The following is a 57,671-nucleotide window of genomic DNA, read 5'->3' on the forward strand; positions in this document are numbered from 1 at the left end:
GCTTTTATTATATCAGTCCAATATGTCTTACCTGAAGTATGCTTTACGGTCACTTTAAAGTATCCTGTAGAATCATAGTTGATAGACAGCTCATGTAACTGCAAGCGTCCATTCAGTAAAGCCTGAGTGCCCCCTGAGCTATCCTGTTTCTTCACATAGATTGTACTTAAGACAGCTTTAAATTCATAAGGTATCCCTAAGACTATGTTCTTGTTACTGTAGTTCCCTGAGACACTAAAGGTTCCATCAGAAGCTATGTCAGCAGCTTCAATAGTCAATAGCTGTCCATCAGGTGCTATAAAGTCTACAGTTTTAATATCACTTAAATCTGTGGTGTTATATATGGTCTTTAAGTTGAACGAAGTCCTCTCATAGACTGAATCATAGACACCAGCAGCAGTTATAATCTTTCGGTCAATATAAGCTCTATAAGGTTCCTCAGTGTAATCTTTGGTCTTATAGGTGAACTTAGATTTCTCTAAAGTGAGCATAGAGCCACGCTTAATTAACAAGTAGAGCGTAGAGTCTATAAAGAAGCTACCATATATATGACCTTCAAAATCCCATTTACTCCAAGCTGCCTGAACTCTATTGTCATCAACAAACAAGTATTTATAGATGTATATAGAATCTAGGTCTCCTGTTGTCAGGAAGAACAATATGTTTTCATCAGTTGCCACAATGGTCTGATAGACACCATTAGGAATATAAGAAGGAATATGCGAAGTTATGTCCTGAGCGTTCCTTATGTTGTTTACACTCTCAACGTTGAAGTATTCCTTTATTGTCGTATATTCAGCTCTTTCTGTAGCAAAATACATATTCTTTCCTGCAACTACAGGCTTACAATCAGGTGAACTTCTGAACTCTGTAGTTTCCACTAAGGCGCAATTCTTAGGACTCAAGACTGTATCTACACTCAACAAGAACTGAGCATCATTAGAAAAGAGGTACAAGTCCTCATTGAAGTCTACTGCATACTTAAGAATATTAATCTTAGAAGTTGTTGCAGGAATGTCAATACAATCTGTGTCTAATATGTCATTAGCTGTTGTCATCCACATATTAAAATATTCTGCGGATTCAGACATAATAACATTTTCACCTGATAAGACACCTAAGCGGTTCCTGAAGAAGAATATGTCATTCAATGTAGCATCTATAAAAGAAGGATTAGGATTGCTGTCATCATCACCAACCTTGCGTTCCGTCCAGTTACACCTTTGGAACTTAAATGAACCATCAGTCTGTCTAATGAGAGCATGGGGCATGGTACTAGCATCTATGTTAGTTAAGATATTAGGGCAGCAACATTCTTCCCAAACCTTGTCAGTGCCATTATATTTGACATAATAACTACCTGAATCATCACTGCCATTAGGGTCTCCCTTTACTTTCACAACGTAATCTGAAGGTGCAGTTGAAGGTAATAAAGAAAACCTCTGGACTGTTGTGGTTATGGCAATCATAGCATTATTATTGAAGCCATCCTGCGTAGAGATATTTCCACCACTAAAGTTACCTCTGATACGTAGCCAAGCATCTCCCTCATCTACCGTATAACCACTACTCCTACAACCATTAGCTAATTGTGACCTAATATATGCGGTATCAATTTTTTGTGTGTCTGTAGCATTGCTACCATCAGGTGAAGTATAAGTAGATATTTGCTTTCCATCAACATAAATGATGTATGTTCTGCCATACTGTCCTTGCTTTACGTGAATTAAAGCACCCTGAGAAGTAAAGTAGTCAGGTGAAGTTGTTCCTGTCATCCGAACAGTTTTAGTACGGTTGACAATAAATGTATAGTCAGCTACCGTCAGGACTCTTAAGTCCTCTCTAGGCACCGTTGTTTTCAAATAGTCAGCATCTTCAGCTATCGTTACGGTCTTAGAGTTACCTGCAATATCTACTATTTTGATAGAGTTATCATAGAACATCATGATGTATCTTTCGTTAGCATCACGATTCACAAAGTGTACTAAAGGTTCTGAAGTATCACTAAGAGAAATATCAGCTAAAGACTTTACGTGTAGTGTTGGTGGTCTTTTCTGTAAGCCACCTGCTTCAGTCGAGAAGCCATTTATTTGGTCATCCAATTGCTCAGGAAGTCTCAATATAGGTGGCTGCTGACTTATACCCGCAACAAGGTTTTTAATTGTCTGAGAATATTGTGTCATGTTCTCTCCAATGTGCCAGAGACACCAGCTAGGTTAAGCATATTATAACTTCCCATATTCAAGTCATAATCTGTCAAGCCTTGTGCTGCTTCCTGTAATTCATACATTAAGTCCTGAGAAACGTCTGTGTCACCTAAGTATCTAGCTTGAAATTCTACGGCAACTTTAGCTGTCACATAGTCTCTAAAGGCTTGCGGTAAGTCCTCAAAGTCTACAGCTATAATAGCTTTCAACTCTATTGCTTTAGCAAACAAGAAGGTACTATCAGTCATGTTGTATAAATAATCCCCACGTTTGACATAGGTATTACTATCGGTTGACTTATATTTAATTATTGAGTTGTTCCAAAGAATCTTTTTAGTTAAAGCATCAGGTGTCATTGTGTACTCAGAATAAGTGTTAAAATCCCAACCTTGCATCTGAACCTGTCTGCTTACTCTGTCTAGCAATCTAAGGATATTGTCTACATCAACATCATCATTTTCATCTAAGGTGTCAATAGGTGCGCTACCTATAGAGCTTAAGACAATATTAACTGCATCAATCTTAGACATTACTGTAAGCATAGCATCACTCCTTAAAAGTAAAATAAAAAGGGAACACCGAAGTATTCCCTTAAGTTACTTAGAATCTATTAAGCAGATGCGTTAGCTACAATACCCAAGAAAGAACATTCAGGACGAAGTCCACCAACACCTACAGCCATTTTAGCTATAATCTGGTCAGCCTGATATTCAATTCTGCGACCGCTTTCCATGCTTAAGTTCTGCAAGCGAAGCACACCTGCGCTGGTTTTATGACAAATAATAATTGGACTCTTACTTGCATAAGCAGCAGGGAAGATGTGACCGCTGCCCTGAATGACATTAGTATTGTCATCTCCACCTTTGGTAAGATGCGGGCACTCAATGATGTCAAAGCCAGCCAAGCGGATAACGTCACCTTCCAAGAGGTTGCCAGAAGCACCATAGTCATGATTAAGGAACTCTAAGGCACTTGCGAGAGCTGCATGATACTCAGGTGTTACATAAGCATAACGGTCTGTAGAAGGAACATAGTTCTTACTCATAGCAGCTTTAGCCTGAAGAAGTATCTGATAGATAGCTAAACCAGTCTGCTTGTTGATACCACCAGTTATGCCTGTGTCAAGAGTCTGAGTGATAACTCCACCCTTACCAAGACCAGCAACGTTTTCACTGGTGTTCAAAGCTTCTTTAGCAATTTCAGCTAACACAGAAGCATCATGGGAAATAGCGAGGGCATTACCCAATTCAGAAGCATACGGAGAACGGAAGTCATAATGAGCAATAAACTCATCTAAGTCAAAGATGAGAGTGTCAGCGGTCAAAAGACCATCAATGACAATAGTACGTTCACCATTCTGGATGGTTTCCCTGATGTCATCAAGGTTCTTACCAGCTTTCAAATAGTGAGCGTTAGTGCGACCAAAAGCAGGGAACTGAGCCGATTTACCAGCAGTTATGGAACGTTCCATGATTCGACCTGTGGTTACAGAAGTGCGCTGAAAGGCAGCCAGAGTTTCCCCCGAGAACACCATGAGTGCAAGGGCAAGTTTGTCAGCGTCAGTTGTGGCAACACCATTGATTGCCATAGGATTTGCGATTGTTACATTAGCCATATTTTTATATAATCTCCTCTTGTGGTTTTACCACATAAAAAAATAGACACAGGTCTTTGACAAGTGTCTTTCATTAATAAATTTAATTTTGTCTTTTGAATCTTATTTCCTGAAGAAAGCAGCGTTCTTAACTTTAGCAATAACATCCCTAGTGTACTTAGGGTCTGTCTGGTATCTAGGGTCTGACATAGCTTTAACCATGTCTTGTGTATTTGCAAAGCCTGTTACAACGTTACCTGCATTAGCACCAGCCATAATCGTAGGATTAGCTGTGCCATATTTAGCTGTCATCTGAGCTTTAATGCCATTGATAGCTAATTGAATCTGCCCTAAGTTACCTGTGTTTAACGTAGCATTGAAGCTTTCACGTATTGCCACAGGCTGACTTTCCATGAACTTAACGAGCTGTCCATATCCTTCAGAGCCACCTGCAAAGCCTTGTACCTGACCTACAAATTTGTCTACTGTAGCTTGCATACCGTTGATGTAAGCATCTACTACAGACTTAGGATAACCAGCTTTATCTAAGGCATCCAAAGAAGCCTGAGACAATTCACCGTCATTGTCAAACTCTTTAGCCAAAGCATCAAAGTCAACACCTTTAGTTTGCAGTTCGGTCTTTAAGTCACCTTCAGTTTTAATCTGAGTGTCTATATTTGTCTGAACTGCTTCAGGTGTATCCTGCTGCGGTTGAACGTCTGTATTAGGTTCTGTAGCTGGTGCCGTTGGGTCTGTAACATCATCCATAGTCACAGGATTCTGGTTTACCTGTATGGTGCTGCCAGTGTTCTTAACGGTCACATTAGGTTGAACCTGTGGTTCCTGCTGTGATTCTGTATTTACTGTTGCATCTGTTGCTTGTACATTATTATCTTGTACATCTGCCAATTAATATCAATCTCCTTTATTTCCAGATAATTATGTGTATTATTTCTATTGCTGTTTCATAGCTGCACCTGCTATCTGTGGTACAGTGCTTTGAGCTAACTGATTTTCCTGAGCCTGTTGCTGTTCCTGAGCAACTTCTTCATCAGTCTTTATGACACTTGAAGCATCTATTCCAATAGCTGTAGCAAGCTGTGTCATAATCTCACCTTGCTTAAGTCTCTGTTGGAACGCTTCAGGCAACACCTGAGCATACTTCAAGAATGAATCTAATTTAGTTAAGTCATGACCTCTGCCAAGAGCTTCTATGCCTGTGGTTATCTGAGGGTCTACACCTTTAGAACCTTGTGGCAGCTCAGGGATAGCACCAAGTCTTTCCATCTGCACCATGAAGCGTTTGACTAAAGGTAACTGAAGTTCCTGAGACAATATAGAATATATACCGCCTATAGTATCTTCTAGCTCATTAGCTACATACCTGATTTCTTCTGCTGTCACACGTTCAGCATCCCGCTGTACCGCTGAGTTCAGAAGGAACGCATAAGACAATCTGCTTTCTATATCCTGCTTCATAGCATTAGCTACCTGCATATCCTGTGTCTTATTGATTTGCAATGCTTGTACATCATCAATCTTACCTTTAATGAAGTCACCTGAGTTAGCTTTAGACAGCTCTGAGACCCTTGTAGTGCTGTTAGGATTGACGAGGTATATGATGTTACCTGCCACAGCAGCAAGTTGTACAAGAGACTTAGAGAGTCCTTCAAGTGCCTTAAGGTCTCCTATATATTCGTCTACAAAGCTTCTGCCATAAGCTTCTCCATCCATCTTTCGGAGTCTTATAGGTATCCAAGGAGATTTGTCTTTAGGATAACTCTGGTTACTTCCAGCAATCATAGTGCCCTCTATTTCCTGATAAGACACATAATTGTCACCTTGCAAAATAACATGACTATAAATTTCATATATCTTGTCAGGGTCAATGTCCTGATTGTCTCCTAGGCAGCTTTGAGCTTGCTCAGGCAAAGCACCATATGCTATTTTTTCTTTAGTTACAATCTCCAAAATATTACCAACACCGTCACGCTGTACAACATAAGAGTTCAAACGATACATCCTCATGCCACCCTCAGCAGGTGGTAGGAACAATAGAGCATTACCAGCTACAATCAATTGCAGGATAGCTTCATTAGCTGTAGTCCTTATTTGGTGTGTCTCCATATAGGATGTTATGGTCTGCTCAATTTTTACTAAAGCAGCATCCCATTCTACTTTTGTCTTAGAGTCCTCTCCTATAGCGTTCACTATATCGGAACCTAAAGACAACCTGAAGAATGGTTCATTAGGTGGAAATAAAGCCAGCAAGAGCTTAGAGGACAAATTGTTAATACCTCTGGCACCCATAGACTGAAAAGGTGTCTCATAGTTTGTTGAGCTGTTATCTGTGTCTTTAGGAAATAACATAGGTATAGTATACTTAGCGCACTTCTCAGCTCTATCTGTGTAAGGTTTACGCTCAGTTTCTAGTTTGTTGTAGCGTTCCCTAGCGTTAGCTGAAAGTGTTGTGGTAGCTTTATTTTGTGTCATATATTCAGTCCTGTAGAATTACTTCCAGTTGCACTTGTGTCACTGGTACTAACCATAAGAGACTTCTTCCCACGCTTTCTTTTAGCTAATTCTGAAGCTGTGGTTTCTGCATTGTCTGCTGAACCACTATTCTCAGCAGCAGGTGCAGGAGTAGCACCAGAGGAAGAATTAATTACATTTGTTCCACTATCAGAGCTTCTACCACTAAAGACACTACCTACAACTTCAGCTACACTCTTTACTGCATTTTTAACGAATCCCATTTAATCACTGTCCTTTCATTACGTTTTCCGTAGGCACCAATAGAGAATTAACACCTCGAACTTTTTTCTTGCCATTATCACCCATTACAGGTGCTTCAGGGTCATTAGAGGACGTTGAAGCAACTAAGTCCTGTGCTGTTATTCCACTAGCTGTAGAAACAGTTTGAACATCAGGTGAGAATAAAGATTTAATTGTCTTAGTTATAAATCCCATTTAGTCTTTATCATCCTCTCTTGAAAGAGCATCAAGTGTATTGATGACCTCATAGACTCCCTTCATATACCCTACAGCTTCATCAGTGGTCTTGAAATCTTTCAGACCACCTATTAAATTTGTGGTACTGTAACTTTGTTTCAGCCAAGACACAACTTGTTTAGGTACAAAAGGTGTTTCATCCATTCTTTAAACCTCCTACAATTTTTATATAAGAAGGGCATGTTAATTCAAATCCCCCTTTCTTATAGGCATTAGATACTATTGCAGGTTTATCCATAAAGAAGTTACCTGCAACAATAAACTTGCAATTGAATATCCTAGCTAAGTTATCTAGCTCTCTTATGGCTATCCTGCTGAACCCTTTGAACTCAGGGTCAATACAGAACACGAATTGTTCAGACAATAAAAGTTCTGAAGTCCACCAAGTATAGCCAACATCAAAAGCTAATAAGCCTATAATCTTAGAGCCATCCCACCAGACTCTTAGCTGACCTTCTTTGTCTATTTGTCTTAATGATTTCTTAAATTTCTTTAAGTCCGTTAAGAAAAGTAAAGGAGAGCCAATTCTAGCTCTCTCCTCTACCGCACGTTCCACTATATAGTCAAGCTCTGAGTCTGTTAAAGGTCTTGTAAGAATCTTTATTTTGCTGGTGTCCATAGTTTCGGAACACCTTCTTTAAAGTTATAGTCGGAAGCTCTGAGTATTCTGGCAACCCTAGCTTGCACGATAGCATCATCTTCAGTAAGACCCTGCTTCTCATAAGCCTTTACAACCGTCTCCCAAGTAGGAGAAGCATCCAAGAGCCTTGTGGCATTTACCTTGCCAACTTTAGGACACCCTGAGTAACCATCAGTTGTATCACCAATCAATGTCTGGTAGAGGTGCCAGTAATCAGCATCCGCTTCAGTTGTTTCAGACAATTCTTCTCTTATGAAGTCATAGAACGTAGCAGGTAGACACTTCATATCCTTGTCACCTGAGAGAATCAATACGTTACCTTTGTTAGCTTTAAGTGTCGATAAGATACCTATACAGTCATCAGCTTCTAAAGTTGGTTTCAGATAGGTCTTATAGTTCTCCATTACCCACTCAACAATCTTGTAGTAACATACAGGCTTTCTTTTTCCTGCTCTGTTAGCTTTATATGTCGGCAATATTTTCTTCCTGAAGTTAGCTTTAGGGTCTGAGAAACAAAAGATTGTCTCAAAGTCACCATCATACTTCATAGCTCTTAAAGCTCTCTCTAAAGCACTATCCAAAGAATTTATGAAGTGTTCTTTGGCATCCGCAGGGTCACTAAAGAGCGAACATATGTTACCCCAGTCAACCTCTTGCTCTACAGCGGAACACGCTCTAAAGACAAACATATCTGCATCAATCAATATCTTTAACATATCAAGACACCAGCCAATCTCTAAGTCGGTCATGTATCTTATACACTACTGGTTCAGCTTTTTCTAAAACACTAGTCAAGACATATTCTATATACAGAAAGCCTTTAGCAAACCATATGAATAAATAGAATGGCAGCCATATCAAATTAACTAAAAAGAATTTAATGTAATATTTCAATAGTCTGGTTCTCCTTTGTCATATCGTATTCCCTTAAATCTAGGTTCTCTGAGCTTTCCTTTAGCGGATTCTCCCATAGCATCTACCTGAACAATCTTGCCTACTATGAGGTTAGGATTGTGATACCAAGCGTCACGCTGTGCATCCGTCATGCCTGACACATGGATTTCTTCATCTTTATAGCGGCACACTAAGCCACCTAAAGTGTTCTCATATTTCCCGTTGCCCTTAAAGGTATCTACACATAATAGGTCTACTGAAAGACCTTTCTTAATTTTGATGATAGAAGCATTACGCTTGCCAGCCTGATAAGGTTGAAACTCAGCAGCATGAAGGACAGCACCTTCACCACCACGTTTCCAAATAGACTCAGCAAAAGACATAACTTCATCTAAATTTCTGACATTATAATGAATAACTTCATACAAGAAAGGTTCTATCATGCTCAAAGATATGTCTGAGTTCACTAAAAAAGTTGGTAAGGTTATATCTGCTACCTCTTTTTCATCCCCATCATTTATGAGAGTGTGCATCAAAGCAACAAGTTCAGGATGTTGTTTCTTTGTATCTCTACAGGCACCAGAGATAACGTTCTGTGTCTCGTTGAAAATATAGGCTTCAAATATCATGAACTTTTCTCTGCCAACACGTAGGAAGTCATCAAGCTCAGGCTTTAAATGTTCCATAGACAAAAATTCTTCGCCTGTCCTAGAGCAAACATGTATCACCCCATTAACCCTTATGGCACAACAAAAGACACCATCAAACTTCTCTGAGACCCACATAGGGAACTTAAGTTTGCTGGTGTCTATCTGTTCGATAGGCTTTAGTTTTTGAAAGAGGTGCTTCTTGTCACGCTTTAAGTGGGCACAAAGGTCAAATGGTTTTGGCATAAGCGAATACCTTCTTCCACTTTTCAACCATTTCATCTTTGTGAGCTTCAGCAGCTCCCATTGTCATAAAGTTATTCTTCATAGCAACACGAATCTCAGAACTACCACAGTTTTCATAAAGGTAAGAATGAGAGATATAACCATCACAATCTATATTGAAATACTTCACTTTATCATATTCAGGATTTATAACTGCACCTGCACCTTTTTCTTCCTGCTCTATAAGCCTTTCAAGAGCCAGCTTCAGACCTATAGCAACGTCAAAGGTATCTTCAGGATTACATTTGGCTACACCTTTATGCTTACCTCGCATAGCTATAACTACTTTTCTGTCTTTCGTAATAATTTTTATTTTTTCATTTGGCATTACTGTTACCATTTTATTTGTCTCCTCTTTTATCTCTAATATAAAGTCCACAACGGCAAGCCTTAAGTTCCCTCATGTATCTACAAGGACACACTGTGTCAGCGTTATGTTGCGCCAGACAAGGGCAGTAAGGTTCACCTAATTTGGATTCATTCTTCCCTAGCTTCGTCAAAACATTAGCAACTTGAATAGCTTTAGGATTGACGAGCATCCCATATTTCTTAGCGTTAGCTTCAGGTGTATAAGCTGAATCAGACATGGAAGTTGCACCCCCATTCAGAACAATGGTCACAAGACATAAAGTTTCTGTTAAATATCTCAGGTGCTTCAGCAGCTAAAATAGTTTTAATTCCAGCAGCTATGTCTTGATGTTCCTGTTGTGCCCTATGACATAAGCGTTTCGGAAGATATTCAAACCAAGCTCTGAAGTTACCTGTGACAACAAGTTTATACTTAGCAGCTTTAGGCAGCATATAGGCAGCTTCTTCAAATGACATACCACCTGATGCCAGAAGTTTAGAATAATTGTGCATTTGTTCATTCAGAGATACGTTCAAAGCATTGTTGTTTGTGTGATAGAAAGAAGTCAATTCACTTCCCCTGCTGCTCTGTACAGTGAAGGATAGATGTCTGTGCCTAGTTATCTGAAGCAGCACCGAGATACTACAATCTAACTCAAACGTAGCTGAACAGTGCTCTAAGACACTTAAGTGACCTGCTTCTATGATGTGTTCTATAACACCAGCGGGGCAGTTCTTCTGATAACATTGTCCTGCTGCTGTTTGCAAGATTTCCATATAGTTAGGAGTGATAGACAAAAGTTTTATCATTTCTTCATACCTGCCTTTACTGGATTCTTGTATTCCTTGCTCTTTATGTCTCTCAAATTTATTGTCTTACCGCAGGAACAAGTTATGCTTATAATGCACTTTGAGTAAGACTGAAGTAATGACTTTCCACATTTAGGACATTTCAATCTTTCGTTAATCATAATAAATACATCCCTTCAATTTAGTGGCATTAGTGGCAATCTGCCCAATTCTTTCCTATCTTTCCTTCTGTATCGAGCTGTATACGGAAACTAAAAAAGGCTTCTGCATCACGCATAGCCTTTTGTGCTTCTTCTATAACAATGTCAGCAATCTCTTTAGTCCTACAGGCAAGCTGGATTTCATCATGAACCCAAGCCATGTAAGCAAAGCTGCCATCCCAGCCATGCTTCAAGCCACGTTCAAGCAACCTTCTCTCAGTCTCTACAATCCACTTTTTGCAAATTAAGGCACCTGCGGATTGCAGCAGCAAATTTAGTGCTGAGTGAGGACTCCTAACGTGCAGCAAGCGTCCGTCAAGACCTTTAAGGTAATGACGTTTCCACTTGACAACTCTGCCTTTGTCTGAGACAACTAAAGCATCCTGAACGGCATCCCTAAGACACTTAATAGCAGGTGTAGCTTTAAGGAACTTTCTCTTGATAGCCTTGCCATCTTTAGCGGTTCCTTTAATTATCTTGCCAATCTTAGCATCACCAGCACCATACAGGAAGGCATAGATGAATGTCTTAGCTTGATTTCTCTCAGGCAAGCCAGCAGCTTCCTGATTCATGGTGTGTATGTCACCAGTAAGGATTGTATGAGCATACTTACCGTTGTCATAAGGTGCCATAAAGTGCGCTAAACATCTGAGTTCCAGACCACAGGCATCAATTCCAGCCTGATACCAGTTACCAGAATTAAATAAGGTTCTACACTCTTTGCCATATGGAGAGCCTATATGTGGCACCTGAGCCACGTTAGGTGAGCTATGTGTAGCTCTGCCAGACACAGCACCATTTGGTACAACCCTACCATGAATACAGCCTGTGTCTACGTTATAGGCATCTATCCAAGCATGAGAGCCATCCGCTAGTTGCCCTAAGCGTTTCTTAAGCATTAAGGATTCTTGAATGAGACCTGCGATATGCTTCAGTTCTTCAGGGCAAGCTTCATCATTGACAATAAAGTTAAGAGTTTCATCATCCATCTTAAGGCGGTAATTCTCTATTTTAGGATTATCGTCCATATCTGGTATGTCATATAAATCAATATTGTCAGGATTGTAATTATACATTTTACGAAAGACATATTCTATCTGAAGTCTAGAGTTTGGATTAAAGGATTTATAGCGTTGAATAGCCACACCTTTTTTATAACCGAGCCTTTTATTGTCTCTCTTAGGCACGAATATTTTGTCTGGTATCTCTGGTATCTTATTTACAAGTTCTGCTTCCAGAATGGCTTGTTGTGAGCGTAGAGTAGCTTCTAGTTTCAAAGCACCTTCTATGTCAAACTTAAAGCCATTTCGTTCCTGCTTAGACATCAGCCAAGCAACCTCATGCTCTAGCCGTATAGCTTTAGCGGAATAATGGGATGACATTAGCTTTTCAAAGAGTGCTTTAGTCACCCATACATCCTGCTCATTGTAATCTAGCATTTCAGGAGTATAGATTGCCCAAGCATCCTCTTGTTCACCATAGGTTCCCTTAAGGATATCTAAACGATACCCCCAAGCCATGAGCTTATGAGACTTATAAAACTTCTTAGGAAGCTGACCTGACCGCATATAGCCTAGGTCAATTACATCAATGTTTGAATAAATAAGACGAGCCATGACTAAAGTATCAACTACCTGCGAATGTTGCTTATAGCCAACATGAAAGTTAGCATAGAGCTTCTCCAAAGCAGGAATATCATAGTTTATAATGTTGTGACCACATATGGAGTCTCCCTCATCTATAGCCTTTTGTAGTCTCCTGACTCCTTCTTCTACCTGTGTTGGGTCATAACGAGACATTTTATTTGTTGAAGTGTCATAAATGCACATACAATGCAGCTTTGACACAGTGTCTAGCAATCCATCTGTTTCAATATCAAACAATAACATAATTGTTCTTCCTTTCGTGTTTTTATTTTGTAACGTACATTACAATTATTGATAAAATCTTTTCTGTTGTTCCTTTTGTCTGGCATCACTGAAGTTTGAGATACGCTTCAGGTATCCTATGATACGAGTTCCGTAATCTAAGTTGGTACTAGTGCACTTAGGGCAAGCCTTAAGCGTCCGAGGGTCAATATTTCCACAATCGTTACATATCGTGCATTTAGTATTAGTAGTCCAATAGTTGACTCCTGCAACCATACAGAGGTCAAACAAGTACATAGCATTATCATAAGACAATAGCTGTTGAAGGTTTAAATGCAGTGCACTTCCACCATCTAAATACTGAATTATTTCTTTGCCATGTAATTGTATTTTGTCTAATATGGTAGATTCTGTATCTTCAACTAGATAGAAATAACTGTTATAGCAATCACGATTAACTTCATAACCTGATTCTTTATCCCATTTAGCATTTTTGACACCTAAATTTTCAGCAGGTACTAGCTCAGTGTTGAAGCGTATGCCTTTTATTTTGAGCGTCAGCTTATTGCAATTGCTTATACTAGATAAGACACGCTGAATGTATCCTTTGTAATACTTATTATTTCCAACTACATACCCTCTATACTCAGCACTTTCAGCCAGACCATTAAGACCAATTGTTAAAAATTGTTTGTCTATGTCCATGAATCCAGCGGAGTAAGCAGGTAATAAGCCAGCAGCTATATATTCCTTATAGACCTCTTTGTAAGCTATAAGATACTTTTGGATGTCTGCAACCACTTCTTCTAACTGCCATGCTTTATACTTATGAGCAAACCTATTCATGTTCAAAGTGATAACCTGAGCTGAACCTGTGACAACACCGCCAGCACCTAAAGTGTAACTAAAAGTGTTGTCAGCTAACTCATTCCTCAAACGGCAGCAGGATGCAAGACTATCAACGGCATCAGACATATAAATAAAGAAGCTGTTGCCTTTAGACATTTCAGCAGCTAAGAACTTCTGAAATATTGTATCTACTGCTGCATTGTCTTTAGTCAAGAGTGAAGCTGTAACTACAGGAAAAGTAAGCAATTCCTTAGTGCGTTCTTCTCTGAACCATATTAGAAAGTATTCCTGTAGTTTACGTGTACTATCCATATCAGGCTGTGTGCCATCAGGATAGTAGAACTCCCCAAACATTTCCTGCATATAAGGCTTATCAAAAATAGAGATATTCCAGAATACGCTCTGGTCTCCTCTGGCACTTGCAGGTTGATTTAAGGCATACACAACACCCTGAAGTTCCTGAGTTATCTCTTTTTTATTTGTCTTTAAATAATCTTTGCCATACTGCTGTCTTGCAAAGTAGTCAAAGATATGCAAGAACTCAACTGTTGCTACAGCACCAGCAAAGTTAGAAGCTACCTGATACACAAGATTCACAAAGCCACCACAAAATGACTGAAGGTTCTTAGGTGCCCCTGAGACACCACCCATACACTTTGTGCCTTCCAAAAGGAAAGGATAAAGCGTGATACTGGCACAATAAGGTTTCAAGCTGGTTTCATCATGAATATAAATTAGATGACTTTCAACATCAGCTATAAACTGGTCTGCTGTGTCTTTGTCATATAATTCAGTTATCTTATTGTAAACTTTAAGTCTGTTTATCTGTATTGTGTCAGCCTTATATAATTCAGCTTCTAGCGTAGCTATGGTCTTATGAGTGACATTAGCGTTGCTGTCCACTTCTGAGCCTGAAGCTGCATTACTGGCTTTCATGTAATGTTCTATGAAGTCTAGCTTTTGCTGCTTCTGGCTATCTTTAAGTTTATACATAGATTACCTTCATCCCACTATCCGCCAATCCTCAGCAAGCATATCTGTTTGTGAAGCCAACCATCCTATAATGATGGAACCATCTGCTGCCTTCATATCAATATGTGATTGTATATTAACTGTAGCATCACATTCTAAGAGTGCATGTTCACCAAATAATTTTTTTGCTGTTTCTTGCTTTAAATTAATTACAGGTATAATACTTCCTGTAGTCAGATATATAAACATCCCTTTGCCATTCCAGCCTTTACGGCTAACTTTTTTGCCCAATTTCAAAGCTTCAATAGCAAGACCAAAATTCATACCATCTATAGGACGATAGGCTTTCTCAAAGACAGCTTTAGGAGACCAAGAGATATATCCGTCCTCATACTGTAATCTGTAGCCATCTTTTCCAGCAGTTCTACCTGTTATATCACAGCCACGTTCAGCCTTAATAATTTTAGTTCCAATATAAATCATTACACTAACTCCTTTTGAGGAAGAAAAGCATCCGTCATATCAATTAATTCTTGTATTCTATCAACATAAACACCATGTATAAAGGTATACTTTATGTCTACCTTATAGAACCTTTGGTTAGTTGTTGGTGACTGAAGTCCACCTAAAGCTGCCTTATAGCTACCTGTTTTTAGCCATGTCAATGGTAATTTCTGAGCTAACCATCTATGAAAGGATTCATCATCTGTGCCAGTGTAAAGACATACAGGTGCTATGCCGCTCATGACAATGATAAGTTCTTCTAATTCCTCATCACTTAAGCCGTTGGTAGTTCCACCCATCAAGACAATAGCATTAGCACCTTTGTCCACCTGAGCTTCAGCATATTGCATCATCTGATACAATGACATCTTTTCATTTACTTTGCATCTTAAATGCTCACTGTGGCAACCTTTGCAATTCCTGACACATTCTCCTATTTCAAAATAGACAGCAACCTTATTAGGTACTTCAGTTAATGTGATACCTTTAGATACCACAGGAATTAAAATTGACATCCTGCTTCTTCTCCTTTATTTTCTTTTATTTCCAGAGGGTCAACGTCCTCTAGGATATTTTTACTTTTGTTAAAACGTACATAACCTGCAATTCCTGTATTGCCTGTAAAGCGGTTCTTCAAGACCCTAAGTTTCAAAGTGTTCTTAAGGCTTTCATCATCTGCCTGTTGGTTTCGCTCTAGTGCTAAGACAATATCAGGAAGCTGTTTTAGGGAACCTGAGCCACGCAGGTCATCTAGTGAGATAATCCCACCTTGCTCAAAAGGTGTAGCTTTCATATCACTTTTACGTAAGTGAGAGACAACTACTATTCCTGCCCCTGTTTCCTCTATGAGTGCTCTGAGGTTAGTCATCAGGCGGTCTATACATTTCCTTTCGTCACCTGAAGATTCGTCTAAGCCAGATACAGCTATCGAAACATGGTCAAATATCGCGTAGTCGCATCCTTCACCTGTAATCAGATACCTTATTTTGTCTAGGAGATTGCCACCTTCTATGCTTCCAAAGTGGTCATATAGGACAAAATTACCATCCCCAAACACCTTGTCATACATAGTTTCTAATAACTTTTTGTCTAAAGTATTCCACAGCAAGTGAAGTGGCAACTGACAATGTATAGACAATATGTCTTTTAAGGTTTTCTTAGGATTTTCTTCTAGCATCACTAAGCCAACTTTAAGACCATCTTTCATCTTTAGCTTGTAGGCTATCTCCCTTGCCATAGTTGACTTGCCGATACCTGAGCCAGCAGTAAGCAGCACCATTTCACCTTTTCGGATACCCATAGTCATCTTGTTTAGCTCAGGAGACCAAGGATACTCAAAGGTTTCTTGTGTTTCCTCTGAGGAAAACAAAACGTCCTTCAGGTCTTTAGCATTTACTAGACCGTCAGGACGATATTCTTTAGCGTTCCATATTGCATTGATGATAGCATCCGCTTTGCCAGCTATAAGGCACTCATTAGGGTCTTTAAGCGGTAATTGAGCTATCTTAAGTTTATGAGGTGGTAATAAGCCTACAACGCTCTGTACGGCTTTCTGTCCAACCTCGTCCATATCAAACATGACTATGACTTCCTCGAAGCCTTTAAGCCAGTCAATGTTTGCCTTGAAGGTGTCTAAAGCACTCTTACAGCCGAACGGCAAGGACACTACAGGATACTTATTGCCCTGAACCTGTGACACCGTAAGACAATCAATTTCACCTTCAGTGATAACTAACTTCTTGCCCCCCTGAAACAACTGCTGCCCCCAAAAGACATGAGCCTTATGACCTCTTACTATAAAGTTTTTGTCTTTATCTCTGCTCTTTTGGAATACAACTTCTGCATCTGCGACATAGTTAGCTATCTGTATTGAGTTTCCCCATTCATCCTTCGTGACAAAATAGCCATACTTCTTGCAAGTAGAAGCCTTTAAGCCACGTTTACGAATATCTTTTATTAACATATCTTGTACAGGAATGATAGACAATTTCTTCTTTGTAGTAACTGTCACTGACTCACTCCCTTCTAGTTTCGTCCACTTCTCACAGACAAAACAGAATTTATGGTCTGTGTATAAAGTAGCACCATCCGAACTCCCACAAAACTCACATGGTACATGAGCTTGCACTATTTCAGATTCTCCCAATATTCTCACCCTTTGTGAGTAAAGGTAAGCCTAGTGTGTGCTGTAGTTCGCTTAAAGCGTTCTTCTGAAGGTCATTAAGGTCTTTACTAAGACACAAGACATAGCAGGTATACTGCCAGTCAATTAATGAAGTGTCAGCATATTGCTTCAGCGGTATTCCTTCTTCTACTCGTCCATCTGGATGAATGATAAAGTGAAACCCTAAGCAAAACCAGCCTTTCCACATCAGCTTTTTTTCTATTTCTTCTTTTGACATATCCTTGCTATTAGTGAATACTAAGCGGATAATGTTCATTTCTTCTTTTCGTTCTAAAAACTTAATCATAATACTTTGTCAGCCTTTCGATTTAAGACCAACGATTGACTTTTTGGATTCTTTGAACCATTCAGCAGGTATCAATTTAGCTGCATATTTGTAGCCATTTTTAATACACCAGTCAGCATATGTTGTCTTTGAACCCTTGTATAGCTTGCTATTAGGATCCGTAAAGACAAAGCGTATATCTAGGTTCGGATACGTTTCTTTGATTATCAAGTGCTTTTTGCGGTCAGCTATCTCAAATAATCCTTTTGTTTCAACGATTATACCGTTAGACAATATAAAGTCTGGTGTGTACTTATGTTCGCTGGCAGGAATTATATAGGTCAGATAAGATTGCTCATACACCTCTTTATTTTCATAATTTTTAATTTGTGCTGCAACCTTATCTTCTAAACCTGACCTGTGCCCATGACTAGGCTTGTAGTGATACTTTCCACCATGTAAGAGACTTATTAAAAGTCACCTTCAGACTCTTGTGGTGAAAAAGGTATTTCGTCATCTGTATCCACTGTGTTCGCTTCATTTTCCTGACTATAGCCATCTTCTTTGTCGAAACCTAAGCCAGCAGCAGAGTTGCTACCATATTCCACCATGTCTAATATTTGTATGCCTAAGAGACGCAAAGAGACCCCATAGTTCTTGTCATTCATATAGAACGGAGACAATTCAAAAGCAACAATAGCTTTAGAGCCATTTCCTACACCTGTTATGGTCTTAGAAATTTCTTTTGTAGCTGCATCGAAGATAGGAACGGACTTTTCTAATTCTGTACCATCCTTGCATTTGATGATGTGTGTCATTTTGAATTTGAAGTATTCTTCTTCTTTGTACTCTTTCAAACCATTTGAATAATCATATTTGAATTTCTTAGCTGGACATTCATCCGATTCTTTGAATTTATTCCATTCCTCGTCAATCTGGTCTAATAATTTCTTTTTGTCTTTTTCGGAGAGCTTCAGCATGACCGAAAATTTGTTTGTTGAGACCCCTTTAAATTCCTCTGGTTTCAATAAGTGAGCAAATAAGACCTCACCAATACCTGTTTTACCTTTAAATAATTTTCTTTTTGCCATATGTTTATCACTTGTCCTCTACAAATTTAATTTTTGTCTGTTTACTAATCATTTTATTTTGACCTCATCTAGCGCAATACCATCAGGAGTAAGACAACAATATCCACTTTTATTGAAGTGACAACGGTTACAAGACTTCTTTGCTTTGCACCAATCCTGAATTTCTTTAGCAATAAATACAACTTCCTTAAATTTCTTTGATTTCATGTTATTAAACCTCTCTTGTCCTTTTAATTTTGTAACGTACATTACAATTTTATTTTGTAGGGTCTATAGTTTCGCCTTTACTAGCTATCTCCAACCATTCGGCATACCTATGAATCTTTGCAGCTTCCTGCTGCCCTGCATCCTTTTTACCGAACCGACACGAATATTTGATTATGTTACCTAACAGGAACCCAATAAATGCTTCATGTGACAATTGAGCTTGCATGAGTTCTATAGGCTGGACTGAGCCACCATAATGTTTGTCAAAGTGCTTAGAAGCATCCACAGCATCATTATGTGTATGAGTAGATAATTTAGCTTCAAGTCCTCTTTTTTCATCACTGGTGTGAACATGGACATAACTAGATTCATCCTCATTCATGCACTTATGAAAATCCCAATCAGGCTGCATCATTTATTGTCACCTGTGGAACCGAAGCCACCTTCAGACCTTTCAGTTTCACTTAATTCTGTAACTTCTTCAAAAGACACATCAACATTCTTCTCTATCAAGCATTGAGCAAGCCTTGTGCCCTCTGCTATGTAGACTCGTTCTCGACTTAAGTTATCTATAAGCAACTTAAGTTCCCCACGATAATCAGCATCAATAATGCCAACTTGATTAGATAAGCGTAATTTAGTCTTTAAAGCTATACCAGACCGCATGAATACTTTCATGTGATAGCCTTCAGGTATCTCAAAAGCTAATCCTGTGGAGAGCATGGTGCTTTTGTCATCTGCATTAATGCAGCGTACATAAAGACCTTCTGTTGTAACTAAGTCAAAGCAAGCGGCATCTTTGGTCTGCCTTTTAGGAATCATAGCGTTTTCTGTCAGCTTTTTGACTTTGACTATTAGACCTTTTGGAGTGTTTGAGCCTAACTTTGGTTCTTCTGGTGCTGCTGCTTTTGGCTTTCTTGTTGTTGTCATCGAATCATCCTTTTCTATGTTTGAATTTTGAAAATGAGTGTTTCTCTCTGTATTGTGTGCCACCTAAATAAAGCCAGTAACAGCAAGGCTTTAAGACACATAAAAATTTAAGGTTTTAAAAGACAAATAAAGAGTTTACTACTATAGCTATTTACTTTAGTAAACCTTTAGTAATACTAAAGATATAAATAATAAATAGTTATAATAGTGAAACTAAAAGAGGAACCCTTAGCTATCTTAAAGATAACTAAAAGTTCCTTTATGTTTCTCTCTCTGTATTGTGTTCCACCTAAAAGTTAAACTTTGTGTTCCACTTAGGCAAAACAAAAATCACTATTGGCTATGTTGTCAATATTTAAGTTTCCAAACTTAGGCAGCTCAGGGATTTCAGCATCATCAGCTATAAGATACTTAACGTCATTCAAAAAATTTTCTAAATGGTTCTGGTCTTTATATAAGCCAATAAATTCTTGCCTTATAGTCTTATATAAACTTCCTGCATGAGCTATATCAGTACCAAAGGAATCATGTATCATAGCAAAATTTCTATTACCTAATTTATGTTCAGCCACAACCACTCTTTGTAAATGACAAGCATCCATGCTGTGTATAAAGTTAGGACTGATACCATTCTTTTGACCTCTAATATTGATATTGCCTGTAGATTCATTAGTATAAAAGCGTACCCTAGCACTGTTAAATCTTAATTGTACTTTCTTTTCTTCTTCTACCATATAATTTTGCTGAATTGGTAAACCATTTGGTGTACACCACGTAACAACTTTACTATTGCTGCATATGAGACCTGCTATTTGTTGAAGCCATTCCATACCTTCTACAGCCTTAACAACTGTTGTAACAACTGCATCCCATATAAGACCTACCATGTAAACCGCAGCCTGATTTTTGTTTAAAAAAGGTGAATCCTCTGGATGGTCTAAGACAAAAGGTTTTATAATATCTTCTAAAATATTTTCTTTAAAACCATATTGTCTACTGCCATAAGCTAAAGTCATGACAGACCTCTTGCAAACCTTGCGTGTTATGCCTTTTTGTCCAAACTTCATGTCATTAAAGGTAGTCCAATTAAGAGCTAGTGTTTTTGTACCATATTTAATGTTTTTATTCGCTTGTAGCTTGCCATCTTTAGTAGGCTTTAGTTCATCCTCAGTACCACTTATAGCGTCCTTAAGCAACACCTTGTTAACCTTTTCAGCTACAATAGAATAAATATCCTGCACTGTGTCAGAAGGTATCAAATTGACAGCCTTACCGCCTATTTCATCCCTTAAGAGAGCCGAAAAGTGCTGCAAGCCTGAACAAGTGCCATCAAAAGCTAGTGCCAAGCCTGACTTAAAGCCAACACAAGAATTATTATGGGTAGACATATAAGTTTTAAGTTTCTTCCATTCAAAACAAAAGGCTAGAAATTCCATAGGATAGTCACCTTTAGAGACTTCATACCACCATTGGTATCCTAAAGCATCCTCAGCACTATTGATAATGTTGTCTGTGTTGTCCTCTACCCACTTGACTCTATCAGCAAAGTTTATTTTGTCATTACCTGCAAGGTTTGCGCCATGTATAGCCATCCACTTATAATCATCTTTATGCTGACATTCAGAAGGTTCAGCAAACAGCAGCAAAGACTTGCTTATATCGTCACCTTGTGGACTTAAAGCTGTCGGAATTGGGTAGCAGCGTCCTCTATAATCCATGTTCCAAGGAAAGTAAATTTTGTCATATGCAGCAAACTTTTCAGCGGTCTTAAGTGCCATTAAGAGACGTAGAGCGTGACTTTTTCGTACTTCTTCTTGCTTATAGATTGCTACAAGGTGCTTTTTGTGTTCCTTAATTTCTTCTTCCGTTGCTGTGTCTGGTGCCTTTGAGATAGTAAAAGGTTCTGTTTGAGGTAAACCACCCAAGTTACCACCACTTGCATATATGTCTTTCATGACTTGCAAAATGTCCTTATTGATGATAAAAGGTGTATCCTGCATAGCATTAAGGGCATCATAGACATTAGATAAATCAACTGTTTCAAGCTTCTTTTGATATTTTGAAGTAAATATATTATCACTACCAAATTTCAGTCTTAAAAGTTTAATTAGAAGCATAGACTCACCATAATAAGCACCTTCTGTCGGACTTGTCCAGTGTTTAGGTGGTATGATAGTAGGCTTGTAATGTATAGCATTTTCAAGTAGATGATTTTCATTACTGAACCAAGCCTTTTCAAACCATTCAGTCATAGCAAGACAAGTTATTTTCTTTTCATTCCTTAATCTTTTAACAGTCTTGAAATATCCGCTGCCTTTAATAATACTTTCTAAAATTTTAGCACCTAACATTTGTGCTTCTTGTCTGCTCCATGTAATACGTGTATAACCTTCTTTGTTCATACGATTTACTGCATAAACAATCTTATAAGACTCTTGTACACGTTGAGAAATACCTTTTTCCATGCTTGATTTAAGCCATTTTAAATCAGTGCCCTTATTAGCTTGCTCCCATTGATAAAAAGCTTCTATATCAGCTTCAGCCTTTATATGACTACCAATAAAAAAGGCTATTTCAGAAACAGAATTTTCAGTAGTAAAAATCTTGTTTACGCTTACTGACAAGCCAATTAAAGTAATTAATTCTTCTAATTTGTCCTCTTGTTCTCTATAGATAGATATTAAATCTTTCATAGGCTTTACATAATAACCTTGTGTAGTTTTCTTTGGCTTTTGTACGTCTGTTATAAGTGCCTTAATGTTATCCCTACAAGAATCCCAAGCATATTTAGCAAATTTTTCGCCTAAATTGCTTTGTCCTGCTGTGCCCTCTCTTTTAGCCTTTTCTAATGATAAACGCAAGCTATTTTCAGCTTCTTTTTTACACTCTGATTCAAGCTCTAATTGTTTATAGAATAAGTCTCCATATTGATTAATATACTTGTCATAATTAAACATTTGTAAACCCCCATAAATTCATCTCTGTATTGTGTGCCACCTAAAAAAGGTCAAAAATATAGCAGCTAAGACATAACAGCCTTAACTGCTTGTTTGCTTTTTAGAAATGTGCCTTATGCTATTTGAAAATTCTGTAACTTGCTTCACCTCTCATACATATACATGACTTCACTTGCTCTATTTACTACTTGATGGACTTAATAAAATGTCCATTTCCATCATAAAGCAAAATCTTTTTATTACGTGATACGCATAAGACCAATAAATTTAGCAATAGTTTCTTCATTTTCTTCAATCCTCTCTAATCAACTTGTAGCCTTTATTGCCAAAAAACTCTTTGTAACCATTGATAGCTTGTGTGGTGCTTGAAGTGAACCAACCGCTATGTGTGACACTAAAAGTTTTCTTGTTATCATCTACACAACAAATATCAGTGCCATAATATGTAAAACTTCTGTGTCCATAGATTCCTACAAAAACAGCATGGTTGCCTACTGTTTTAGACTTGTTAGCTGCTGTCAGCTTTTCGATATATTTACGCATAATTTAAAACACCTCTCATATAATATAGTTGTCATATTCCAATAAATGCTTATTTTAAGGCTTGTAAGACAAAGGAAGTTGATATTAGACATTAAGACTATAAGAGCTTGTCTTTCCTCTGTCTTACTCGCTTTTTTGTAATGCACATTACAATTCTTAAATCATAAATTCGTTACATTCAGCACACTTGATATTTAAACCTGCTGCACCTGTAACAAATGCGCCACATATCGGACAGGTATATTTGACTTTATGACTTGCTTTTTTGACTTTTTTCTTTTCTGAACCTAACAAGCCTTTACAAGTGAACGGCAAGTATAATCCTTCTGGCATCTTGTTGAACGCTTTTATAAATCTACCATCTTTAGCCACATAATGAGTCATAGATTGACCAGTACGCTTACCACCTTCAACGCCTGTATTACTGCATATCAAGCCAACTAACTCCATTTTGTCGGCAAACTCTTTATTGTGATAGCAACGTCTGGGCGGTTTGCCTGATGTTTCCTGCCATAGATGGCACATTTCATGAACCAAAGTAGAAAAAAATTGTTCGCTAGAGCGTTTGGACATATAATCAGGATTCATGCTAATTTCATGAGCTTGCTTGCTGCTGTCCTTACTGTCAGACCATTGAGAAGGTACAAAGAAGCCTAAAGCCTTGCTTTTACGGCTAAAGGTCAAGATAACTTCTGGCAAGCTACCAGCAAATAAAGCCTTGTTGTAGTACGTAAAAGCATCTTGCAATGCCCCATACTGCGCCGTTGTGATTGTTTGTTGTTCCATGATTGTAATTACCTCACTTGTGTTTTATTTTTAGAGGTGCTTATTGTCCTCTATAGTGCCCACAAGCGAACTTGCAAGCACCTACAAGACAATAAAGTTAATAACGTTCTATATAGCCATTTTCTGTGTATGTTCCGTCCATGCTTGCATCCCGTCCGATAGCTTCATAGTCCAAATAGTTTTCTAAAGCTTCTGGCACTTCAACACCAAACAAACCTTCATCAACTAAATAGTGCCCTAATTCGTCATCATCTGATATACCAAGATAAAATCCGTAATCTTCTTTTTGCATAGCTTCAAGTGCATCAGATAGACCCCACGCTTCACAAGCTGCATTGAAGGCTTCGTGGTCACAATCCTCAATACTGTTAATTTGTTCCGCTATGTCATCTAAATGCTGTAAACTTTCATATTCGCTAATTTTCAACCCCTTAATATCTGTTTCATAATCGGTAATAAAAAAATCTTCATAGCCTGTATTGTCAGCAACACCAATACTTTTTAGTTCTTCTTGCCAGTCTGGCTGTTCTAAGACATCAATCCACTTGCCAACTAATTCACCTTCGTTATACTTGCCTAAATTCGTTAAATAAATTTTTAATTCCATGATAATTACCTGCCTTTTTAAATTTAGTAGGACGCTTGTTGTCCTCTATGGTGCCTATTAGCGTACTAATAGACACTTACAAGACAATAAATCACTTACTTATCATACGTACACCAAACATGGTAAATACTTTTGATTTTTTATATTCAACTTGCTTCATTGTTGAGGTGTTAAGTTGTAATCTTTTGACTTCATTTTCTGTAAATAATTCGTTCTTGATAGAATATAGTGACCTATTGATTTTTACGTTGTCTTTTTGTGCTTGATAGTATTTCATGATTGATTATTCTTCCTCTCTCTGATATGCTTGTTCTTCCGCATCTTGCAAGGCTTCAATTTTTCTAAATCTCTCTTTTATGATTTCTCTAGCTGTTATAATTCCCGCCAAATAACCTTCTTGAAACTTGCCAGCACCTTCTAAGATTGCGCTTGCTGTTTCACTGTGTAGAATTGATAACTCAATATCTACCAGCCCTAAAGCTCTATGCTGTGCCCTAAGTTCTAACCATTTTTTAAAGTGTTCGTTGTCTTTAAGTGCCATTGTTGTTTACCTCTTTCGTTTTATTTAGTTGTTTGTGTTCCCATTGTCATCACGTTCTATGGTGAGCGTGTGCCCCGTTGCCCTGTTGGCAATTACAAGAATATCATGTTTGTGTTCCCGTTGTCAACACTTTTTAATAAAATAATTTAAATAGTTTTTGAGAGTAGATATATAAAATGGCTGAATGTCAAGAACCGCAAGGCTTTTCAGATTTCAAAATAAGTTAAAATCAAGGTAAAATTTCTAGATCAGAGTTAAAATAATTATTGTGATGACATATAAATTAATATGTGTTATAATCTCATTGAGAACACATATAAAGAAGGTGAGTAAATGGACGATAAGCAATTAAAAAATAAATATATTCATGTGAGAATAGAAGAAAACTTCAAGAATGACATAACAGCATTAGCTAAAAAATATGGCATGAATATATCAGATTTAATTAATGTTTTATTACATCAGTGGTATGTAGACAAAACAAAATAAATAAAAAGCCTACTTCAAGTTATCTTAAAGATATCTAAAGTAGGCTTTATGTTTAATGTTTCTTATTCTTTTTATGACATACAAAATACCTTCAATGATAGCAGCAAACAATAAACCACTAATAAAGACCAAAATAAATAATATTTTCCCTTTAAACGCCTTATGACAAATAAAATAAATTAACCATAAAATCACCTAAACAAACAACTAAATCCAATTAATTAACCTCTTTCATCATTTTTAATATGTATTAATATATAAAAGATAATAAATAATATAGACATCATAATAACAGGCATTGCATAATGAGTAATATTTTCTTCGCTTAAGGCAACTAAAAGACCAGATAGCACCCATAAGACACCTAAAGCAGCTAAAAGCCATTTAAGACCTTCTTTATCTATAATTAATTTTATATTATGTCTACCTCTTTTCATTCTTTAAGTTAACTTTAAGTAGTTTCTAGTTAACCTAACATTATTAGATTTATTTCAGATTTAAATATAACATAAGCAGGATATTTAAGCAACTACAAGATATAGTATGTATTACTTAAAGTTGCCTACAAGATATTGTGGTTCTAAAGATTAAAACAGATAGGTCTATTTTGACACACTAGCACACTAAATTATAATTGTTGACACACTACATACAATTAGTATACTTTGACCTTTTGACCTTTATAAAACTACAGGTACTTTAAGCAACACAGAGCATACTTAGCTATTTTAATAGCATAAAATAATTTCATGAAGAACCTATAGCACTCTTTAAGCACCTAAAAGCATATTGACATAGTAACTATAAGTATTGTAATATTATTCATGATAATATATATATATGTCTTATCTTATAGCTATTTTAATAGCATATACTAGCTTTAAGACACTTAAGTATAGTTTAAGCAGGACTTTAGGTATCTAGTAGTATATATAAGTGTTCTATAAGTCAACGGAAAGTGGGCAATGGGGGATTCGGTGCAGCCGTCTGGCATATATATGGACGTAAATTTATTTTCAAAATTTTAAGTTTAGGAGTGATTATCTATGGCAAAGACAAAAGGTGGACACAGGAGACCTAAAGGTGAAGGCTCAATCCAAGTTATGCCTAATGGGAACTATAAGATGACTATAAGTATCGGAGTAGGTCTTGATGGTAAGCAAAAGCGTAAAAGTATCACAGCAAGCTCCAAACCAATATTGATGTCTAAAGTAGCAAAACTCAGAGTATCTTTAGGACAAGACATTCAACACTCTAGTACCCCAAAGCTCTTTAAGGATGTAGCTAAACAGTGGCTAGAATCCAAAGAAGGTATGGTGTCAACAAATAGTTATATCAGTTATACTACCACTTATAAATCCTTCTTTTACCTTTTTGATTCTTATAGGATAGACAAGATTACCTCAGATATTATAGATGAAGCTCTTATGAGCGTTAAGGGAACTAAAAGTAACCGTAGACCATCTGTAGGCACACTCATAGGTTACAAAAGGGTCTTAGGTGTCTTTTTCAATTATGCTGTAGACAAACAGTATATAGCAACATCACCTATGAAAAGGACTATGACGTTCTCTAAAAGGAAGCAAAAGGTTGACCTAGTGATTCCTACTAAAGAGGAACTTAAAGGTATACTACAAGATGCCAAGAAGTTTGATAAGGAGACAAAAGATTACACATTACAAATATATCCCTTATTTCTATTAGCTACTGCCACAGGGATGAGGTTAGGTGAAATGTTAAACCTAAGACATTCAGATATAGACATGAATACAAATACCATATTTATTAAGCACAAACTACTTTAGATGGTGCTGACCAACCTTTAAAGACTGAAAGTTCTCAACGAAAGATTTATGTCAACCCAAAGGTGCTTAAAGTTCTCTCTGGTGACACTGAGTTTCTTTTTAATATCAGAGGAAAACATGCTAAATATCAAGTTGCTGCCACATATCTTCATAGGTACTTTGAGGATGCTAAGGTTCCTGAAAGGTTCACAATGCACTCCTTTAGACACTATCATGCTACGGAACTCTTATTAAATAAAATTGGGGTCAAAGAAGTAAGCAAGAGATTAGGACATAGTGACATCCAAACTACTTTAAATCTTTATGCTCACTGGATTCCAGAAATGGACACTGAAGCTGCTAGAGTGATAGATGATAGCTATATTTAGCTGGTGCTTATATGGTGCTTATATGGTGCTTATACACTAATTATGTCATTCAAATCTAAAAATAAGACCCATAGGATAAAACCCTTAACGCTTTGTTGTTATTGGTTTTATCCTATGGGTCTTAGAGTTTCTAAAGACTATAAATTATATCAAGGATTTATTTTGCGTATTTGTTTTTTCGTAACTTTTAATGATTTTTTGAACCTTTTGCTGTTCGGTATGGGATGTTTTCACAGTGGAAATAGTTGATTGTTCTTTTGACTGGGAATTGTTCCATAAACCAGCGGCTTTTAATTCTGCGGGACTAATCTGATCACGTTGTCTGCTCAACAATTCCTGCCTATGATCATTGGCATACGCAATTATTGATTCATAAAAAGTTCGATCCAAATTTTTGGCGGACATTTTATCAATACTGTCAACCCGGTTGGAATTGAATGTTGATATAGGGCTCCACCAGATGTTAAGGTATTCGTCAGAGACATAAGTTACTATACGAGCCTTGGTGTCGATATGTAATATACCCGCATAGCCCCACAAATTATCGAATCCGCTGAGGTCCTCATCATTCCAGCGTCGTTTTTCTACGACATCCTGCATTTCTATCCAGTCGTATTGTTCTAAAATTGGAACTTCCAGAATATTGGTATCAGCTAAACCGTCATTGCCGACGGCATACTTCATTTCTGCTTTGTTGAAATAGTACCCGATGCGCGGTGAAGCCTGAACCCATTGGTAAATATCATCCGGTATTGGCTGTGCCGCTGCTGTCGTCAGGCTGTTTCCCAATATAAAGAGAAATGCCATCCAAAAGCTAATTATTTTATACACCTTTTTTACATACCTCCTAATAATTGACCTGCTGTTATTATAGCATATTATTATTTTTTGAAAACCGGCGGATGAGATTAAATGCAAAACCACAATAAATATAAACATATTTTGCGCAATGACAATAAATTATTTTATATACTGCTATAAAACTTAATAAGTTAATATATAATGATGATAAAAATAAATAAAATTAAGTATTGGAGAAAACTATCCGTACAGCTGCCTTGCTTAATTAGTTTCATTTTAGTACAATTATAAAGTCAATATAGTTAATGTATATTATCATTTTAGGGGGTAGATCTTTAATGTCTTTGAATGAAAAATTCAAATTCAGTGAACGTAATACTACATTGGGCACGGAAATCATTGCCGGTATTACTACTTTTGTAACGATGTCTTACATAGTTATTGTAAATCCTAGTGTTTTGAATAAAGCCGGCATGGATTTTAACGGAGTGTTTATAGCTACTATCCTGGCTGCTGTGATTGGTACGCTGATAATGGGATTGGTGGCGAACTATCCTATTGCCATAGCACCGGGGCTGGGTATGAACGCGTATTTTGCTTTCGTTATCGTTCTTGGAATGGGTATCCCATGGCAGTCGGCATTGGGCAGTGTTTTTATAGCATCAGTAGTTTTCCTGCTGCTGTCGCTTACTAGTTTTCGGGAAGCATTAATAGATGCTATCCCCACTTCATTAAAAGCAGGGATAAGTGCAGGTATTGGATTATTTATTGCTTTTATCGGGATGCAGAATGCCCATCTGGTAGCGCCGTCACCGGCAACTATAATAACATTGGGAAATTTTTCCGAACCGGTTGCTTATATGACTCTTTTAGGGCTTTTTATAACGATAGTTTTACTTGTTAACGAAGTACCGGCGGCAATATTTTTAGGAATGGTGATAACTGCGGTAGTTTCGTTTCTCATGGGGTTTATTCCTTTGCCGTCAGCTGTTTTTAGCATGCCGACAGGACTTGAAAATACATTTATGCAGATGGACTTGGCCGATGCGTTTTCACCTAATTTGTTCGCTATAATATTTACTTTTTTCCTGGTTACATTATTTGATACTACGGGTACGATGATTGGCGTCGCCAGTCAGGCCGGACTTATGAAAAATGGCAAATTTCCCAATGTCAGAAGTGCACTTATGGCAGATGCTGTTGCCAGTACCTGTGGATCACTGTTAGGAACTTCGCCAACCTCGGCATATGTCGAATCCGGGTCAGGGGTAGCAGCCGGTGGTCGTACAGGATTTACTTCAGTGGTAGTGGCAGTATTATTTTGCTTCATGTTGTTTTTGGCACCGATAGCCCAAGTGTTGGCTGCTGTACCGGCAGTGACGTCACCGGCATTGATTGTTGTCGGTTTTTTAATGATGGGCAGTCTTAACCAGATTGATTGGCATAATGTGGAAGAATCATTGCCGGCATTTTTTGTTTTGTTCTGGATGCCTTTATCTTATAGTATAACCAATGGTGTCGGTGCCGGGCTTATCAGTTATCCACTGATTAAAATATTCCGTGGTAAATTCCGTCAGGTTCATCCGCTTTTATATATTTTTATGGTATTGTTCATAATACAGTTTATTATGATGAATCATTGATTAAGGAGCGAGTCCTATTGTTTAGAGTTAAAATTTACTGGTTAAATGTATTGATATTAAGTATGATTTTATTTGTAACTGCTGCATCAAATACTTGTTTGGCAAAAAGCCTTCCCCGTGAGCACGATAAGAATGTTATTATGCGGGTGAACAATGCTGCATCACATAAAATATTTTCCGATAAGATACAGCAAATACTGACCGATTATAATAAACCGGAAAAAATTAAGCCGCAAATTTATACATCACCGGATTCGATTATGGGGACGGCTACAGCCACACCTGAACAATGTGTACGTTATTTGCTGCGGGTAAATCCTAATCCGTCGATTTCAGTTTCACCTCAGGAACTGGTCTCTTATTATTATCAGGAAGGTAGTCGTGAGGGTGTGCGCCCAGACGTCGCATTTGCACAAGCTTTGGTTGAAACTGGATTTTTTCGTTATGGCGGCACGGTAACACCGGATCAAAATAATTACTGTGGCTTGGGCACTACAAGTACCATCGTCAAGGGGGCTTATTTCCCTACCTCCGAGTTAGGCGTCAGAGCTCATATTCAACATTTACTGGCATATGCTTCAACAAATGTTCCCAAAGAGCCAATAATTGATCCGCGTTATTCATTGGTGCGGTCGATTTATCAAACAGGTACCCTGAAAACGTGGCAGGATTTAAATGGCCGCTGGGCTGTACCGGGAGATATTTATGGGCAGAATATATTACGCATATATCAGGCTATTTTGAACTCATAAACAATAATATATATATAATTATAAATACCGTTAAGTGAGAATTGATCCTTAACGGTATTTTGTCTGTTAAAAAAATATTTGTATAGATAAAAATTTATTTATAGTACTAAAACTACGATTTTATTTGGCATGCTGATTAAGATACGCAGTTTTCTTATTAACTATATACCTACTATATGTTGTATGTAGCATTGACATAAACTTCTATATATAGTAAAATCTGATTATTATTTGAGAAATGTGTTTTATCTCAGGAGGGTGGACGAAACAAAATGATCCTGCAATCCAGACAATCCATAAAAAAACGCAATGGAGAAATTGCTGCCTTTGATTCGCAGAAAATAGCCAATGCAATAAAAAAAGCTAATTTGGAATCAGTTGATGATACTTTTTCATCCGATATGCTGGCAACACTGACAAACGGTGTAATCAAAGAAATGGAAAATATTCCGGTTCCCACTGTTGAACAAATACAAGATGCCGTTGAACGTGTGCTTATTGCAAACAATATGGCCAGCACGGCTAAAGCTTATATTCTTTATCGAGCGGAACATACAAAAATACGTGAAGCAAAAGTTGATTTGATGGACATATATGATGAATTGACTTTTAAACAGGCAAAAGACGCTGATTTAAAAAGAGAAAACGCCAATATTGATGCCGATACAGCAATGGGGACGATGCTGAAATACGGATCGGAAGGTTCAAAGTATTTTATTGACAATTACATACTTCCAAAGGATATAGCTGCAGCTCATATCGATGGTGACATTCACATCCATGATAAAGATTTTTATATGCTGACTGAAACGTGCTGTCAGATTGATTTGCTGAAATTATTTCATGATGGTTTTTCTACAGGGCACGGGGCCTTACGTGAACCTAATGACATAAGATCTTATGCGGCATTGGCTTGTATAGCTATTCAGGCTAATCAAAATGAAATGCATGGAGGGCAGTCTGTTCCCAATTTTGATTATTCAATGGCACCCGGAGTACAAAAAACTTTTAAAAAGCAGTATTTAAAGGCACTTGCTCAATATTTTACAATTACAGTAAATTTGTCTGGTAAAGCAGCACGGGCTCTGGTATTAGAAATTTCAGATAATATTACGACAACGATAGGTATGAATAATGCGTCGGAACTGGGTAAGGCGATATCTGAATATTTTGCTGTACGGCAAAATATAATTGAGGGACAAAATATTTCTGGTCATGCCGTTCAAGCGGCACACGCCTATGCGGAACAGACTGCCTTGCATGAAACGGACGCAGCAACTTATCAGGCTATGGAAGCATTTATTCATAATTTGAATACGATGAATTCCCGGGCCGGAGCACAGGTACCTTTTAGTTCAGTTAATTATGGTACGGATGTTTCACCTGAAGGACGGATGGCTATAAAAAATCTTTTACTGGCCACTGCAGATGGTTTAGGGAAAAATGAGACCCCAATTTTTCCGGTACAGATATTTAAGGTCAAAGAGGGTGTGAATTACAATCCGGGTGAACCTAATTATGATCTTTTTCAATTAGCAATAAAAACATCAGCAAAACGATTGTTTCCTAACTTTAGTTTCCTTGATGCTCCGTTTAATAAAAAATATTATAAACAGGGAGATTATAATACTGAGGTAGCCTACATGGGCTGCCGTACAAGAGTCATGGGCAATATTTATGATCCGGCGCGTGAAGTTACCTGCGGACGCGGTAATTTAAGTTTCACCAGTATAAATTTACCGCGCCTGGGTATTGAAGCTCAAGGTGATGTAAATAAATTTTATCACGAACTTGATGGGATGATTGATTTGGTTATCAGGCAGCTGTTGCATAGATTCAAGGTGCAGGCAGCTAAATATGGCCGTAATTATCCATTTTTAATGGGGGAACATATTTGGCTCGATTCGGATAGAATCTGTGCTGAAGATAAGATTGGGGAGATTTTAAAACATGGTACATTAACAGTGGGGTTTATCGGTCTGGCGGAAACGTTAAAAGCTCTTATTGGTCAGCATCATGGCGAAAGTGAAAGAGCACAAAAATTTGGACTGGCAATAGTCGGGCATATGCGAAAACGAATGGACGAAGAATCTCTGCGCACTAAGCTTAATTTTTCTTTGATAGCAACACCGGCAGAAGGTCTCAGTGGACGATTTGTTAAGATAGATGCCAAACGTTATGGAAAAATACCGGGAGTGACAGATCGTGCTTATTATACCAATTCATTTCATGTACCGGTTTATTATCCGATAAGTGCTTATAAGAAGATCCAGTTGGAAGCGCCCTATCATGCATTGACAAATGGCGGACATATAAGTTATGTAGAAATGGACGGGGATCCGCTGAAAAATCTTAAAGCTTTTGAATCAATTATCCGTTGTATGCATGACAGCGGCATTGGATATGGTTCAGTGAACCATCCGGTAGATCGTGATCCGGTTTGTGGATATACGGGGATTATTGACAATGTTTGTCCTAAGTGCGGACGTACAGAAGAAGAACACATGCATCATGTTGTTTTGCCGCGCATGCAGTGTCATTGAAATTTATAAAAGTTAAGGGGAGTGGATTTATGTTTGTAAAGGGAATTGAAGTGTCCGTGAACGGACTGGCAGATGTTTCGCTGGATGAAGTGATAAATTATATCAATCTGATAGAGAAACGCACAACAAAAAGATTACAGTATTTAAATCTTTCCGATGCCGGAAATGGCAGCGTGGCTATTGACTACAGGCTTCAGCCAGCAAGCTTTGAGCGTATTCGCCGCATTACCGGATATTTGGTAGGTACTACAGATCGTTTTAATAATGCTAAGCGGGCTGAAGAACATGACCGTGTTAAACATGGACTTAATTAAAGTAGCTGGGGTTGTCAATGATTCAGTTGTCGATGGTGAAGGGTATCGTTTTACTATTTTTACACAAGGATGTCCGCATGACTGTCCGGGATGTCATAATCCACAGACCCATGACCGCAATGGCGGCAGATTAATGACTGTGGATGAATTGCTGGGACTCATTCGGCAAAATCCGCTGCTGTCAGGGGTGACTTTTAGTGGCGGAGAACCATTTATGCAGCCTGGGCCACTTGCTTTATTGGGTCAAAAAGTTCATGCCTGTGGACTGGATATAACTACTTATACGGGTTATACCTTAGAACAGCTGCAGTTAATGGAAAATAAGCATGTAGGTGGATTGCTCGCTGTAACTGATGTATTGATAGACGGTCCTTTTGTTGCAGCGAAGCGTGATTTGACATTGCAGTTTCGGGGCAGCAGCAATCAGCGCATTATTGATATGAATGAAACCCGTAAAAAAGGATTTGTCGTATTAAAAAATTGATATTATAAAATATAGTGGCCGGGAATTATTGATTAATTCCCGGCCACTATATTTTTAAGTAATTATTTCCACATGGCTGCCACCGTGTGGTGTTTTAGTGACTATAATTTGTTTATCGATACGTTGCTTGAGTTCTGTTACATGTGAAATTATGCCGATTAATTTATTACCTTCAGTGAGGGTATGCAAAACATTTATGGCATGCTCCAATGATTCTTCATCCAATGAGCCAAATCCCTCGTCGACAAACATTGTATCGAGTTTTATACCGCCGGCTGCAGATTGTATTTCATCTGATAATCCTAAAGCCAATGATAATGATGCCTTAAAAGATTCACCACCGGATAAGGTTTTTATACTTCGTTCAGTGCCGTTATAATGATCGATAACATCAAGCTCAAGGCCACTTTGACTACGCATATTGTTTGCGGATAAACGTCTCTTGAGTTCGTATTGACCAGCGCTCATCATCATGAAGCGGGTGTTGGCGCGGGCAATTATTCGGTCAAAGTAATGCATTTGGATATATGTCTCCAATGTTACTTTTTCTTTGCCTGTCTGCGTGCCGTTGACCGTTTGTGCCAAGTCGCGCTGCCAGCGATAATTTTCTGATAACCTTTCATAGGCAGATTTTTTTTCATTTATATTATTCAAAGTTTTTTGGTTATTGGTAAATCGCAAAGTAAGTCTATTTTGCTGCTGTATCAAAAGATTTTTTTGTCCGGTAAGGGTTTCCTGCACTTTTTGTAGTTGGTCAATATCGATATCGGTGGTGTTTTTTAGCTGAGTGGTCAATGCGGCTAGTTTAGCTTTTTCATTATTAATAAAAGTGTTTTTGTCGATAAGTTCAGTTTGGCTGTCATGCAGATTTTTTTCCAGATTTTTGCTGTAATTTTCCTTTTGCTGTAGTATGTGCAGAGCTGTTATTTTGTCTTTATATGTAAGCTGAGCGGATTTTTCAGCTTTTTTGTTGGCGATATTTTTGATGTTTTCCGTAACGACAGCTAGCTGTTGTTGATTTGACCGTTCTTCCTGGCTAAGGTTATCATATTCTTTTTCCAATGAGGGGATAGTTTTATTTAGGTTTTCTTTGAGGGAAATGGATTTACTGGTAGCAGTCATTTCTGCTTGCACTGACTCAAGATCTTTATCCAATTGGCATTGCAGTAATTGTGCGGCAGAACGTATTTCACTTTTTTCATTGCAATTGAGTAATAAAACAGCTTTTTTAATTATTTCTTTATCTAATGAATTAAATTGTCCCTTTAAATTGCCGGCTTCCATGCTTAATTTGGTAACACAGGAATCTTTTTTCAATTTTTCCTGTTTCAAAAGATTGATTTGTTCTTTGGAGGGAACACAATCCATTGGTTCGGCCGGCTGCGGGTGTAGTTTGGAACCGCATACAGGACAAGGTTGTCCTTCTTTTAAACAGGCAGCTAAAATACCGGCCTGTCCATCAAGATAAAGTTTTTCCAGGCGGTCATACTTTTGATGTAATTGCTGTTGGTTGATTTGTTCTTGCTGATAATTGTGGAGAGCTTTTTTATAGGCAGTAAGCAATTGATTGTATTCAACCATTTTCAGTTGTAATTCCTGCAGTTCTTTCTGTTGGGTGTTTATGTCGGCAAGTAATTTTTTTTGTCGTTCTTGTTTGACAAGTATATCCTCCAGCTGTACTTGTTGAGCTTTAAGTGTAGTTATTTTTGTTGTAAGTCGGGTCAATTGGCTGGTAAGTGCAGTCAGTTTTTGTTGCAGCGTGCTTTTTGCAGTATGGCAGGTATTTTCCTGCAAAATGATTTTGTCCAATTCATCATAAGCAGTGAGTTTATTCTTTATATTGACTATTTCGCTGATATTGCCGGCATAATCGGTTTTATATTTTTGCTGGGCATTATCATAGACCGTTTGTAAATTTTTGACTAAAGGAAGAGTTTTTTTAATGTTTTTTTCGCATAATTTGATTTCTTCCTGAATTTTAATTAGTGAAGCGGCGTAGCCAAGCTGAGAATTGTTCTGGGCAATTTGTTTTTCATTAATATGCAGCTGCTGGTTTACATATTTGAGGGCAGCCGCATCTTTTTCCATATATGGCTGCACAACAACGAGAAATTCATCTATTACGGGAGTTTCAGGTAATATGGTTCCTGGAGGCAATTGCAGGTTGTTTTTGGCATAACCAATATTCATATCCAGATATTCAAGTTCTTTGGCAGTCGTTTCAGCAGATTTTTTAATATTTTCCTGTAGCAGCTGATATAAGTCAGTGTTAAAAATTTTGCGAAATATATCACTACGTTCTTTGGTTGAAGCCAGCAAAAGGCGCAAAAAGTCACCCTGGGCAATCATGGCAATCTGGGTGAACTGTGTTTTATCCAGGCCAATCAAGTTTTCAATGGCTTGTGTCACTTCTTTCAATCCAGTTATTATGCTGCCATCCGGCATTTCCAGATGGGCATTCGGTTTTTCTGAAACCAACTTATCACCGCGTTTAGCGGGACGCTCATATTCTGGATTACGATATAATGAATACTGCTGATGGTTATATGTAAATAATAATTTTACAAATGTTGGTGTCTGGCTATTGGCATATTTGCTGCGAAACATTGTTGATTCGCGTACTGGTCCGCTGGCTTCACCATATAAGGCATAAATGAGTGCATCGAATAATGTCGTTTTTCCGGCACCGGTATCACCACTTATAAGATAAATACCTTTTTCTCCCAATTTAGCAAAATCAATTTCTGTTTCCTCTGCATATGGACCAAATGCGGATATTGTGAGCTTTAATGGACGCATTATTTTGCCTCCCAGATTTGTTTGATTAAGTCATTGGCAAAGTGTTGCTGCTTGCTGCTGAGTGGGTGATTATTTTGCAGTAAATAAAAACTTTCCAAAAGGTCAGCAGGAGATTTGGCGAGGGTAATATCATTATTAATGATAGGATTGTTAGTTCGTGTTTGTGTATTATCATAATTTATTTTCATTATATTGGGATAAATTGTCCGCAGCTTGCCGATGGCATCGGGAATTTCTGTTTCATCAGTGAGTGTTATTGACAGATAATCGTCTACCGGTGTGCCGATATAATTGTTTCTGTTTACCAGTTCAGCATAGCTGCCGCTTATTTCCCGCATGTCGTGCAGAGGAGTAAGCGGTATTAAATTTATGTGCAGATCACCTTTTTCCTTGAGTTCAACGATTGTAAGGACTTTTTTGTGGGTAGCTTCAGAAAAAGAATATTTTAAAGGTGTTCCTGCATAGCGTATAGTGTCAAAACCTATCTTTTGTGGTCGGTGGATATGCCCCATGGCGGCATAATCAAACGGGGTTAAAAGATCGGCGGAAATATTATCGAGTCCGCCTACGCAGATTTCCTCCGAATCACTGGTTTTTGCACCGGTGACAAATTGATGGGCAATTATTATATTGCGCAAGCTTTGATCAATGTCCATTTTTTTTACAGCAATGCGGACTGCATCTTCATAAGTATGTATTTCCTCATTTGGCCAAATTTTCTTGGCATGGATTGGTTTAATAAAAGGAAGCATATAAATATTTATTTTACCATACTGATCGTGTAGTTCCAGCGGGAAAGAATCACCGGTGAATGCAGCAGCAATGTATACGTTGCTTTTAACTAGCAGATTGGCTCCAAATGCTAATCTGTCAGCTGAATCGTGGTTGCCGCTGATTATAAAAATCTTAAGGTTTAAGGCTGCCAGGGCAGTTAGAAATTTATCAAATACTCTTACTGCTTCAACCGGCGGCAGCGGTGTATCATAAATATCACCGGCAATGAATATAGCATCCGGGTTATTGTCAGTAATCATTTTCAAAATTTGGGTTAAAATATATTTTTGATCATCAAGCAGAGAAAAACCGTTTAGACGTTTGCCAATATGCAAATCTGCTAAATGAATAAATTTCATGTTTGTCCTCCAATTAAAAAAGAGCTGCCATATAATGGGGCGGCAACTCTGCTTTTTGTAACGACACAATGCCGCTGAATGATACCAAAAATCTTGAAAATAAAATAGTGTTATCATATGATAGAAAATTGGTGGGAATAATTGGGTTCAGCGGTTGCTGGGACGCCGATAAAAGAATGGGCGATAGTTTTCATAACCCATTTCGCGATAATTTAAAACTGCTTCGGTGCCGCCGACAAATAGCATGCCACCTGGTTTCAGTGAATTAAAAAATTGGCGGTATAATGTGTTTTTGGCTTCTTCTGTAAAATAGATAACGACATTACGGCAGAGAATAAGATCAAAATTTGTTTCAAACGGATCTTTTAAAAGATTGTGTCGTTTAAATTCTATTTTTGCTTTTATTTTAGGGTCGATCGTATATTTGTCAGCAGTTGTTTTGGTGAAATATTTTTGTTTTCTGTTTAAAGAGATAGATTTTAATTCATTTTCAGTATAAACACCGGTTTTAGCTTTTTCGAGGATATCGATATCAAGGTCAGAAGCTAGAATGCGATGTTGCACCCCGGGGGTTTTTTCATCTAAAATCATAGCAATGGAATATGGTTCAGCACCTATGGAGCAACCTGCACTCCAAATATTGAGCTTGGAATTTCGGGATAATAATTCGGGAATGACAATGTTTTCTAATTCAGAAAACTTTTCTGGAGTACGGAAAAATTCCGATACATTTATCGTCAGATATTCAATGAATGCGGCGAAAAGATCCCTGTCTTTTTCGACATATTCAAAATAAGACGTAAAACTTTGAAAGCCGTTACGTGTAACAAGATTATTTATACGACGCTTCATTTGGGCTTCTTTATATAAATCAAGATCTATTCCTGTTTTTGTTTTGAGTTTTTGTTTAAATGTACGCCAATCTAGTTCATCCACCTTAATAATCGCTCCTCTTTGGTCATTTTTTATGGTGTAGATGGGTGGACCCCATGTAGTATCTATTTTCAGATTATGGCATATTTTAGCTTTGGCCATACCCATCATCCTCATAATAATTATTATTATAAAACTATTGTAATTTTATCATAATTTGTTTATTAAAGATATAGGTATGAAATGAAAACTATTGAATTCTATAATGGCTGAAACTGCCGATTTGTATTGAAGAAAATTCACCTTTTAAGCCGCCGAAAAACATCTTTGTGCCCAGTGCCGGTTCAAAATCGGGCATGGCAGTGGTGAAGCTGTCAGGATCGATATTTAAATTGCGTACCTGTATCATATCAACAGGGCACTGGCGCAAAAAAGCACGCCAGGCGGCTGCCTCGTTTTTACTGTCGTTAAAACCAGGAAAGTAAAGCATATTTAATGATACATAAACTCCTTTTTTCCTGGCATAATTAATTGAAGCCATGACATCTTTTAAATGGTAATTAGAGCGGTAATATGCCTGATAGTTACTTGGTACGGCACTGATAATACTGACACGCATACTGTTTAAACCGGCATCGGTCAAGCGGGCTATTCCATCGGTGAATCCGGCATTGGAATTTATGTTTATCTGTCCGTTAAATGTTTTGTTTCTGATGATATGCATTGCCGGTACAATCGTATCGACCGCCAATGAAGGTTCACCTTCGCAGCCTTGACCGAAACTTATGATGGCATCAGGGGCAGTCGACAGATGATAGATACCAATTTGGGATATTTCGTCGGGTGTAGGATAAAATTTTATTCTGCTTTGTGGTGATGGACAGCATTCAGCTGCCTGCAATGATATGCAGCCCAGACAGGCAGCATTGCATATCGGTGATACCGGAATACCTGCTTCCCAGCGATGATAAAATAAATTTTGCGCCGTGCAGCAGTGCCATTGCAAGGAGCAGTCTGCTAAGTGATCTACCAGACGATTGTGCGGTAAAGATTGTTTTACTTTGTTGATCAGCTCGGGAAGGTCGGCAGTGTTATAACGGACAGGATCCCATTTATCATTTTTGTCAGTGTATACGGCCGCTGCATATATGTTATTTTTATATAAAGCAACAGCGGTATAACCATAGAGAGGCAGTGGCTGGGCATCATGTTCTTTACGAAAGGCCGGCAGGTAAAGTCTGGTATATCCAACCGGAAGTAATGCTGCTACAGCCTGACCGGATATGGGCATTGTTTCGCCACCTGATTGTCCTAACGGCATACGGTCTGGCAGATACATAAGATCGGCACTTTCCGGTAAAGGTATCAGGTCATGTTTTTTAAGCAATATATTTTTGCTACCGCTTCTGCCCATGGCAGCTATACCCGGGGCATCAAATATTTCTCCATTTTCATCGGCGTAAAGTAATGTTATTTTTTCATTATCCATTGTAAATGGCCTCGTTTGCTGGTTTTACAGGAGCATTTTTATGATGTTTATCCTTGCGGGGGTTGTATTTATTCATGGCGATATCTACAGACTGAGTGATTATGCATTTGACAGCCGGGATTAATTGTTCAATAGCTGTATCAACGGCCGTTTTATCAGCTGGAGAAAATTTTGATAAAACATGGTCGTTTACCCGCCAGTTAGGCAGCGGCCGTCCTATACCAATTCGCACATGGGTAAATTCATTGCTGCCGATGCAGGTAATAATGGATTTTATGCCATTATGACCACCAGAACTACCCTTGGTGCGTATTCTGATCATTCCGGCAGGCAGATCCATATCATCATGTACGACGATAAGGTCCTGCGGTGCGATTTTATACCACTTTAATGCGGGACCCACGGCATTGCCGCTTAAATTCATGAATGTCATTGGTTTGAGCAATAAGACTTTATTCCCACCAATTATAGTTTGCGCCACAATAGCATTGAATTTTTCCTGCCAGCTGTCAACATTAAGAGTCTTAGCCAAGGCATCAATGAACATAAATCCTGCATTGTGTTTCGTATTATTATATTCCTGACCGGGGTTTCCAAGACCCGTAATTATTTTCATTAATGTTTTCCTCCAAAAATCTGATAGTGTCTATTGATGAAACAGTATTATTTGTCATATGTAATTTTTATAAAGCAGGCAAATAAAAAAATAAAAGTTTTCATTATACAATGAAAACTTTTATCTTACTCAATTATATTTTAACCGATTGACACAAAATATGCAAAAACAAGAATGCCAAGTACTATCCGATACCAGCCGAATATTTTAAAATTATTATTCTTGATGTATCGAAGTAAAAATTTGATTGATATAATAGAAACGATAAAAGCCACAATCATGCCGACGAGCAATATGATTATTTCCTGTGTGGAGTAATTAAAACCGAATTTGATGATTTTTAGTAAACTGGCACCAAACATGACTGGTATGGCGAGAAAAAAAGTGAATTCTGTTGCTACATAACGCGATGCCCCAAAAATAATGCCGCCGAGAATAGTTGCCCCGGAGCGGGATGTACCGGGTACTAATGCTAAAACCTGAAAAATACCAATGATAAAGGCGGTCTTATAGTCCAGATTTTCTAAAGATGTTACGCGGGGATAGCGATTTTTATTATAATTTTCTACGATGATAAATAAAATTCCATATAAAATCAATGTAAACGCTACTACATGGGCATTCATAAAATGCTGCTCCATATAGTTATTGATTAATAATCCGATAACGGCCGCAGGTATGCAGGCAAAAATAACTTTCAGCCAGAGGGAAACTGTTTGACGTTTTTCCAGAATGGTTTTACCGGCGGCAAATGGATTGAGTTTTGTAAAATTAAGTGCTACAACTGATAAAATAGCACCTAATTGAATGACTACCAAAAACATATCCATAAATTTTTTGTCGACAGACATTTTAATAAATTCATTGACTAAAATCATATGGCCGGTACTGCTTACCGGCAGCCATTCGGTAAGCCCCTCAACGATACCTAAGACAGCAGCTTGCACAATGGTAATGAAATCCAAATATTATACCTCCTGTAATCTGTAATTTGTGGATTGCAGATTATTGTAGATTTATGAAAAAGGTCTTCCCCGGGAGGGAAAGACCGCAGGATAAATGCATATAAATGAGAATCAGACTTTTGTTTGAACAGCGTCAGCCATGTCAAATAATTTGCTTACAGAAGTTTGAGTGTAGATACGGGCAATAGCTTCGCCGATTGCCGGTGCTATCGATAGAGAAACTATTTTGCTGGAATGTTTGTCCTTAGGCAGTGGAATAGTGTTGGTAATAATCAATTGGTCGATCGGTGAATCATCGATACGCTGAACGGCGGGATCACTCAGAATACCATGCGTGCAGCAGGCAAAAATTTGTTCTACACCACGTTCTTTTAATGCCTTGGCTCCTTCACATAATGAACCGGCAGTATCGACAATGTCATCAATTATTATAGCGTTTTTACCTTTTACATCACCGATTAGACTCATGACTTCAGCCTTACCAGGCATAGGGCGTCTTTTTTCGATAATAGCGATGGGAGAGTTAAGCCTGTCGGCGAGATTGCGTGCCCGGGTAACACCGCCTAAATCAGGTGAGACAACGACAATATCTGATAAATTTTTTGTGCGGATATATTCTGCCAAAATCGGGGCAGCTGCCAAATGATCGACAGGAATATCAAAAAAACCTTGTATCTGTCCGGCGTGCAAGTCTACTGTGACCATCCTGTTCACACCGGCGGTAGTCATTAAGTCAGCTACTAATTTAGCAGAGATAGGTTCGCGGCCGCGTGTCTTTCTGTCTTGGCGGGCATAAGCATAATATGGAACGACTGCAGTGATATTACGTGCTGAAGCACGTTTACAAGCATCGACCATTATTAAGAGTTCCATCAGGTTATCATTTACCGGCTGACTGGTCGGTTGGATAATAAATACATCCTTGCCGCGAATACTTTCGCTGATCATTACCTGGGTTTCCCCATTGTTAAAGTGTCCCACAAACGTATGGCATAATTCTACACCAATATAATCTACTACCTCTTGTGCCAGCTGCGGATTGGCATTACCGGTAATAATACATAATTTGTCTGTGTTCAAAATCATCAATTTTCCTCCTGCAATTTATATGCATTAATAAATTTTTATTATAAAAGAACAAGATATTGTTCTTTATAAACTGATTTTATCATAAACTGCCAGTAAAATGATAGGACATATCAAAGATTAATTGCGTTTATCATGCCATTTTTCGATATTGGTCTGTCTGGCCCGCCCGACAGCAAGAGAACCATCCGGGACATCTTTGGTTATCGTTGAACCGGCTCCTACATAGGAATTCTTGCCAATTTTTACCGGTGCTACCATATTGGAATTACAACCAATAAAAGCATTATCTTCTATAGTCGTGCGGTGTTTGTTTTTTCCATCATAATTTACGGTTATACAACCGCAGCCCATATTGACACCTGAACCGATGTCGCTGTCACCAATATAACTTAAATGAGGTAATTTTGTACCGGTACCAACATTAGAATTTTTTACTTCAACGAAATTTCCAATATGAACATTAGCAGCTATTTTGGTATGAGGACGTAAATGCACGTATGGACCAACTGTGGCATTGGCCCCAATTTCACAATCATGGGCATAGGTAAAGGAAATTATTGCACCGTCCTTGATAACTGTATCGGAAAAACGGCTGCATGGACCTATTTCGCAATTGGCCCCGATTATACAATTTCCCTGCAGCCATGTTGATGGATAAATGACAGTATCTTGTCCTATTACTACAGTACTGTCGATATAAGTCGTATCAGGATCCATTATGGTAACACCGCTGATCATTAGCTGATGATTTTTGCGGTGATGAAGTATTTTTTCCGCGTGTGCCAGCTGTTCACGGGAATTTATCCCCAGGGTAGATTCATAATTATCGGCAGCTATGGCATTTATTTTTTCATTTTGTTTCTGAAGTATTTCCAATACATCGGGCAAATAATATTCGCCCTGAGCATTATCATGTCCAACTTGGTGTAAAGCCGGGAAAAGTGACGCTGCATCAAAACAATAAATGCCGGTGTTGACTTCAGTTATGGCTTTTTCTGAAATACTGGCATCTTTATGTTCAACAATTTTTTTGAATTCGCCGTTAAAATTTCTGATTATTCGTCCATAGCCGGCGGGATCGGGCATGACAGCAGTCAACACTGAAGCCTGAGCGCCAGTGTTTATATGTGACTCATAAAAATCTTTAAGTATTTTTGCGGTCAGAAGCGGAGTATCACCGCATAATACCATGACAGTATCATTCTTGGTAATAAGTGGTTCCGCCTGTAATACGGCATGTCCTGTACCCAGCTGTTCTTGTTGGACAACTATCCGGGCGGTGTTGCCGATAGCCGTTTCAACTTTATCGCGGCCGAAACCGACGACCACGATGTTTTGGGTGGCACCGGCGTCTTCGGCAGCGTCAATAACATGCTGCAACATTGATTTACCACCAATATGATGCAGCACTTTGGGCAGAGAAGACTTCATGCGGGTACCCTTACCAGCGGCTAATATTATGGTAGAAAATCCTTTTGTATTCAATTAATGTTCACTTTCCTTTTTATCGTATTCTCCGTTTTGTTGGATGTCCTTCATACTTTTTAGAAGTGTCTGTTCTGATTTTTCCATGTGTTTTTCAGCTGCTTTCTGAGCGTCAAGCACATTACCCTGCGCGATAGTGTCAACGATACGACGATGCTCTTCAAGTGTTTCTCGTAACCGTCCGGGGTATGACATTGATTTGGTGCGAAAGCGTGTGAGTTGTTCCCGCAGATTGGAAATAATTCCCACTAAACGATTATTGCGGCTTGCCTTGTATAGTAAATCATGAAATTTAGTATCAGTTTCGACAATTTTATCCATATTATTTTCTTCAATATGTTCGCCAATTTGAACCAGCAGACGCTGTAATTCTTCCAGTTCGTCATCAGATATTCGTTCCGCTGCCAAACCACTGGCAAGGGAGTCCAAAGCAGTGCGTATTTCAAATACTTCGTTGACATCACGAATTGACAAATTAGCGACATACGTACCGCGGCGCGGCATCATTATTACATATCCTTCCAGTTCCAGTTTCCGGATAGCTTCACGTACGGGCGTGCGGCTTACACCCAGTTTTTCTGCCAGATGTATTTCCATCAGACGCTGGCCCGGTTTTAATATGCTGGATCGTATGGCATTCCTGAGTGTCTCAAAGACAACTTCGCGCAGCGGTTGGTAACTGTCTAATTTTATTGGCATCAGTTTTTTATCATTCAACATATTCATCGTCCCCTTACCTGGTGGTATTTGCGGGTTTTGCCGCGTATACATCTATATCGGAATAATCAGCACGCATTTGCGATACTATTTGTTGTGCTGATTGGTAATTTTCACAGATAGCAAAAATACTGGGACCGCTGCCAGACATTAAAGCGGCTTTGGCACCGTAACTACAGAGCTTTTCCTTGTAAACGGCCAGCTGGGGATATCTTTTAATGGTAACCGATTCCAATACGTTTTCTAATAATTTACAAATGCCGTTGAGATTTTTTTTAGTGAGTTCATGCAGCATTGCCCGGGTATTAGGATGATGTACTACAGCAGCGGCATGATAATTGTTATAAACCCATGCAGTAGAAATACCCATTTGGGGTTTGAGAATAACGAGTGCACATTCCGGCAGGGATTGCACCGGAATGATTTTTTCACCGCGTCCCTTAGCCAGCATTGTGCCACCCATGATACAAAAGGGAATATCCGAGCCGAGCCGGGTGCCAAGCTCACATAATTCTTCATCAGGACGATTGAGCATAAATAAACGGTTGAGACCATGCAGTGTAGCTGCTGCATCAGCGCTGCCTCCTGCTAATCCGGCAGCTATAGGAATGTTTTTTTGCAGTGATATTTTTACACCGGTAGTTATTTTATAAGTTTGCAAAAATAATTTTGCGGCCTTATATATAAGGTTGTCTTTTTTGTTTTCAATTCCGTCTATAGCACAATCAAGTATTATATCGCAAATAGCAATTTTTTCAAGCGTGACTATATCACTAAGGTTTATCGCCTGCATTATCATTTCAACCTCATGATAACCATCGGGCCTTTTGCCGAGAATATCCAAGGTAAGATTGATTTTGCCGTTAGCTGTAATTGTAACCAATTTGTCAACTCATTTCCCTGATAAATATAATAAGATTGTAGCAACTTTTTAGGCAAACGGCAATACTTTGGGTGTTTCTTCTTGACAAGATTGGTAAGAAATCGCATAATTAAGCTAAAATAAATTAATTTAGTAATATATTGTATTTATAGTCTGACTTATATTGCGCATTGGGGCGGTTTTTGCAATATATTAAAATTATTAAATGAAATAGTGCATTTACCAGTAATTTATTTTGACTATGGCAATAAATGATAAATGATTTATTGTTATGGAGGATTTTCTATGACGTATCAATTTTACGATTTTAAGCATTTAGCAATAGTAACAAGTATATCAATATTATTTGATATACTTCTCCTCTATATTTTTTTTGCACCGATATTTATTCTGCCCTTGCCGGAATTTATTGCAGGTGCCGTTCCAAGCACGCTTGTATCATTGCGGTTATTGTTATTTTTGCCAATTGTATTCATTAACTATCAGTATTATACTTTTGCAAGCGGAGTTTTCAAGGGGAAGATTTCGGCGGAACTTCTTGTAGCATTGGGAACACTACTTTTTACCGGACTGGGAATATATAATTTTATTTTGGTACTGATGGGATATTCATCTGATATAGGCGGCGCGTATTTTGAGTTGATTGGGACTGCTTTGACATTACTGACAGCAGAAAAGTCTATCGAACGATATTTTAATGGTAAAATGCTGATAAAGCAAAGTGATTTTGAGCCTGATCAGGTTGAGTATGTTTCTGTATTGGATCTTGAAGATAATAGGGAAAAACAACTTTTGATAACCGCAATAAAACCGGATGATATCGTAAGTATTAAGCCGGGGCAAAGAATTCCGGCTGATGGTATTGTATTTTGGGGTGAGGGTGATGTCGATGAGGGGCTGTTTACCGGTATAAAATCACCCGTTCATAAGATCACTGACGATAAGGTTTATGCTCACACTTTTAATAAATCAGGGACTTTTCAGTACAGAGCCGCCTGCACAAGCGGTGCGTCGCTTTATTACCGATTACTGAAAGCGGTTCGGGAAGCGCAGTCTGATGAAATATTTATGGAAAAAATTATTGACACAATTACCAAATATATGACAGTCTTCACTTTTTTTACCGCATTAGTCAGTACTGGAATTGGTATTTATCTACATAAGCCGGTAATGACGATTATATTGGCCGGTGCAATTGTATTGGTGGTCGGATATCCGCAGATAATCATGATGATGAGGCGTAATGCAGTTGTTGCGGCATTAAAAAAATGCAGTGAATCAGGGATTTTTGTGAAGAATGCTGACAGTACCAAATATGTAAAGCATATTGATACACTCATATTGGGGAAAACAGGAATAATTACTAAGGGCAAACCAGTGGTCGCAGATATAATAGCAGAAGGCGTTATGCCTCAGATGCTGCTTTCTCTGGCAGCAAGTGCCGAAAAAAATTGTGATCATTTGATAGCGAAGGCGATAGTTACTGCTGCTGTACGGAATAGAGCACATATAAGGAGAATTTCCTCAATGCAGGAAGTTCCGGGAAGTGGAGTAGAAGCATTAATCAATGGTGAAATAGTTCGTGTAGGTACGGTCGCCTGGCTGGAAAAAGAAAATATTGATATAAGTGATCAAATGCGAATGAAAGCTTTTCAATCAGCTAAGGCCGGCAACACGGTAATATACATCGCCTTAGGCCGGTACTGCCATGGTTTGATTATGCTGACGGATCCAATAGGATACAAAGTCCGCACGGCACTCAGCAGTTTACGGAAGATGGCAATAAATGTGGTAGTTTTTAGTGGCAGTGATAAAAATACACTGCGGGCAATCACTGATGAATTGGCAATAAATCAATACCGGGCAGGATTGACTGCCAATGATAAAGCCAGAGAAACAGCATTGCTGCACGTACATGGTCTTACGATTGCGGCTGTCGGCAATACTGAAAGTGATGCAGCCTTGTTAAAAACTGCCGATATTGGAATAATGCTTGGAGGCAGTATTAGTATAGATGAACCTGTCGATATCATTGTTCCTGCTGCTGATCTTCGGCAAGTCGCTGCAATGTTTCAATTTTTCCGCCAGTTGTCAAAACAGATGAAACAAAATATAGCTATAGCTGTTTTATATAATATTTTAGCTGTCATAGCAGCAACAGGCCTTTTTTATTATGACGGACTGTTTGGTTTTGTTACTTTTTTGGCAGCAGGGTGGGTCATAGCTGTTATCATCATGGGGCGCAATAATTGTATGACGCGGCCTAAACAGAATTAAAATTCATTTTAGGAGGGATCTGTTATGTTGAAAATTTATATTGAAGGTATGACCAATGAGCGTTGTCTTCCACGGGTGAAAGCGGCACTGGGGGATTTAGAGGGAATGCATGAAATAAAAGAGATGAACTTTGCTGAAAAATATGTTGTTGTGGACTGCAGCACTGACAAAGAAACATTACGGGCAGCTATCAGTGATGAAGGATACAACGTGATTAAAATAGAACAAAATTAAAAAGGGAGCCAAAATGAAAAAAATATTTTTAGCTGTGATGTTTTCTTTCCTGATAATATTTCCACAATCAGTTAATGCAGAAATACGCCAAACAGAAAACGGCACAGTAATAGCAAAAGAAAGTGCATTTACATACAGTCAACCGGCATCAGTTTCTGAAAAAAAGCCGGTAGATGTTTCAAATAGTAAGAAGCAAGCTGCCAAAGAAAATATTTTTTCGATTTATGTAAAATCAACGCGTTTTTATAATCGGAATAAGATCAACTTTCGAGCCCATCAGGAATTAGATGTAATGTCTAATTCAAAGACGATAGACTTATTGTTAGATTCTAAACTGCCGCCGCGTATCGAATACACTAAAGCGGGACTGGTAAAAAAACTGATGCTTAAAAAAATTAGTTATAACGACCAATATTTTATTTCATTTAAAATTAAACCGGTTGAGCTGATACCACTTTATGATGCTGACAAAGTTGAAATTGTTTTTCCTGTGATAACGAATGGAACCAATATAAGTTATCAAAAAGATAAAAATGGCGAGTGGAAGCAGGTTTATGTAAAAAAAGAATTAGAGAAAAGTTCGCAAATTAGTGAAGTGCGTTATGTAATTCCACGACAGATAGTTGGAGAATGGCAAGACGTCTTAAATGCTGATTTACGGCCCGGCAGCATCAGTGCTGAGAGAATGTCCTGACATGTCAATGTATAAAAGTTTGATATGACAGTGATGCACGGGTAAAAATAACCATTGCGTATAATGAACGGCAATGGTTATTTTTATTATATTTTATGAATTTGGACGACCTTTGCGGCTACATCAAGTATTTTTTTTACATCGCTGCCCAGGGATGCTTCGATAGCGGCGATAACTGCTCCTTCCAGGATCGGGGCATCAGCAATATGAACATTCTTTTCCGTGAAATGACTATTGCCTCTGATCATATCGGCGCAAATTATGGCACTGCCAAGGTCAACAAAGAGAATAACCCCATCGTCATTATCAGCTTCTTCAATAGCAAATTCAACTTTATCCAGGTCAATTCCCAAAGAACCGTCTTCGCAGCCACCAACGGCGACAATTGGCTGATTGGGTTTGCCTACTTCAGCAGCTATATCTTTTATGCCTTCAGCAGCTTTTACACTATGTGATACTATTACGATTCCTACCATATATATCCATCCTCACTAGCAATATATTAGATCAAAACTTTTTACAGCTTAAATCAGCTTTTTCTTAAAATAAAATGTTACTTTATTATTATAGCATACAGCCGGGGTGACAGAGAATATTTTATTAATAAGGCATAATACATAAAAGGTATTATTATTGAATCTAAACAATTTTGTGATTTTTTGATATAATGATGTAATAATGGATGTTATAATTAATATAGGGGGAGTATGCATATGAAATTCAGATTTGCCCATAATAATCTCAACGTACTTGATTTAGAAAAATCAGCAGCTTTTTATGCACAGGCATTTGGTTTGAAGGAAGTACGGCGTAAGGAAACAGCAGATTTTGTCCTTTTGTATTTGGGTGATGGTCAGACCAGCCACGAATTGGAACTGACATGGTTAAAAGCCCGCAAGGAAAAATATAATCTAGGAGATAATGAATTTCATTTAGCGTTTGCGGTGGACGATTTTACTGCGGCACATGAGCTTCATGAAAGAATGGACTGTATTTGTTATGAAAATAAAAAAATGGGAATATATTTTGTGTCAGATCCTGACGGATACTGGTTGGAAGTAATTCCTAAAAAATGATGAGAGGGATACAATTCCAATGGATGATAAAAAATTAAAAAAAATGCTTTGCGAGTTTAATATTACCATCGATGATCTTAAACAAACGGCGGCTTGTGTGCGTTATGATATTGAGCAGGGACTCAAAAATAAGCCGACATCTTTGAAAATGCTTAAATCGTATATTGGACTTCCCAGTGGAGCTGAGACTGGTGAATATTTAGCACTGGATTTTGGCGGTACTAATCTGCGGGTTGTTTTGGTTCGCCTGGACGGAAACGGCAAATATAGTATTATCAAAAAAATAGCTAAACCGCTTAAAGTACCTGGTGTATATGATTTTATCGGGGCACAGGCAAAGGCTGAGGATCTTTTTGATTTTATTGCCGGGATAATTGCAGAAGTAATAGATGGGGACAAAAAGAAAAAGTATTTTCTCGGGCATACTTTTTCTTTTCCATCCAGTCAGACTAATATATATAATGCCCGGCTTATAACATGGACCAAGGAATTTGCCACAAGCGGGGTGGAAGGCCATGTGGTTAATGATTTGCTAAGGGAAGCATTGATTCGTCAGGGATTCGGCAATGTGGAACCAATTGCGGTCATTAATGATACAGTCGCAGTATTATTGGCGGCAGCTTATAAATCTTCTGATACATATATTAGTTCAATATATGCAACGGGGCATAATACATGTTATTTTGAAACGTATCAGGGATCTGACGGCAAGCCGATGATAATTAATTTGGAAATTGGCGGATTCGATAAATTGGTGGTAAATGAATATGATAATCGCCTTAATGCCGATTCGGAATTACCTGATCAGCAGCGCATGGAAAAAATGGTTTCCGGACGTTACATCGGTGAACTGTTCACTTATTGTATGCAGGATTTATTTGCGGCTGTGGGTAAAATACATTTTAGCAGTATAGATTTATCGGCTATTTTAAATGATGAAGAAACAGAATTGCCTGTCATACGGAAGTTGATTATTGAACGCATTGGTGTTGAAATAACACGGCAGGAAGCTGAGAATATCAAGAAATTGGCGGCCGTTATTGTAAGTCGTTCGGCACGTATTGTTGCTGCCAGTTTCTGCGGTGTTTTGTGGCATATTTTCCCGGAAAACATACCGGCACATAACATCGTTATTGATGGTTCAGTATTTGAGAAGATGCCGCTGGTAACTGATAATATGTATAGAACATTAAATGAAATTCTCGGTGACGAATCGGCCAATGTAAGATTGGTTTTAGAAAATGGCGGTTCTGTTTTAGGAGCTGCCGTGGCTGCGGCTATGAACAAATAAGATTGAGGACCATAAGATGAAGCAGGATTTGGCTTTAAATATAAAGCAAAAATTGATTATGACACCAAGAATGCAGCAGTCAGTGAAAATATTGCAGATGTCATCACAGGATCTGCATGCTGCCATTGAAGAAGAATATAATGAAAACCCTACTTTGGAATTTGCGGAGCTTAAGACGGATAGTGATAGTGACATAAGACAGAAACTTACTGTTGATGACATAAAAAAATTGGCTGAATTTCTGGATAATGGCAAAGAAGGACATCATTCGTCAACAGCGGCAGATGACGAGTATGATTTTACTATACCGGCAGAAGAAAAAAATCTGGCTGATTATTTGTATGAACAAGTTGGATGGACATTTACAGATACAAAAAAGCGTAATATTGCTGATTATATCATCGGCTGTATCGATGACTGTGGTTATCTTACGGCTACACTTGAAGATATAGCTGCCTTAACGCAAAATCCGGTTGATGAAATTGAAGCAATACTGCAGATAATACAATCTTTTGAACCGGCGGGGGTAGGGGCACGCAATTTATCGGAATGTTTAAGACTGCAGGCACGGCGATTAGCTATTTACAATGGACTTACGGCAGTGATAATTGATAAATATTTGCTGCAGCTTGCTAAAAATCAATTAAAGATAATTGCTCAAGCCGAAAATGCAGATATTACTGATGTTCAAAAAGCTGTGGCAATTATAAAGAAGCTGACGCCAAAACCGGGCGCAGCTTATGGAAACGAACAGATCGAGCATATTATCCCTGATGTTACAGTGCGTCAAATTGATGGTAAATATGTAGTACTGGTCAATGAATATACGGTTCCCAGTCTTCGAATAAGTGAACTTTATCGCAACACGCATAATATGGATGCGCAGACGAAAAAATATGTAGAACAGCGTGTTAATTCAGCTATTTGGTTGATTAACAGCATTGAACAGCGCCGCCAAACATTGTTTAATGTTGCTTCACAAATAGTTTTGCAGCAAAAAGATTTTTTTGATAATGGTTATGAATATTTGCGGCCGTTATCTATGAAAACGATAGCCGAGATATTAGGAATCCATGAATCAACGGTCAGCAGGGCTATCGCCAATAAATATATGGAAACACCACATGGAATAATAAGTATTCGTAAATTTTTTCCGGCTAATGCTGTATCTACGACTACCGGAGAAGAAATGATAGCTGCCAAGATAAAAACTGTTATAAAAAACCTGATTGAAGGGGAAAATTCGGCAAAACCATTAAGCGATCAGAAAATCTGTGATTTACTACAGGAGCAGGCTATCGATATTTCACGGCGTACAGTTATGAAATACCGTGAACAATTGGGTTATCAGTCTTCTACGGTCAGAAAACAATATATATAATGTTTGCTTTATTATATTGGATAAAATAATAAGTCCGGTGCTGATGATCTTCTGCTGCCGAAGTATCAGTACCGGACTTATTATTACTAATTTTAGTAATTAATTATCGGATTGTTCCATGGCGGTTTCTAAATTTTTCGCAGCTTTGGTTATATGCGCCAAAGTAGCTGTTATTTCTTCGGTGGATGCAGCTTGCTGTTCACTTATAGCACCGACAGCTTCTATGGATTTAAAAATTTCGGCTACGCCATGATTCATTTCTTCAAGAATAGAATGGATTTGTTCGGTGGCATTTTTGGATTGATCAGCAAGTTTCCGGACTTCTTCCGCAACAACGGCAAATCCTCTGCCGTGTTCGCCGGCACGTGCTGCTTCAATAGCTGCATTCAGTCCTAAAAGATTGGTTTGCTGGGCAATATTATTAATGAATTCGATTACTTTTGCTGTTTCACCGCTTTTTTGTTTTAAGTTGGTTGCTTCCGTTATGGAACCTTGGCCTGATTTGGCTAATTCACCGGCACTGTTGGCAACTTGTTCTATAGATTGGTAAGCTGTTTGTGTGGAAGAAACTACGTCTTTTACAGCTTTTATTAAATTGTCGTTGGCAGCGGCGCTGGTGCAGAAGGCACTTAATGTGCCGATAATTTCATTACTGGCATTGTATAGGGGAATCACGGTAATTTTTTGTCTGCCGTCGGAACTGGTTTTACTGATACGGGTTTTGTTGTTTAGACATTCTTTGACATCTGAGTTAATGGCACCGCCTTTTTGGATGTCATTATTGAGTGATGCTTCTTTTTCACAAGCAAGATATTGTGTCAAATCGGATATTGCGATAAGCGATATATTTGGCAAAAGTTGTTTTACCAAGGGAATAGTAAAACTGAAAGAATTGAAAATATCAGTATCGCTTTTTATATTTTCCGGATAATTCATTATATGATCTCCTCTAAGATGTTAATAAATTTGTATGAATATTGGCATTAATTGCATTAAATTGATTGTAGTTTATTAAATATAAAAAGTCAACATAATATAAAACAATTAATTATTCATATGATAAAATAAATTTTTAATAAAAAAAATTTATTTTTATCATTAATACTATTGTTATTTTATTCACAATCGTTTATAATAACTTTGTGACAAAAAGTACATACTTATTGTACTAAAACATTGCTTGACACAGATTATGCCAAGTGGATTTTTTACGCTGGGAGTGGGAAATATGTCGGGGAAAAGACCTCATGTAGTGATTGTGGGTGCCGGATTCGGGGGAATCAAGGCAGCAAAATTGCTCGCTCGGGAAGATGTGGATGTCACATTGATTGATCGCAATAATTTTCAATTATTTCAGCCGTTGTTGTATCAAGTCTCTACATCAATGCTGTCAATTGATGAAATTGCGTATCCAATAAGAACATTTTTCCGTAAGAACAAAAATGTGCGGTTCATGTTGGCACATGTACAGGGATTTGATGCGAAAAATAAGGAAGTAATTACACCTTATGGGCATGTTAAGTACGATTATCTTATTCTTGCCGCTGGGTCTACTACTAATTATTTTGGCATGAATAAGTTGGCTTATTCCACTTATGGCATGAAAACGCTGCGGGAAGCTATTCATATACGCAATCATGTGTTGCATATGTTTGAACGGGCTGAACGTGAAAAAGATCCGGATGTACGTAAAAAAATGCTTACATTTGTTTGTGTGGGCGGTGGACCTACAGGAATTGAAGAAGTTGGTTCTCTTTCTGAGTTAGTCTATATGGCAATGAAAGATGAGTATCATGGACTTGATTTAAATGAAGTGTCTATAATTCTAATTGAAGCTACTGATAAGGTATTGCCGATGATGCCACCTGATTTGCGTGATGAAACAGTGCGAATTCTGAAAAAGAAGAAGGTTGACGTACGTCTTAATACTCAGGTGGTAGATTGTGATGAAGATGGTCTTACATTAAAAGACGGGACCAAAATAGCTACACGCACTGTAATCTGGGCGGCAGGGGTGAAAGCAGTACCAATGATTGCCAAATTTGGTGCCGAAGTTGATCGGGCTGGTCGGATTATCGTTGGAAAAACACTGCAGGTTCCTGGGCATCCGGAAGTTTTCGCTATCGGTGACTGTGCTCATCTTGAACAAGATGGACATCCGTTGGCGACAATAGCACCTGTTGCAACACAAGGGGCTGTTGTTTGTGTGGCAAATGTAAAAAGCCTTATTAAAGGGCAAAATAAACTGCAGGAATTTACTTATCATGATGTTGGCAGCATGGCAACAATCGGTCGGGGCCAGGCAGTCATGTGTAAAGGCAGCTGGAAAATGAAGGGCTTTTTTGCCTGGAGTGCCTGGCTGACTGTACATTTGATACGTTTGGCGGGAGCCCATACCAATATAACAGTTGCCTTGAAGTGGGCTTGGAACTGGCTGTCAGGGATAAGATTGGGACGTATTATTACCAATATTCCGGATAATCGCGATTCCAATACGTAACAGTTAGAACAAAAACTTGATATAATAAAAAGGCGTCGAATCATTTACTTTATGATTTGATGCTTTTTTTTGTGTTATAATGGTTTTGTTTGGTAATTTATTTGATTAGGCAAATGGATAAGGGGGATGCATATATTGCTGCGTATTGTGTTTATGGGAATATTGTCATTGGTTTGTTTGTCGCAGACAGCTGTGGCGGCGCCTATGCATGATAAGGCGGATTATACAGGGACAATAAGTGACTCGGTGAATAAGGTAAGTATTAAGTGGACACCAATAGCCGGTGCTGTTCAGTACAGGCTTAATATCACCGATAAAACAGTGATATTGAAAACAGTTAAGCCTATATATGCTGCTGGATGTGAGCTGGATGTGAAGGATTTGTCTGTTGATTTTAAAAATTTGGATTGGCAGGTACAAGGACTCGATTATAACGGCGCTCCGGTAAGTGAATACAGCAAGCCGGAACCTTTGTCGAATGCAATAATAAACAGTGATCGTCCTATTGCGACAACACAATTTGACAAGATGAAATATACACCGGTTTATCCCACATACTCATGGATACCATACTTGAATGCAGCCAAGTATGCGATACGTGTTTATCACAGTGATAGTGGCAGATTTGGCACGGCAGATACCTTATTACATGAATATAAGACGGATACAGGGTTTGATTTTTATGATCCGTCAGCCTATGTAAAACCTGGACAATATTATTGGACTATTCAGGCGAGAAATGTCAATGATCGTCCGATAAGCCACTGGTCAAAGCCGATATATTTTTCTGTAATCAATAAAAATATTATTACAGCAGCTTTGGGAGATAGTATTACACATGGCGGCGGGGCAATTAGTACGCCACCGGGGTATCTTATATATGACTGGCAGACATATTGCCCGGTTCCGGTATTGAACATTGGCTATAGTGGGGATACCACGAGTGCAATGCTTAAACGTTTTACGTCCGACGTACTTCCATTTAAGCCGCAGGTCCTGGTGATAATGGGCGGTGTAAATGACATCCGAACCGGAATAACGGCTCAGGAGGTCATAAATAATTTGTCACAGATACGACAGCTGTGTATTGATAACAATATTATACCGGTATTGGTAACAGTTACACCTGTCGAACCGGCTAAGATGCAAATTGTCGGCAGAAATCCGCCTGATGACTGGCAGTCTCAGTTAAATACGGTTAATAATTGGATAATGTCCTACAAAAATTCAATAGATGTTGCGTCCCTTTTGACTGATAACAGTGGATTGCTGCGAAATGACTTTACGACTGATGGACTGCATCCTGATATGATCGGTAAGGAAATAATCGGGTCAACTATCGGACAGGCACTATTAAAAAATTATCCGGATATTTATAGTAAATAGGACAAGTTTGTGTAAAATTTCTGAGGAATGGTGATTGTTACGCCGGAAAATGATGATATAAAAAACGTCGAGTCAGCTATACGGGCAATCAATAAGCTTTGCGGGCATTGTTCCATTTGCAGCAGCCAATGTCCTGTGGCTGTTGCCCGGCGGGCGATGGAATCGTTGTGCTATGATTTGCAACGCACGCATGATGAAAATAACATGTGAGGCAAAAATACCGGGCAGCCCGGACTTAGCTTAAAAGTGGTATGGAAATATAAATATATAGGTAATAATAAAAGAAATGTATTTTAGTGGAGCATAGAAAGTTCTTTATTATGATTTAATTTAAATGATTGTTTTGTGCAGATGATAAACATGTTATGGTTTATTGACAAAAAAATTTTTATCTGGTAGACTATATACGTTTAGCGATGAGCAGTATTATTCAGTTCTGTAGTAAAGCGAGGCGCGGTGGTGAAAGGCGTTGTTGGGACTGACGGCAGGCTGTTAGCTGTGAAAAATTAATATTTAAAGCGGGCTTATGCCAATCAGGGTGGAACCGCGGATTTATATCCGTCCCTGTGATGTTGTTAATATCACAGGGACGGTTTTATTTTTATTTATACAGTTTATTATTAAAATATTGCCGAAACAATA

Annotated in this window: 61 protein-coding genes; 17 read left to right on the top strand and 44 right to left on the bottom strand. The window is 38.2% G+C overall.

All coding sequences use genetic code 11. The features are described from left to right. The 30 genes from I6751_RS06790 to I6751_RS06935 all read right to left on the bottom strand — a co-directional run. On the bottom strand, nucleotides 1-2,183 hold a 2,183-nt coding region (locus I6751_RS06790; protein WP_196599028.1), incomplete at its 3' end, for a phage nozzle protein. Then, on the bottom strand, nucleotides 2,180-2,749 hold the full coding sequence (locus I6751_RS06795) for a hypothetical protein (RefSeq protein WP_196599029.1): 570 nt from the start codon (nucleotides 2,747-2,749) through the stop codon (nucleotides 2,180-2,182). The genes I6751_RS06795 and I6751_RS06790, both read right to left, overlap by 4 nt. Nucleotides 2,750-2,817: 68 nt before the next feature. Further along, a complete protein-coding gene (locus I6751_RS06800; RefSeq protein ID WP_196599030.1) occupies nucleotides 2,818-3,741 on the bottom strand; it encodes a phage capsid protein in 924 nt (307 codons plus the stop codon). 183 nt (nucleotides 3,742-3,924) lie between these two features. Next, nucleotides 3,925-4,710 carry a capsid assembly protein gene (locus tag I6751_RS06805; RefSeq protein ID WP_196599031.1) on the bottom strand — a complete coding sequence of 262 codons (786 nt, stop codon included), beginning with the start codon at nucleotides 4,708-4,710 and terminating at the stop codon, nucleotides 3,925-3,927. A gap of 45 nt (nucleotides 4,711-4,755) precedes the next feature. Further along, the gene (locus I6751_RS06810; RefSeq protein ID WP_196599032.1) at nucleotides 4,756-6,294 is read right to left on the bottom strand and encodes a portal protein; all 1,539 of its coding nucleotides are present in this window, start codon (nucleotides 6,292-6,294) and stop codon (nucleotides 4,756-4,758) included. Next, the gene (locus I6751_RS06815) at nucleotides 6,291-6,557 is read right to left on the bottom strand and encodes a hypothetical protein (protein ID WP_196599033.1); all 267 of its coding nucleotides are present in this window, start codon (nucleotides 6,555-6,557) and stop codon (nucleotides 6,291-6,293) included. The genes I6751_RS06810 and I6751_RS06815 overlap by 4 nt, the downstream gene beginning before the upstream one ends. A gap of 4 nt (nucleotides 6,558-6,561) precedes the next feature. Next, nucleotides 6,562-6,771 (bottom strand): hypothetical protein, encoded by a 210-nt coding sequence (locus tag I6751_RS06820; protein WP_196599034.1) that lies wholly within the window; start codon nucleotides 6,769-6,771, stop codon nucleotides 6,562-6,564. Continuing rightward, the gene (locus I6751_RS06825) at nucleotides 6,772-6,957 is read right to left on the bottom strand and encodes a hypothetical protein (protein ID WP_196599035.1); all 186 of its coding nucleotides are present in this window, start codon (nucleotides 6,955-6,957) and stop codon (nucleotides 6,772-6,774) included. It abuts the gene before it with no gap. Continuing rightward, entirely contained in the window at nucleotides 6,950-7,432 is a 483-nt protein-coding gene (locus I6751_RS06830) for a hypothetical protein (RefSeq protein WP_196599036.1), read from the bottom strand. Before I6751_RS06830 ends, I6751_RS06825 begins: the two co-directional genes overlap by 8 nt. Beyond that, nucleotides 7,414-8,169 carry a hypothetical protein gene (locus I6751_RS06835; protein WP_196599037.1) on the bottom strand — a complete coding sequence of 252 codons (756 nt, stop codon included), beginning with the start codon at nucleotides 8,167-8,169 and terminating at the stop codon, nucleotides 7,414-7,416. Before I6751_RS06835 ends, I6751_RS06830 begins: the two co-directional genes overlap by 19 nt. 174 nt (nucleotides 8,170-8,343) lie before the next feature. Then, nucleotides 8,344-9,240, bottom strand: a complete 897-nt coding sequence (locus I6751_RS06840) for a hypothetical protein (protein WP_196599038.1) — start codon at nucleotides 9,238-9,240, stop codon at nucleotides 8,344-8,346. Then, nucleotides 9,224-9,619 carry a hypothetical protein gene (locus I6751_RS06845; protein WP_196599039.1) on the bottom strand — a complete coding sequence of 132 codons (396 nt, stop codon included), beginning with the start codon at nucleotides 9,617-9,619 and terminating at the stop codon, nucleotides 9,224-9,226. Before I6751_RS06845 ends, I6751_RS06840 begins: the two co-directional genes overlap by 17 nt. A 1-nt stretch (nucleotide 9,620) precedes the next feature. Further along, entirely contained in the window at nucleotides 9,621-9,866 is a 246-nt protein-coding gene (locus tag I6751_RS06850) for a ferredoxin-thioredoxin reductase catalytic domain-containing protein (protein WP_196599040.1), read from the bottom strand. Next, a complete protein-coding gene (locus I6751_RS06855) occupies nucleotides 9,859-10,437 on the bottom strand; it encodes an FAD-dependent thymidylate synthase (RefSeq protein WP_196599041.1) in 579 nt (192 codons plus the stop codon). The genes I6751_RS06850 and I6751_RS06855 overlap by 8 nt, the downstream gene beginning before the upstream one ends. Nucleotides 10,438-10,627: 190 nt before the next feature. After that, the gene (locus I6751_RS06860; RefSeq protein WP_196599042.1) at nucleotides 10,628-12,526 is read right to left on the bottom strand and encodes a DNA polymerase; all 1,899 of its coding nucleotides are present in this window, start codon (nucleotides 12,524-12,526) and stop codon (nucleotides 10,628-10,630) included. A 45-nt stretch (nucleotides 12,527-12,571) separates the two neighbouring features. Next, nucleotides 12,572-14,347 carry an anaerobic ribonucleoside-triphosphate reductase gene (gene nrdD / locus I6751_RS06865; RefSeq protein ID WP_196599043.1) on the bottom strand — a complete coding sequence of 592 codons (1,776 nt, stop codon included), beginning with the start codon at nucleotides 14,345-14,347 and terminating at the stop codon, nucleotides 12,572-12,574. A 9-nt stretch (nucleotides 14,348-14,356) separates the two neighbouring features. Then, the gene (locus I6751_RS06870; protein WP_196599044.1) at nucleotides 14,357-14,809 is read right to left on the bottom strand and encodes a DUF2829 domain-containing protein; all 453 of its coding nucleotides are present in this window, start codon (nucleotides 14,807-14,809) and stop codon (nucleotides 14,357-14,359) included. Further along, nucleotides 14,809-15,345, bottom strand: coding sequence for a radical SAM family protein (locus I6751_RS06875; RefSeq protein ID WP_196599045.1), 537 nt, complete (start codon nucleotides 15,343-15,345; stop codon nucleotides 14,809-14,811). Before I6751_RS06875 ends, I6751_RS06870 begins: the two co-directional genes overlap by 1 nt. Next, complete coding sequence (locus I6751_RS06880; RefSeq protein WP_196599046.1) at nucleotides 15,333-16,841, bottom strand: DnaB-like helicase C-terminal domain-containing protein; 1,509 nt, start codon at nucleotides 16,839-16,841, stop codon at nucleotides 15,333-15,335. Before I6751_RS06880 ends, I6751_RS06875 begins: the two co-directional genes overlap by 13 nt. Nucleotides 16,842-16,962: 121 nt before the next feature. Next, nucleotides 16,963-17,301, bottom strand: coding sequence for a peptidoglycan recognition protein family protein (locus tag I6751_RS06885; RefSeq protein ID WP_196599047.1), 339 nt, complete (start codon nucleotides 17,299-17,301; stop codon nucleotides 16,963-16,965). A 9-nt stretch (nucleotides 17,302-17,310) separates the two neighbouring features. Beyond that, nucleotides 17,311-17,751: a hypothetical protein gene (locus I6751_RS06890; protein ID WP_196599063.1), complete on the bottom strand. Its 441-nt coding sequence runs from the start codon at nucleotides 17,749-17,751 to the stop codon at nucleotides 17,311-17,313. After that, nucleotides 17,751-18,371 carry a hypothetical protein gene (locus I6751_RS06895; RefSeq protein WP_196599048.1) on the bottom strand — a complete coding sequence of 207 codons (621 nt, stop codon included), beginning with the start codon at nucleotides 18,369-18,371 and terminating at the stop codon, nucleotides 17,751-17,753. The genes I6751_RS06890 and I6751_RS06895 overlap by 1 nt, the downstream gene beginning before the upstream one ends. 48 nt (nucleotides 18,372-18,419) lie before the next feature. Continuing rightward, nucleotides 18,420-18,578, bottom strand: a complete 159-nt coding sequence (locus I6751_RS06900; RefSeq protein ID WP_196599049.1) for a hypothetical protein — start codon at nucleotides 18,576-18,578, stop codon at nucleotides 18,420-18,422. Nucleotides 18,579-18,627: 49 nt separating this feature from the next. Beyond that, nucleotides 18,628-18,993, bottom strand: coding sequence for a DUF3310 domain-containing protein (locus tag I6751_RS06905; protein ID WP_196599050.1), 366 nt, complete (start codon nucleotides 18,991-18,993; stop codon nucleotides 18,628-18,630). Next, nucleotides 18,990-19,508 carry a dUTP diphosphatase gene (gene dut / locus I6751_RS06910; protein ID WP_196599051.1) on the bottom strand — a complete coding sequence of 173 codons (519 nt, stop codon included), beginning with the start codon at nucleotides 19,506-19,508 and terminating at the stop codon, nucleotides 18,990-18,992. Before dut ends, I6751_RS06905 begins: the two co-directional genes overlap by 4 nt. A gap of 314 nt (nucleotides 19,509-19,822) precedes the next feature. After that, nucleotides 19,823-22,465 carry a DNA-directed RNA polymerase gene (locus I6751_RS06915; protein WP_196599052.1) on the bottom strand — a complete coding sequence of 881 codons (2,643 nt, stop codon included), beginning with the start codon at nucleotides 22,463-22,465 and terminating at the stop codon, nucleotides 19,823-19,825. Nucleotides 22,466-22,756: 291 nt separating this feature from the next. Further along, on the bottom strand, nucleotides 22,757-23,008 hold the full coding sequence (locus tag I6751_RS06920; protein WP_196599053.1) for a hypothetical protein: 252 nt from the start codon (nucleotides 23,006-23,008) through the stop codon (nucleotides 22,757-22,759). 156 nt (nucleotides 23,009-23,164) lie between these two features. Then, a complete protein-coding gene (locus I6751_RS06925) occupies nucleotides 23,165-23,794 on the bottom strand; it encodes a SprT-like domain-containing protein (protein ID WP_196599054.1) in 630 nt (209 codons plus the stop codon). Nucleotides 23,795-23,891: 97 nt separating this feature from the next. After that, nucleotides 23,892-24,401, bottom strand: a complete 510-nt coding sequence (locus tag I6751_RS06930) for an antirestriction protein ArdA (RefSeq protein WP_196599055.1) — start codon at nucleotides 24,399-24,401, stop codon at nucleotides 23,892-23,894. A 283-nt stretch (nucleotides 24,402-24,684) separates the two neighbouring features. Beyond that, on the bottom strand, nucleotides 24,685-24,942 hold the full coding sequence (locus I6751_RS06935; protein ID WP_196599056.1) for a hypothetical protein: 258 nt from the start codon (nucleotides 24,940-24,942) through the stop codon (nucleotides 24,685-24,687). 333 nt (nucleotides 24,943-25,275) lie between these two features. Between I6751_RS06935 and I6751_RS06940 the strand changes: the two genes are divergently transcribed. Beyond that, nucleotides 25,276-25,431, top strand: a complete 156-nt coding sequence (locus I6751_RS06940; RefSeq protein ID WP_196599057.1) for a type II toxin-antitoxin system RelB/DinJ family antitoxin — start codon at nucleotides 25,276-25,278, stop codon at nucleotides 25,429-25,431. A gap of 221 nt (nucleotides 25,432-25,652) precedes the next feature. Here the strand turns inward: I6751_RS06940 and I6751_RS06945 are convergent, their stop codons facing one another. Further along, entirely contained in the window at nucleotides 25,653-25,868 is a 216-nt protein-coding gene (locus tag I6751_RS06945; protein WP_196599058.1) for a hypothetical protein, read from the bottom strand. Between the two features lie 609 nt (nucleotides 25,869-26,477). On the opposite strand from I6751_RS06945, the gene I6751_RS14005 reads away from it, so the two are divergent. Next, the gene (locus tag I6751_RS14005) at nucleotides 26,478-27,236 is read left to right on the top strand and encodes a tyrosine-type recombinase/integrase (RefSeq protein ID WP_196599059.1); all 759 of its coding nucleotides are present in this window, start codon (nucleotides 26,478-26,480) and stop codon (nucleotides 27,234-27,236) included. A 62-nt stretch (nucleotides 27,237-27,298) separates the two neighbouring features. After that, nucleotides 27,299-27,604, top strand: coding sequence for a tyrosine-type recombinase/integrase (locus I6751_RS14095; RefSeq protein ID WP_196599060.1), 306 nt, complete (start codon nucleotides 27,299-27,301; stop codon nucleotides 27,602-27,604). A gap of 144 nt (nucleotides 27,605-27,748) precedes the next feature. Here the strand turns inward: I6751_RS14095 and I6751_RS06960 are convergent, their stop codons facing one another. Next, nucleotides 27,749-28,435: a hypothetical protein gene (locus I6751_RS06960; protein WP_196599061.1), complete on the bottom strand. Its 687-nt coding sequence runs from the start codon at nucleotides 28,433-28,435 to the stop codon at nucleotides 27,749-27,751. Nucleotides 28,436-28,743: 308 nt separating this feature from the next. On the opposite strand from I6751_RS06960, the gene I6751_RS06965 reads away from it, so the two are divergent. From I6751_RS06965 to nrdG, 5 genes are all read left to right on the top strand, one after another. Beyond that, nucleotides 28,744-30,048 (top strand): NCS2 family permease, encoded by a 1,305-nt coding sequence (locus tag I6751_RS06965; RefSeq protein ID WP_182187146.1) that lies wholly within the window; start codon nucleotides 28,744-28,746, stop codon nucleotides 30,046-30,048. Between the two features lie 17 nt (nucleotides 30,049-30,065). Then, on the top strand, nucleotides 30,066-30,800 hold the full coding sequence (locus I6751_RS06970) for a glucosaminidase domain-containing protein (protein WP_229711359.1): 735 nt from the start codon (nucleotides 30,066-30,068) through the stop codon (nucleotides 30,798-30,800). Nucleotides 30,801-31,072: 272 nt separating this feature from the next. Beyond that, nucleotides 31,073-33,343 carry an anaerobic ribonucleoside triphosphate reductase gene (locus I6751_RS06975; protein ID WP_196590805.1) on the top strand — a complete coding sequence of 757 codons (2,271 nt, stop codon included), beginning with the start codon at nucleotides 31,073-31,075 and terminating at the stop codon, nucleotides 33,341-33,343. Nucleotides 33,344-33,372: 29 nt separating this feature from the next. Beyond that, nucleotides 33,373-33,657, top strand: coding sequence for an anaerobic ribonucleoside-triphosphate reductase (gene nrdD, locus I6751_RS06980; protein ID WP_182187142.1), 285 nt, complete (start codon nucleotides 33,373-33,375; stop codon nucleotides 33,655-33,657). Continuing rightward, on the top strand, nucleotides 33,644-34,141 hold the full coding sequence (gene nrdG, locus I6751_RS06985) for an anaerobic ribonucleoside-triphosphate reductase activating protein (RefSeq protein ID WP_196590804.1): 498 nt from the start codon (nucleotides 33,644-33,646) through the stop codon (nucleotides 34,139-34,141). Before nrdD (I6751_RS06980) ends, nrdG begins: the two co-directional genes overlap by 14 nt. Before the next feature lie 54 nt (nucleotides 34,142-34,195). Here nrdG and I6751_RS06990 read toward each other — a convergent pair whose 3' ends face one another. The 10 genes from I6751_RS06990 to ispE all read right to left on the bottom strand — a co-directional run bounded on the left by I6751_RS06990 (nucleotide 34,196) and on the right by ispE (nucleotide 46,190). Then, nucleotides 34,196-36,940 carry an AAA family ATPase gene (locus I6751_RS06990; RefSeq protein ID WP_196590803.1) on the bottom strand — a complete coding sequence of 915 codons (2,745 nt, stop codon included), beginning with the start codon at nucleotides 36,938-36,940 and terminating at the stop codon, nucleotides 34,196-34,198. Next, the gene (locus tag I6751_RS06995; protein ID WP_196590802.1) at nucleotides 36,940-38,073 is read right to left on the bottom strand and encodes an exonuclease SbcCD subunit D; all 1,134 of its coding nucleotides are present in this window, start codon (nucleotides 38,071-38,073) and stop codon (nucleotides 36,940-36,942) included. The genes I6751_RS06990 and I6751_RS06995 overlap by 1 nt, the downstream gene beginning before the upstream one ends. Nucleotides 38,074-38,220: 147 nt before the next feature. Continuing rightward, complete coding sequence (locus tag I6751_RS07000) at nucleotides 38,221-39,108, bottom strand: CheR family methyltransferase (RefSeq protein WP_182187136.1); 888 nt, start codon at nucleotides 39,106-39,108, stop codon at nucleotides 38,221-38,223. 88 nt (nucleotides 39,109-39,196) lie between these two features. Continuing rightward, nucleotides 39,197-40,435, bottom strand: a complete 1,239-nt coding sequence (locus I6751_RS07005) for a radical SAM protein (RefSeq protein ID WP_196590801.1) — start codon at nucleotides 40,433-40,435, stop codon at nucleotides 39,197-39,199. Then, complete coding sequence (gene pth, locus I6751_RS07010) at nucleotides 40,428-41,051, bottom strand: aminoacyl-tRNA hydrolase (RefSeq protein ID WP_196590800.1); 624 nt, start codon at nucleotides 41,049-41,051, stop codon at nucleotides 40,428-40,430. The genes I6751_RS07005 and pth overlap by 8 nt, the downstream gene beginning before the upstream one ends. Nucleotides 41,052-41,191: 140 nt before the next feature. Then, nucleotides 41,192-42,016, bottom strand: a complete 825-nt coding sequence (locus I6751_RS07015; protein ID WP_229711357.1) for an undecaprenyl-diphosphate phosphatase — start codon at nucleotides 42,014-42,016, stop codon at nucleotides 41,192-41,194. A gap of 111 nt (nucleotides 42,017-42,127) precedes the next feature. Further along, entirely contained in the window at nucleotides 42,128-43,102 is a 975-nt protein-coding gene (locus I6751_RS07020; RefSeq protein WP_182187131.1) for a ribose-phosphate diphosphokinase, read from the bottom strand. A gap of 120 nt (nucleotides 43,103-43,222) precedes the next feature. Further along, on the bottom strand, nucleotides 43,223-44,590 hold the full coding sequence (glmU, locus tag I6751_RS07025) for a bifunctional UDP-N-acetylglucosamine diphosphorylase/glucosamine-1-phosphate N-acetyltransferase GlmU (RefSeq protein WP_196590799.1): 1,368 nt from the start codon (nucleotides 44,588-44,590) through the stop codon (nucleotides 43,223-43,225). After that, complete coding sequence (locus I6751_RS07030) at nucleotides 44,591-45,310, bottom strand: GntR family transcriptional regulator (RefSeq protein ID WP_182187127.1); 720 nt, start codon at nucleotides 45,308-45,310, stop codon at nucleotides 44,591-44,593. 13 nt (nucleotides 45,311-45,323) lie between these two features. Next, complete coding sequence (ispE, locus tag I6751_RS07035; protein ID WP_182187125.1) at nucleotides 45,324-46,190, bottom strand: 4-(cytidine 5'-diphospho)-2-C-methyl-D-erythritol kinase; 867 nt, start codon at nucleotides 46,188-46,190, stop codon at nucleotides 45,324-45,326. A gap of 285 nt (nucleotides 46,191-46,475) precedes the next feature. On the opposite strand from ispE, the gene I6751_RS07040 reads away from it, so the two are divergent. The 3 genes from I6751_RS07040 to I6751_RS07050 are packed head-to-tail and all read left to right on the top strand — an operon-like array spanning nucleotide 46,476 to nucleotide 49,395. Further along, on the top strand, nucleotides 46,476-48,467 hold the full coding sequence (locus I6751_RS07040; RefSeq protein WP_196590798.1) for a heavy metal translocating P-type ATPase: 1,992 nt from the start codon (nucleotides 46,476-46,478) through the stop codon (nucleotides 48,465-48,467). Nucleotides 48,468-48,491: 24 nt separating this feature from the next. Continuing rightward, nucleotides 48,492-48,701 carry a heavy-metal-associated domain-containing protein gene (locus I6751_RS07045; protein ID WP_182187121.1) on the top strand — a complete coding sequence of 70 codons (210 nt, stop codon included), beginning with the start codon at nucleotides 48,492-48,494 and terminating at the stop codon, nucleotides 48,699-48,701. Nucleotides 48,702-48,714: 13 nt separating this feature from the next. Next, a complete protein-coding gene (locus I6751_RS07050; RefSeq protein WP_196590797.1) occupies nucleotides 48,715-49,395 on the top strand; it encodes a hypothetical protein in 681 nt (226 codons plus the stop codon). Nucleotides 49,396-49,481: 86 nt separating this feature from the next. Here I6751_RS07050 and dhaM read toward each other — a convergent pair whose 3' ends face one another. Next, entirely contained in the window at nucleotides 49,482-49,871 is a 390-nt protein-coding gene (dhaM, locus tag I6751_RS07055; protein WP_196590796.1) for a dihydroxyacetone kinase phosphoryl donor subunit DhaM, read from the bottom strand. A 237-nt stretch (nucleotides 49,872-50,108) separates the two neighbouring features. Here dhaM and I6751_RS07060 point away from each other — a divergent pair, with 237 nt between their 5' ends. Genes I6751_RS07060 through rpoN form a run of 3 tightly spaced genes read left to right on the top strand, consistent with a single transcriptional unit; the run spans nucleotide 50,109 to nucleotide 53,143 of the window. After that, entirely contained in the window at nucleotides 50,109-50,471 is a 363-nt protein-coding gene (locus I6751_RS07060) for a VOC family protein (RefSeq protein ID WP_182187115.1), read from the top strand. A 19-nt stretch (nucleotides 50,472-50,490) separates the two neighbouring features. Next, on the top strand, nucleotides 50,491-51,762 hold the full coding sequence (locus I6751_RS07065; protein WP_196590795.1) for a hexokinase family protein: 1,272 nt from the start codon (nucleotides 50,491-50,493) through the stop codon (nucleotides 51,760-51,762). A 16-nt stretch (nucleotides 51,763-51,778) separates the two neighbouring features. Then, nucleotides 51,779-53,143 (top strand): RNA polymerase factor sigma-54, encoded by a 1,365-nt coding sequence (gene rpoN, locus I6751_RS07070; RefSeq protein WP_196590794.1) that lies wholly within the window; start codon nucleotides 51,779-51,781, stop codon nucleotides 53,141-53,143. Between the two features lie 99 nt (nucleotides 53,144-53,242). Here the strand turns inward: rpoN and I6751_RS07075 are convergent, their stop codons facing one another. Further along, complete coding sequence (locus tag I6751_RS07075; protein ID WP_196590793.1) at nucleotides 53,243-54,079, bottom strand: methyl-accepting chemotaxis protein; 837 nt, start codon at nucleotides 54,077-54,079, stop codon at nucleotides 53,243-53,245. Nucleotides 54,080-54,371: 292 nt separating this feature from the next. On the opposite strand from I6751_RS07075, the gene I6751_RS07080 reads away from it, so the two are divergent. The 3 genes from I6751_RS07080 (at nucleotide 54,372) to I6751_RS07090 (ending at nucleotide 57,239) form a co-directional block, all read left to right on the top strand. Then, complete coding sequence (locus I6751_RS07080) at nucleotides 54,372-55,643, top strand: NAD(P)/FAD-dependent oxidoreductase (protein ID WP_196590792.1); 1,272 nt, start codon at nucleotides 54,372-54,374, stop codon at nucleotides 55,641-55,643. Between the two features lie 135 nt (nucleotides 55,644-55,778). Then, nucleotides 55,779-57,029 (top strand): SGNH/GDSL hydrolase family protein, encoded by a 1,251-nt coding sequence (locus I6751_RS07085; RefSeq protein ID WP_182187105.1) that lies wholly within the window; start codon nucleotides 55,779-55,781, stop codon nucleotides 57,027-57,029. A gap of 27 nt (nucleotides 57,030-57,056) precedes the next feature. Next, nucleotides 57,057-57,239, top strand: a complete 183-nt coding sequence (locus I6751_RS07090; protein WP_182187103.1) for a hypothetical protein — start codon at nucleotides 57,057-57,059, stop codon at nucleotides 57,237-57,239. Nucleotides 57,240-57,671 lie beyond the last annotated feature (432 nt).

The sequence above is a fragment of the Pectinatus frisingensis genome (assembly GCF_015732285.1).
Classification (GTDB): Bacteria; Bacillota; Negativicutes; order Selenomonadales; family Selenomonadaceae; genus Pectinatus; species Pectinatus frisingensis.

Excerpts from the sequence above, each read along its gene's own strand:
- I6751_RS06795 (WP_196599029.1), bottom strand. The coding sequence starts at position 2,749 with ATGCTTACAGTAATGTCTAAGATTGATGCAGTTAATATTGTCTTAAGC.
- I6751_RS06800 (WP_196599030.1), bottom strand. The coding sequence starts at position 3,741 with ATGGTGTTCTCGGGGGAAACTCTGGCTGCCTTTCAGCGCACTTCTGTA.
- I6751_RS06810 (WP_196599032.1), bottom strand. The coding sequence starts at position 6,294 with ATGACACAAAATAAAGCTACCACAACACTTTCAGCTAACGCTAGGGAA.
- I6751_RS06815 (WP_196599033.1), bottom strand. The coding sequence starts at position 6,557 with ATGGGATTCGTTAAAAATGCAGTAAAGAGTGTAGCTGAAGTTGTAGGT.
- I6751_RS06820 (WP_196599034.1), bottom strand. The coding sequence starts at position 6,771 with ATGGGATTTATAACTAAGACAATTAAATCTTTATTCTCACCTGATGTT.
- I6751_RS06825 (WP_196599035.1), bottom strand. The coding sequence starts at position 6,957 with ATGGATGAAACACCTTTTGTACCTAAACAAGTTGTGTCTTGGCTGAAA.
- I6751_RS06830 (WP_196599036.1), bottom strand. The coding sequence starts at position 7,432 with ATGGACACCAGCAAAATAAAGATTCTTACAAGACCTTTAACAGACTCA.
- I6751_RS06835 (WP_196599037.1), bottom strand. The coding sequence starts at position 8,169 with ATGTTAAAGATATTGATTGATGCAGATATGTTTGTCTTTAGAGCGTGT.
- I6751_RS06840 (WP_196599038.1), bottom strand. The coding sequence starts at position 9,240 with ATGCCAAAACCATTTGACCTTTGTGCCCACTTAAAGCGTGACAAGAAG.
- I6751_RS06845 (WP_196599039.1), bottom strand. The coding sequence starts at position 9,619 with ATGGTAACAGTAATGCCAAATGAAAAAATAAAAATTATTACGAAAGAC.
- I6751_RS06850 (WP_196599040.1), bottom strand. The coding sequence starts at position 9,866 with ATGTCTGATTCAGCTTATACACCTGAAGCTAACGCTAAGAAATATGGG.
- I6751_RS06855 (WP_196599041.1), bottom strand. The coding sequence starts at position 10,437 with ATGATAAAACTTTTGTCTATCACTCCTAACTATATGGAAATCTTGCAA.
- I6751_RS06860 (WP_196599042.1), bottom strand. The coding sequence starts at position 12,526 with ATGTTATTGTTTGATATTGAAACAGATGGATTGCTAGACACTGTGTCA.
- nrdD (WP_196599043.1), bottom strand. The coding sequence starts at position 14,347 with ATGTATAAACTTAAAGATAGCCAGAAGCAGCAAAAGCTAGACTTCATA.
- I6751_RS06870 (WP_196599044.1), bottom strand. The coding sequence starts at position 14,809 with ATGATTTATATTGGAACTAAAATTATTAAGGCTGAACGTGGCTGTGAT.
- I6751_RS06875 (WP_196599045.1), bottom strand. The coding sequence starts at position 15,345 with ATGTCAATTTTAATTCCTGTGGTATCTAAAGGTATCACATTAACTGAA.
- I6751_RS06885 (WP_196599047.1), bottom strand. The coding sequence starts at position 17,301 with ATGATTAAGTTTTTAGAACGAAAAGAAGAAATGAACATTATCCGCTTA.
- I6751_RS06895 (WP_196599048.1), bottom strand. The coding sequence starts at position 18,371 with ATGGCAAAAAGAAAATTATTTAAAGGTAAAACAGGTATTGGTGAGGTC.
- I6751_RS06900 (WP_196599049.1), bottom strand. The coding sequence starts at position 18,578 with ATGAAATCAAAGAAATTTAAGGAAGTTGTATTTATTGCTAAAGAAATT.
- I6751_RS06905 (WP_196599050.1), bottom strand. The coding sequence starts at position 18,993 with ATGATGCAGCCTGATTGGGATTTTCATAAGTGCATGAATGAGGATGAA.
- dut (WP_196599051.1), bottom strand. The coding sequence starts at position 19,508 with ATGACAACAACAAGAAAGCCAAAAGCAGCAGCACCAGAAGAACCAAAG.
- I6751_RS06915 (WP_196599052.1), bottom strand. The coding sequence starts at position 22,465 with ATGTTTAATTATGACAAGTATATTAATCAATATGGAGACTTATTCTAT.
- I6751_RS06920 (WP_196599053.1), bottom strand. The coding sequence starts at position 23,008 with ATGCGTAAATATATCGAAAAGCTGACAGCAGCTAACAAGTCTAAAACA.
- I6751_RS06925 (WP_196599054.1), bottom strand. The coding sequence starts at position 23,794 with ATGGAACAACAAACAATCACAACGGCGCAGTATGGGGCATTGCAAGAT.
- I6751_RS06930 (WP_196599055.1), bottom strand. The coding sequence starts at position 24,401 with ATGGAATTAAAAATTTATTTAACGAATTTAGGCAAGTATAACGAAGGT.
- I6751_RS06935 (WP_196599056.1), bottom strand. The coding sequence starts at position 24,942 with ATGGCACTTAAAGACAACGAACACTTTAAAAAATGGTTAGAACTTAGG.
- I6751_RS06940 (WP_196599057.1), top strand. The coding sequence starts at position 25,276 with ATGGACGATAAGCAATTAAAAAATAAATATATTCATGTGAGAATAGAA.
- I6751_RS06945 (WP_196599058.1), bottom strand. The coding sequence starts at position 25,868 with ATGAAAAGAGGTAGACATAATATAAAATTAATTATAGATAAAGAAGGT.
- I6751_RS14005 (WP_196599059.1), top strand. The coding sequence starts at position 26,478 with ATGGCAAAGACAAAAGGTGGACACAGGAGACCTAAAGGTGAAGGCTCA.
- I6751_RS06965 (WP_182187146.1), top strand. The coding sequence starts at position 28,744 with ATGTCTTTGAATGAAAAATTCAAATTCAGTGAACGTAATACTACATTG.
- I6751_RS06975 (WP_196590805.1), top strand. The coding sequence starts at position 31,073 with ATGATCCTGCAATCCAGACAATCCATAAAAAAACGCAATGGAGAAATT.
- nrdD (WP_182187142.1), top strand. The coding sequence starts at position 33,373 with ATGTTTGTAAAGGGAATTGAAGTGTCCGTGAACGGACTGGCAGATGTT.
- nrdG (WP_196590804.1), top strand. The coding sequence starts at position 33,644 with ATGGACTTAATTAAAGTAGCTGGGGTTGTCAATGATTCAGTTGTCGAT.
- I6751_RS06990 (WP_196590803.1), bottom strand. The coding sequence starts at position 36,940 with ATGCGTCCATTAAAGCTCACAATATCCGCATTTGGTCCATATGCAGAG.
- I6751_RS06995 (WP_196590802.1), bottom strand. The coding sequence starts at position 38,073 with ATGAAATTTATTCATTTAGCAGATTTGCATATTGGCAAACGTCTAAAC.
- I6751_RS07000 (WP_182187136.1), bottom strand. The coding sequence starts at position 39,108 with ATGGCCAAAGCTAAAATATGCCATAATCTGAAAATAGATACTACATGG.
- I6751_RS07005 (WP_196590801.1), bottom strand. The coding sequence starts at position 40,435 with ATGGATAATGAAAAAATAACATTACTTTACGCCGATGAAAATGGAGAA.
- pth (WP_196590800.1), bottom strand. The coding sequence starts at position 41,051 with ATGAAAATAATTACGGGTCTTGGAAACCCCGGTCAGGAATATAATAAT.
- I6751_RS07020 (WP_182187131.1), bottom strand. The coding sequence starts at position 43,102 with ATGATTTTGAACACAGACAAATTATGTATTATTACCGGTAATGCCAAT.
- I6751_RS07030 (WP_182187127.1), bottom strand. The coding sequence starts at position 45,310 with ATGTTGAATGATAAAAAACTGATGCCAATAAAATTAGACAGTTACCAA.
- I6751_RS07040 (WP_196590798.1), top strand. The coding sequence starts at position 46,476 with ATGACGTATCAATTTTACGATTTTAAGCATTTAGCAATAGTAACAAGT.
- I6751_RS07045 (WP_182187121.1), top strand. The coding sequence starts at position 48,492 with ATGTTGAAAATTTATATTGAAGGTATGACCAATGAGCGTTGTCTTCCA.
- I6751_RS07050 (WP_196590797.1), top strand. The coding sequence starts at position 48,715 with ATGAAAAAAATATTTTTAGCTGTGATGTTTTCTTTCCTGATAATATTT.
- dhaM (WP_196590796.1), bottom strand. The coding sequence starts at position 49,871 with ATGGTAGGAATCGTAATAGTATCACATAGTGTAAAAGCTGCTGAAGGC.
- I6751_RS07060 (WP_182187115.1), top strand. The coding sequence starts at position 50,109 with ATGAAATTCAGATTTGCCCATAATAATCTCAACGTACTTGATTTAGAA.
- I6751_RS07065 (WP_196590795.1), top strand. The coding sequence starts at position 50,491 with ATGGATGATAAAAAATTAAAAAAAATGCTTTGCGAGTTTAATATTACC.
- rpoN (WP_196590794.1), top strand. The coding sequence starts at position 51,779 with ATGAAGCAGGATTTGGCTTTAAATATAAAGCAAAAATTGATTATGACA.
- I6751_RS07075 (WP_196590793.1), bottom strand. The coding sequence starts at position 54,079 with ATGAATTATCCGGAAAATATAAAAAGCGATACTGATATTTTCAATTCT.
- I6751_RS07080 (WP_196590792.1), top strand. The coding sequence starts at position 54,372 with ATGTCGGGGAAAAGACCTCATGTAGTGATTGTGGGTGCCGGATTCGGG.
- I6751_RS07090 (WP_182187103.1), top strand. The coding sequence starts at position 57,057 with ATGGTGATTGTTACGCCGGAAAATGATGATATAAAAAACGTCGAGTCA.